The organism is Asticcacaulis sp. AC460, assembly GCF_000495795.1.
Taxonomy (GTDB): domain Bacteria; phylum Pseudomonadota; class Alphaproteobacteria; order Caulobacterales; family Caulobacteraceae; genus Asticcacaulis.
Genome location: NZ_AWGD01000009.1, coordinates 1 through 53,835, shown reverse-complemented (window position 1 = coordinate 53,835; position 53,835 = coordinate 1). Strand labels below are relative to the sequence as shown.

The 53,835-nt window shown below is 62.0% G+C and carries 60 protein-coding genes and 1 tRNA gene (1 of these 61 only partly in view); 30 read left to right on the top strand and 31 right to left on the bottom strand.

Annotated features, from left to right (window positions below; genetic code table 11):
- On the top strand, window positions 1-80 hold the 3' end of the coding sequence (locus ABAC460_RS30420) for a 2OG-Fe(II) oxygenase (protein WP_023452395.1). Its footprint begins 559 nt before the window's first position; 80 of the gene's 639 nt are visible here — the last part of the coding sequence; its start codon lies beyond the left edge, outside the window; its stop codon occupies window positions 78-80.
- 9 nt (window positions 81-89) lie between these two features.
- On the opposite strand, the gene ABAC460_RS30415 is transcribed toward ABAC460_RS30420, so the two are convergent.
- Window positions 90-959 carry a hypothetical protein gene (locus ABAC460_RS30415; RefSeq protein WP_023452394.1) on the bottom strand — a complete coding sequence of 290 codons (870 nt, stop codon included), beginning with the start codon at window positions 957-959 and terminating at the stop codon, window positions 90-92.
- Window positions 960-1,076: 117 nt separating this feature from the next.
- Between ABAC460_RS30415 and ABAC460_RS30410 the strand changes: the two genes are divergently transcribed.
- Entirely contained in the window at window positions 1,077-1,673 is a 597-nt protein-coding gene (locus ABAC460_RS30410; protein ID WP_023452393.1) for an LOG family protein, read from the top strand.
- A 142-nt stretch (window positions 1,674-1,815) separates the two neighbouring features.
- Here ABAC460_RS30410 and ABAC460_RS30405 read toward each other — a convergent pair whose 3' ends face one another.
- The 6 genes from ABAC460_RS30405 to ABAC460_RS30380 form a co-directional block, all read right to left on the bottom strand.
- The gene (locus ABAC460_RS30405) at window positions 1,816-2,550 is read right to left on the bottom strand and encodes a 3-keto-disaccharide hydrolase (RefSeq protein ID WP_023452392.1); all 735 of its coding nucleotides are present in this window, start codon (window positions 2,548-2,550) and stop codon (window positions 1,816-1,818) included.
- On the bottom strand, window positions 2,547-3,005 hold the full coding sequence (locus ABAC460_RS30400; protein WP_023452391.1) for a DUF6265 family protein: 459 nt from the start codon (window positions 3,003-3,005) through the stop codon (window positions 2,547-2,549). The genes ABAC460_RS30405 and ABAC460_RS30400 overlap by 4 nt, the downstream gene beginning before the upstream one ends.
- Window positions 3,006-3,059: 54 nt before the next feature.
- Window positions 3,060-3,722: a nucleotidyl transferase AbiEii/AbiGii toxin family protein gene (locus tag ABAC460_RS30395; protein ID WP_023452390.1), complete on the bottom strand. Its 663-nt coding sequence runs from the start codon at window positions 3,720-3,722 to the stop codon at window positions 3,060-3,062.
- Entirely contained in the window at window positions 3,719-4,006 is a 288-nt protein-coding gene (locus tag ABAC460_RS30390; RefSeq protein WP_023452389.1) for a hypothetical protein, read from the bottom strand. The genes ABAC460_RS30395 and ABAC460_RS30390 overlap by 4 nt, the downstream gene beginning before the upstream one ends.
- A gap of 39 nt (window positions 4,007-4,045) precedes the next feature.
- Window positions 4,046-4,474, bottom strand: a complete 429-nt coding sequence (dksA, locus tag ABAC460_RS30385) for an RNA polymerase-binding protein DksA (protein ID WP_031236461.1) — start codon at window positions 4,472-4,474, stop codon at window positions 4,046-4,048.
- Between the two features lie 274 nt (window positions 4,475-4,748).
- The gene (locus ABAC460_RS30380) at window positions 4,749-5,174 is read right to left on the bottom strand and encodes a flagellar assembly protein FliX (RefSeq protein WP_023452387.1); all 426 of its coding nucleotides are present in this window, start codon (window positions 5,172-5,174) and stop codon (window positions 4,749-4,751) included.
- Window positions 5,175-5,437: 263 nt separating this feature from the next.
- Here ABAC460_RS30380 and ABAC460_RS30375 point away from each other — a divergent pair, with 263 nt between their 5' ends.
- The 4 genes from ABAC460_RS30375 to ABAC460_RS30360 all read left to right on the top strand — a co-directional run bounded on the left by ABAC460_RS30375 (window position 5,438) and on the right by ABAC460_RS30360 (window position 8,627).
- Window positions 5,438-6,544 carry a flagellar basal body P-ring protein FlgI gene (locus ABAC460_RS30375; protein WP_369794077.1) on the top strand — a complete coding sequence of 369 codons (1,107 nt, stop codon included), beginning with the start codon at window positions 5,438-5,440 and terminating at the stop codon, window positions 6,542-6,544.
- 3 nt (window positions 6,545-6,547) lie between these two features.
- A complete protein-coding gene (locus tag ABAC460_RS30370; RefSeq protein WP_023452385.1) occupies window positions 6,548-6,880 on the top strand; it encodes a rod-binding protein in 333 nt (110 codons plus the stop codon).
- Window positions 6,880-7,320 (top strand): hypothetical protein, encoded by a 441-nt coding sequence (locus ABAC460_RS30365; RefSeq protein ID WP_023452384.1) that lies wholly within the window; start codon window positions 6,880-6,882, stop codon window positions 7,318-7,320. Before ABAC460_RS30370 ends, ABAC460_RS30365 begins: the two co-directional genes overlap by 1 nt.
- 74 nt (window positions 7,321-7,394) lie before the next feature.
- On the top strand, window positions 7,395-8,627 hold the full coding sequence (locus ABAC460_RS30360; RefSeq protein ID WP_023452383.1) for a TadE/TadG family type IV pilus assembly protein: 1,233 nt from the start codon (window positions 7,395-7,397) through the stop codon (window positions 8,625-8,627).
- Window positions 8,628-8,842: 215 nt separating this feature from the next.
- Here ABAC460_RS30360 and ABAC460_RS30355 read toward each other — a convergent pair whose 3' ends face one another.
- A complete protein-coding gene (locus ABAC460_RS30355; protein ID WP_023452382.1) occupies window positions 8,843-10,063 on the bottom strand; it encodes a hypothetical protein in 1,221 nt (406 codons plus the stop codon).
- Window positions 10,064-10,317: 254 nt separating this feature from the next.
- Between ABAC460_RS30355 and uvrA the strand changes: the two genes are divergently transcribed.
- A complete protein-coding gene (uvrA, locus tag ABAC460_RS30350) occupies window positions 10,318-13,227 on the top strand; it encodes an excinuclease ABC subunit UvrA (protein ID WP_023452381.1) in 2,910 nt (969 codons plus the stop codon).
- 43 nt (window positions 13,228-13,270) lie between these two features.
- Window positions 13,271-14,080, top strand: coding sequence for a carbonic anhydrase (locus ABAC460_RS30345; protein WP_023452380.1), 810 nt, complete (start codon window positions 13,271-13,273; stop codon window positions 14,078-14,080).
- On the opposite strand, the gene ABAC460_RS30340 is transcribed toward ABAC460_RS30345, so the two are convergent.
- From ABAC460_RS30340 to ABAC460_RS30325, 4 genes are read right to left on the bottom strand one after another with little or no spacing between them, the layout of a single operon-like run.
- A complete protein-coding gene (locus ABAC460_RS30340) occupies window positions 14,066-14,905 on the bottom strand; it encodes a hypothetical protein (RefSeq protein WP_023452379.1) in 840 nt (279 codons plus the stop codon). The two genes, ABAC460_RS30345 and ABAC460_RS30340, sit on opposite strands and share 15 nt — an antisense overlap.
- A 46-nt stretch (window positions 14,906-14,951) precedes the next feature.
- Entirely contained in the window at window positions 14,952-15,881 is a 930-nt protein-coding gene (locus ABAC460_RS30335; RefSeq protein ID WP_023452378.1) for a hypothetical protein, read from the bottom strand.
- A gap of 18 nt (window positions 15,882-15,899) precedes the next feature.
- On the bottom strand, window positions 15,900-16,823 hold the full coding sequence (locus tag ABAC460_RS30330) for a hypothetical protein (protein ID WP_023452377.1): 924 nt from the start codon (window positions 16,821-16,823) through the stop codon (window positions 15,900-15,902).
- A 45-nt stretch (window positions 16,824-16,868) separates the two neighbouring features.
- Window positions 16,869-17,669 (bottom strand): hypothetical protein, encoded by an 801-nt coding sequence (locus ABAC460_RS30325; protein WP_155914586.1) that lies wholly within the window; start codon window positions 17,667-17,669, stop codon window positions 16,869-16,871.
- Between the two features lie 150 nt (window positions 17,670-17,819).
- Here ABAC460_RS30325 and trmFO point away from each other — a divergent pair, with 150 nt between their 5' ends.
- Together trmFO and ABAC460_RS30315 are read left to right on the top strand one after the other, a co-directional pair.
- Window positions 17,820-19,211: a methylenetetrahydrofolate--tRNA-(uracil(54)-C(5))-methyltransferase (FADH(2)-oxidizing) TrmFO gene (gene trmFO, locus ABAC460_RS30320; RefSeq protein WP_023452375.1), complete on the top strand. Its 1,392-nt coding sequence runs from the start codon at window positions 17,820-17,822 to the stop codon at window positions 19,209-19,211.
- Between the two features lie 45 nt (window positions 19,212-19,256).
- Window positions 19,257-20,000 (top strand): DUF1353 domain-containing protein, encoded by a 744-nt coding sequence (locus ABAC460_RS30315; protein WP_023452374.1) that lies wholly within the window; start codon window positions 19,257-19,259, stop codon window positions 19,998-20,000.
- Window positions 20,001-20,096: 96 nt separating this feature from the next.
- Here the strand turns inward: ABAC460_RS30315 and ABAC460_RS30310 are convergent, their stop codons facing one another.
- From ABAC460_RS30310 to ABAC460_RS48125, 5 genes are all read right to left on the bottom strand, one after another.
- A complete protein-coding gene (locus ABAC460_RS30310) occupies window positions 20,097-20,771 on the bottom strand; it encodes a squalene/phytoene synthase family protein (protein WP_023452373.1) in 675 nt (224 codons plus the stop codon).
- 6 nt (window positions 20,772-20,777) lie between these two features.
- Window positions 20,778-21,383 carry a membrane protein gene (locus ABAC460_RS30305; protein WP_023452372.1) on the bottom strand — a complete coding sequence of 202 codons (606 nt, stop codon included), beginning with the start codon at window positions 21,381-21,383 and terminating at the stop codon, window positions 20,778-20,780.
- Window positions 21,384-21,467: 84 nt separating this feature from the next.
- Complete coding sequence (gene secD / locus ABAC460_RS30300; protein ID WP_023452371.1) at window positions 21,468-24,071, bottom strand: protein translocase subunit SecD; 2,604 nt, start codon at window positions 24,069-24,071, stop codon at window positions 21,468-21,470.
- Between the two features lie 44 nt (window positions 24,072-24,115).
- The gene (gene yajC / locus ABAC460_RS30295; protein ID WP_023452370.1) at window positions 24,116-24,469 is read right to left on the bottom strand and encodes a preprotein translocase subunit YajC; all 354 of its coding nucleotides are present in this window, start codon (window positions 24,467-24,469) and stop codon (window positions 24,116-24,118) included.
- Window positions 24,470-24,618: 149 nt separating this feature from the next.
- Window positions 24,619-25,944, bottom strand: a complete 1,326-nt coding sequence (locus ABAC460_RS48125) for a M23 family metallopeptidase (RefSeq protein ID WP_023452369.1) — start codon at window positions 25,942-25,944, stop codon at window positions 24,619-24,621.
- A gap of 250 nt (window positions 25,945-26,194) precedes the next feature.
- On the opposite strand from ABAC460_RS48125, the gene ABAC460_RS30285 reads away from it, so the two are divergent.
- The 4 genes from ABAC460_RS30285 to ABAC460_RS30270 are packed head-to-tail and all read left to right on the top strand — an operon-like array spanning window position 26,195 to window position 27,713.
- On the top strand, window positions 26,195-26,374 hold the full coding sequence (locus ABAC460_RS30285) for a hypothetical protein (protein WP_023452368.1): 180 nt from the start codon (window positions 26,195-26,197) through the stop codon (window positions 26,372-26,374).
- 11 nt (window positions 26,375-26,385) lie between these two features.
- A complete protein-coding gene (locus ABAC460_RS48120; protein ID WP_023452367.1) occupies window positions 26,386-26,844 on the top strand; it encodes a hypothetical protein in 459 nt (152 codons plus the stop codon).
- Between the two features lie 27 nt (window positions 26,845-26,871).
- Window positions 26,872-27,399 (top strand): RNA polymerase sigma factor, encoded by a 528-nt coding sequence (locus ABAC460_RS30275; protein WP_023452366.1) that lies wholly within the window; start codon window positions 26,872-26,874, stop codon window positions 27,397-27,399.
- A complete protein-coding gene (locus ABAC460_RS30270; RefSeq protein WP_023452365.1) occupies window positions 27,396-27,713 on the top strand; it encodes a hypothetical protein in 318 nt (105 codons plus the stop codon). The genes ABAC460_RS30275 and ABAC460_RS30270 overlap by 4 nt, the downstream gene beginning before the upstream one ends.
- Here the strand turns inward: ABAC460_RS30270 and ABAC460_RS30265 are convergent.
- From ABAC460_RS30265 to ABAC460_RS30220, 10 genes are all read right to left on the bottom strand, one after another.
- Window positions 27,710-28,357: a protein-L-isoaspartate(D-aspartate) O-methyltransferase gene (locus tag ABAC460_RS30265; RefSeq protein ID WP_023452364.1), complete on the bottom strand. Its 648-nt coding sequence runs from the start codon at window positions 28,355-28,357 to the stop codon at window positions 27,710-27,712. The two genes, ABAC460_RS30270 and ABAC460_RS30265, sit on opposite strands and share 4 nt — an antisense overlap.
- Complete coding sequence (gene surE, locus ABAC460_RS30260) at window positions 28,354-29,169, bottom strand: 5'/3'-nucleotidase SurE (RefSeq protein ID WP_023452363.1); 816 nt, start codon at window positions 29,167-29,169, stop codon at window positions 28,354-28,356. The genes ABAC460_RS30265 and surE overlap by 4 nt, the downstream gene beginning before the upstream one ends.
- 340 nt (window positions 29,170-29,509) lie before the next feature.
- Complete coding sequence (serS, locus tag ABAC460_RS30255; RefSeq protein WP_023452362.1) at window positions 29,510-31,021, bottom strand: serine--tRNA ligase; 1,512 nt, start codon at window positions 31,019-31,021, stop codon at window positions 29,510-29,512.
- 175 nt (window positions 31,022-31,196) lie between these two features.
- Complete coding sequence (gene tatC / locus ABAC460_RS30250; protein ID WP_023452361.1) at window positions 31,197-32,159, bottom strand: twin-arginine translocase subunit TatC; 963 nt, start codon at window positions 32,157-32,159, stop codon at window positions 31,197-31,199.
- On the bottom strand, window positions 32,156-32,686 hold the full coding sequence (tatB, locus tag ABAC460_RS48855) for a Sec-independent protein translocase protein TatB (protein WP_023452360.1): 531 nt from the start codon (window positions 32,684-32,686) through the stop codon (window positions 32,156-32,158). The genes tatC and tatB overlap by 4 nt, the downstream gene beginning before the upstream one ends.
- 36 nt (window positions 32,687-32,722) lie before the next feature.
- Window positions 32,723-32,914: a twin-arginine translocase TatA/TatE family subunit gene (locus ABAC460_RS30240; protein ID WP_023452359.1), complete on the bottom strand. Its 192-nt coding sequence runs from the start codon at window positions 32,912-32,914 to the stop codon at window positions 32,723-32,725.
- Between the two features lie 107 nt (window positions 32,915-33,021).
- Window positions 33,022-33,666 (bottom strand): SMC-Scp complex subunit ScpB, encoded by a 645-nt coding sequence (gene scpB, locus ABAC460_RS30235; RefSeq protein ID WP_023452358.1) that lies wholly within the window; start codon window positions 33,664-33,666, stop codon window positions 33,022-33,024.
- The gene (locus ABAC460_RS30230; protein WP_023452357.1) at window positions 33,663-34,538 is read right to left on the bottom strand and encodes a segregation and condensation protein A; all 876 of its coding nucleotides are present in this window, start codon (window positions 34,536-34,538) and stop codon (window positions 33,663-33,665) included. The genes scpB and ABAC460_RS30230 overlap by 4 nt, the downstream gene beginning before the upstream one ends.
- Window positions 34,535-35,620 carry a beta-N-acetylhexosaminidase gene (gene nagZ, locus ABAC460_RS30225; RefSeq protein ID WP_023452356.1) on the bottom strand — a complete coding sequence of 362 codons (1,086 nt, stop codon included), beginning with the start codon at window positions 35,618-35,620 and terminating at the stop codon, window positions 34,535-34,537. The genes ABAC460_RS30230 and nagZ overlap by 4 nt, the downstream gene beginning before the upstream one ends.
- A gap of 1 nt (window position 35,621) precedes the next feature.
- The gene (locus ABAC460_RS30220) at window positions 35,622-36,413 is read right to left on the bottom strand and encodes an SPOR domain-containing protein (protein ID WP_031236457.1); all 792 of its coding nucleotides are present in this window, start codon (window positions 36,411-36,413) and stop codon (window positions 35,622-35,624) included.
- 216 nt (window positions 36,414-36,629) lie between these two features.
- Between ABAC460_RS30220 and ABAC460_RS48110 the strand changes: the two genes are divergently transcribed.
- From ABAC460_RS48110 to ABAC460_RS30215, 3 genes are read left to right on the top strand one after another with little or no spacing between them, the layout of a single operon-like run.
- On the top strand, window positions 36,630-37,364 hold the full coding sequence (locus tag ABAC460_RS48110; RefSeq protein ID WP_023452354.1) for a hypothetical protein: 735 nt from the start codon (window positions 36,630-36,632) through the stop codon (window positions 37,362-37,364).
- A complete protein-coding gene (locus ABAC460_RS0124225) occupies window positions 37,361-38,419 on the top strand; it encodes a hypothetical protein (RefSeq protein ID WP_023452353.1) in 1,059 nt (352 codons plus the stop codon). Before ABAC460_RS48110 ends, ABAC460_RS0124225 begins: the two co-directional genes overlap by 4 nt.
- 60 nt (window positions 38,420-38,479) lie before the next feature.
- Entirely contained in the window at window positions 38,480-38,764 is a 285-nt protein-coding gene (locus ABAC460_RS30215) for a GNAT family N-acetyltransferase (protein ID WP_023452352.1), read from the top strand.
- A 14-nt stretch (window positions 38,765-38,778) separates the two neighbouring features.
- On the opposite strand, the gene ABAC460_RS30210 is transcribed toward ABAC460_RS30215, so the two are convergent.
- Window positions 38,779-39,462, bottom strand: coding sequence for a TetR/AcrR family transcriptional regulator (locus ABAC460_RS30210; RefSeq protein ID WP_162150297.1), 684 nt, complete (start codon window positions 39,460-39,462; stop codon window positions 38,779-38,781).
- A 15-nt stretch (window positions 39,463-39,477) separates the two neighbouring features.
- Between ABAC460_RS30210 and ABAC460_RS30205 the strand changes: the two genes are divergently transcribed.
- The 8 genes from ABAC460_RS30205 to ABAC460_RS30175 all read left to right on the top strand — a co-directional run bounded on the left by ABAC460_RS30205 (window position 39,478) and on the right by ABAC460_RS30175 (window position 45,511).
- Entirely contained in the window at window positions 39,478-40,752 is a 1,275-nt protein-coding gene (locus ABAC460_RS30205; protein ID WP_023452350.1) for an MFS transporter, read from the top strand.
- A gap of 58 nt (window positions 40,753-40,810) precedes the next feature.
- Window positions 40,811-40,886: transfer RNA gene (locus ABAC460_RS30200), tRNA-Ile, on the top strand.
- A 36-nt stretch (window positions 40,887-40,922) separates the two neighbouring features.
- The gene (locus ABAC460_RS51110) at window positions 40,923-41,792 is read left to right on the top strand and encodes a CatB-related O-acetyltransferase (RefSeq protein WP_023452349.1); all 870 of its coding nucleotides are present in this window, start codon (window positions 40,923-40,925) and stop codon (window positions 41,790-41,792) included.
- Window positions 41,793-41,901: 109 nt separating this feature from the next.
- Window positions 41,902-42,651, top strand: coding sequence for an SIMPL domain-containing protein (locus tag ABAC460_RS30195; protein ID WP_023452348.1), 750 nt, complete (start codon window positions 41,902-41,904; stop codon window positions 42,649-42,651).
- A gap of 164 nt (window positions 42,652-42,815) precedes the next feature.
- Window positions 42,816-43,739: a hypothetical protein gene (locus ABAC460_RS30190; RefSeq protein ID WP_023452347.1), complete on the top strand. Its 924-nt coding sequence runs from the start codon at window positions 42,816-42,818 to the stop codon at window positions 43,737-43,739.
- Window positions 43,740-43,741: 2 nt separating this feature from the next.
- On the top strand, window positions 43,742-44,569 hold the full coding sequence (locus ABAC460_RS30185) for a M23 family metallopeptidase (RefSeq protein ID WP_023452346.1): 828 nt from the start codon (window positions 43,742-43,744) through the stop codon (window positions 44,567-44,569).
- Window positions 44,570-44,615: 46 nt separating this feature from the next.
- A complete protein-coding gene (locus tag ABAC460_RS30180) occupies window positions 44,616-45,140 on the top strand; it encodes a DUF805 domain-containing protein (protein WP_023452345.1) in 525 nt (174 codons plus the stop codon).
- Window positions 45,140-45,511 carry a DUF805 domain-containing protein gene (locus ABAC460_RS30175; protein ID WP_023452344.1) on the top strand — a complete coding sequence of 124 codons (372 nt, stop codon included), beginning with the start codon at window positions 45,140-45,142 and terminating at the stop codon, window positions 45,509-45,511. Before ABAC460_RS30180 ends, ABAC460_RS30175 begins: the two co-directional genes overlap by 1 nt.
- Before the next feature lie 105 nt (window positions 45,512-45,616).
- On the opposite strand, the gene ABAC460_RS30170 is transcribed toward ABAC460_RS30175, so the two are convergent.
- Window positions 45,617-47,728 (bottom strand): glycoside hydrolase family 97 protein, encoded by a 2,112-nt coding sequence (locus ABAC460_RS30170; RefSeq protein ID WP_023452343.1) that lies wholly within the window; start codon window positions 47,726-47,728, stop codon window positions 45,617-45,619.
- A 147-nt stretch (window positions 47,729-47,875) separates the two neighbouring features.
- On the opposite strand from ABAC460_RS30170, the gene ABAC460_RS30165 reads away from it, so the two are divergent.
- From ABAC460_RS30165 to ABAC460_RS30155, 3 genes are read left to right on the top strand one after another with little or no spacing between them, the layout of a single operon-like run.
- Window positions 47,876-48,511: a TIGR02466 family protein gene (locus ABAC460_RS30165; RefSeq protein WP_023452342.1), complete on the top strand. Its 636-nt coding sequence runs from the start codon at window positions 47,876-47,878 to the stop codon at window positions 48,509-48,511.
- Complete coding sequence (locus tag ABAC460_RS30160) at window positions 48,504-49,538, top strand: Gfo/Idh/MocA family oxidoreductase (RefSeq protein ID WP_023452341.1); 1,035 nt, start codon at window positions 48,504-48,506, stop codon at window positions 49,536-49,538. Before ABAC460_RS30165 ends, ABAC460_RS30160 begins: the two co-directional genes overlap by 8 nt.
- On the top strand, window positions 49,535-50,542 hold the full coding sequence (locus tag ABAC460_RS30155) for an oxidoreductase (protein ID WP_023452340.1): 1,008 nt from the start codon (window positions 49,535-49,537) through the stop codon (window positions 50,540-50,542). The genes ABAC460_RS30160 and ABAC460_RS30155 overlap by 4 nt, the downstream gene beginning before the upstream one ends.
- Here the strand turns inward: ABAC460_RS30155 and ABAC460_RS30150 are convergent.
- Window positions 50,537-51,151: a DUF1134 domain-containing protein gene (locus tag ABAC460_RS30150; RefSeq protein WP_023452339.1), complete on the bottom strand. Its 615-nt coding sequence runs from the start codon at window positions 51,149-51,151 to the stop codon at window positions 50,537-50,539. The two genes, ABAC460_RS30155 and ABAC460_RS30150, sit on opposite strands and share 6 nt — an antisense overlap.
- Before the next feature lie 215 nt (window positions 51,152-51,366).
- On the opposite strand from ABAC460_RS30150, the gene ABAC460_RS30145 reads away from it, so the two are divergent.
- Both ABAC460_RS30145 and ABAC460_RS30140 read left to right on the top strand, forming a co-directional pair.
- Entirely contained in the window at window positions 51,367-51,687 is a 321-nt protein-coding gene (locus ABAC460_RS30145; RefSeq protein WP_155914585.1) for a hypothetical protein, read from the top strand.
- 9 nt (window positions 51,688-51,696) lie between these two features.
- Window positions 51,697-52,035 carry a hypothetical protein gene (locus ABAC460_RS30140; protein ID WP_023452337.1) on the top strand — a complete coding sequence of 113 codons (339 nt, stop codon included), beginning with the start codon at window positions 51,697-51,699 and terminating at the stop codon, window positions 52,033-52,035.
- 11 nt (window positions 52,036-52,046) lie between these two features.
- Here the strand turns inward: ABAC460_RS30140 and ABAC460_RS30135 are convergent, their stop codons facing one another.
- Entirely contained in the window at window positions 52,047-53,681 is a 1,635-nt protein-coding gene (locus tag ABAC460_RS30135; RefSeq protein WP_023452336.1) for a M28 family metallopeptidase, read from the bottom strand.
- Window positions 53,682-53,835 lie beyond the last annotated feature (154 nt).

Genomic DNA, 53,835 nt, shown 5'->3' with positions numbered 1-53,835 from the left:
AGGCCAAACGTCACGGCATCACCGAATTCCTGAAAAAGCTGTTCTCGTCGACCAAACAAAAACAGGACGAGATGATGTAAACCGGAGTATCAGAAGACCACCGAGGTCTGCACGCCGCCACCGGGCAGCCCCCAGTCGACCCGCCAGCCACCTTCGATCGGCGTAATGCGATCGCCCCCGGGCGGCAGGGAGATCGGCACGGCGCGCGTCTGGGACTGCTTTTCCGTCGTGATTTCGATGTCCATCACGACCTCTGCCTCCCCCGGCGCGCTGATCTGTCCGAGAACCTGGTAGCGGCCGTCGGCATCACTTTGGCTGCGGCCGATCATGACACCACCCACCACCAGATTGACGGTTATGTCTGGCGCCACACGGCCGGCGACGGCGATGCCGCCCCTCCCGTCGTAATCGACTTCGGCAATGATCTGGTTTTGCACCGAGACCGGACGCCCGGCGACACCGGCGCGCAGAACCACAGCCTTTTCCGGATGTCCGCGCGGCACGAACAGCTTGCCCTCGGCATGGAGCCAACGTCCGCGCTCATCGGAGGGCAGATCGGTCGGAAACGCCGAGGTGTCGGCCGGCACCTCGGACTCACGCTGGCTGCGCGGTGAGTCCGTGGCGAGAAGGTCGTACAGGCCGCCGTGCGGCCCGACCGGCACTTCGGGGATTCGAAATACCCCTTCCTTGTCCACTTCACCGCCGATGCTGGCGTTCAGGGTGAGGCCGGCATCATTGGCGCCGAGGTACTTCAGATTGACGCGTCCGCCTTTATTGGCCACGCCATAGACGACGAAGGTCGTGCCTTCCTCGACGACCGAGGTGATTTCAGGCGCCCGCGCATAGCCCTTGGCGCGCAATTCGGCCGTCGCCGCGTCCTCCGCGCCGGGCCGGGCCGGCTGGCAGGCCGCCAGGCTCAGGAGAAGTGCGGCAACCGCGCTTGCGTGTATGACAGCCAATCTTTTCACTTAAGTCGCCGTATTCCCTTTTCGTTTTGCCGTTTTACAGGTTTAGATATCGCTTGTGCAAAAAAAACGAAGCAAGTTAAACTGGTGTGTAACGAGGTAGCAATGACAATGCCCCTGTCCAAATCCAATATCAAATCCGTGTGTGTGTTCTGCGGCTCATCCTTCGGCGACGACCCCGCCTATCGCCAGGCCGCGCTGGACCTGGGTCAGGTCCTGGCCGGTGCCGATCTGCGCCTGGTCTATGGCGGCGGCGGTGTCGGACTGATGGGTGAGACCGCGCGCGCTGTTCATGATGCCGGCGGCAAGGTCCTGGGCATCATGCCGCAGTTTCTGCGCAGCCGCGAAATCCTCTATGACGATGTTGAAACCCGTGTCGTCACCAATATGCACGAACGCAAGATGATGATGTTCGAGGAATCGGACGCCTTCATCGTCCTGCCCGGCGGCGTCGGCACGCTGGAAGAGGCCATCGAGCTGATGTCCTGGCGGCGGCTTGACCTGCACAAGAAGCCGGTCATCTTCCTGAATGTGAACGGTTTCTGGGATCCGTTCTTCACCCTGATCGAGCATACTCTGAAGACCCAGTTCACGCCGGTCAGCTTCCGCAACACCTATCACAGCGTCGATACGGTTGAAGAGGTCCTGCCGGCCATTGCCGTCCTGATCTCGGTCGACCTGGATATCGATACGCGTAAGGTGGTTTAAAGAGTGTTTGGAAAGCCGTCGGGCTGAGCCGAAAAGGGCTGGTTTCGAGAACCGGAGCGGAGCGTACTCAAGTACGTGAGCACCGGAAGCGCAGAAAACGGCACTTTGCAGGCCAGGCCGGCGGAGTTTACGAACAGTCTTTTTAGAGCGGGCGTACCCAGATATTACGGAAGCGCACCGGGTTGCCGTGGTCCTGCAAGCGGATCGGGGCGCAGTCGTGTTTTTCGTACGGTGGATGACCGATCCACGCCGTCGGGCCTTCAATGTCAAAAGCGTTCTGCACCACCACACCGTTATGCAGGACCGTAATACGCGCCTTTTCGCTGACCTTGCCCGCGGCATCGAACTTCGGCGCCTTGTAGACGATGTCATAGGTCTGCCAGGTCAGCGGCGGCCGCGATGCGTTCACCAACGGCACCGACTGCTTGTAGACCGAACCGGCCTGACCGTTGACATAGGTGTCGGCCTGATACGAGTCGAGCACCTGGACCTCGTAGCGTTCCTGCAGGAACACTCCGCTGTTGTTGCGCCCCTGGCCAGTGGGAGCGTTTTCAGCCGGCACCGCCGGCGTCATCCATTCGACATGCAGTTGCACGTCGCAGAAATTCTGCTTGGTACGGATATCACCCGTCCCTTTGGTTACCTCCACGGCCCCGTCGCCCAGCGTCCACTTGGCCGCGCCGCCATTGACCGCATCCCAGGCGTCGAGATTTTTGCCATCAAACAGCACGATGGCATCCGACGGCATCGGACCGGTGGTGTCGACGGCTTTCGGCACCGGCGTGTAGACCTCGGTCGCCCTGGACTTGTCATAGTCGCTTTGGGCGCAAGCGGCGGTCGCGACAGCCCACAGTCCGAGAATCATAAGCTTTTTCATGGCTGGCACCGTTCATAGTCGAAATTGATGATCCTGGTCTGGCCGTCGATCACGCCCGAAATGTGGGCGTGCAGGCCGGTAGCCGCCTTACGGTAGACCACCTGTTGCGGGAAGTCATGCTCGGGGTTCTCGAATACGATTTCATCGGCCGTCTGGGTCTTCACTGCAAAGCCGGCGCGGTTCTGGCCGGAGGGATCGGCGGTGAAGGTCAGGACGCCATCCGGCGAATCAATCTTCATGAATTCGTAATTACGCAAGGTTCCGTCGCTGTCACGGACGGTTCGCCCGACTCCCAGAAGGGCGCCGCCGGACGGCGCCAGCCAGGTTTCCTCGACGGTCATCCCCCTCGCCTTCTGCACCCAGCAGCCGGCGAGCCAGTTGAGGTTGGAGACGTCACCTGCAAAGGCGGGTGACACTGTCAGGAAAATCATGGCGATCGTTGCCCGGATGATCATGTCGCTTCCTCGCCGTTTTGCTGATCCTGTCACGTCGACACCGCAAGCTCAAGATCACAAGGCCAGTTTCCGGCTCACGATCGCAACTTCCGGCAAGGGACCGACCCTTCTGGCCTGATCAATAAGGACGTGCCGTACAGCGGGCTCGAGGTCTCCCAGGTCCCCCTCTCCGAAGAAGGTCAACGCCTTAAGGCTTTCGCTGGGTTGAAAGGTCGGCGCGAACAAGGTGCTTGCTGCGGCCAAGCCGTGAGCCAGATCAGTGCCCGCGGACAGCATAGCCGAAATGTCACGATAGTCCTTGGCTTCCGCACGCTGCAGAATGACCTTGAGTTTGGTCGCCAGCAGGTCCTCCGCTGAAGCAACGACAAGAGTTCCGTCAGCTGTCTTTTCCGGCGCAGACACCCGGCCGAACCGAATCGGTGCGAGGAAGGACACCTTCACCCAGGCTTCCCCCGGCACCAGGACTGTGAGGTTGTCCGGCTGATCCTGCAAGACGCGCGCCTCGGTCAGAAACGCGCACGCCTGGCGCAACCGGCTGCCGTCAAGCGGTTGGTCATGGAAAAAATCAAAATCAACGGATACACGATGACCTAACCGCAAGGCGACAGCCGTGCCCCCGTAAAGCACAAACCCCATCTCCACCAGAGGTGCAAGTTGTGACCAAAGCGCCCGCTGGGCAGCCGGCAGGACGTGCGTTCTCGGATGGAAGGTGGTCATGCCAACCGGCGCTGCGGTAAAGGCGGCACATGGTCGATTTCCGCCATGTGCAGGCGATAGTGCCAATAGTGCCAGGAGCGGGCATTCAACTGCCCCGGCTCCGCGCGGCGAAGGACTTCGCAGAAGGGTTCCGGGCCTATCGCCGCGATGAGCTTCTGGACATCGTTATATTCGCCGATATCCATCACCTGGGCGATGACACGGTAAGGCGTGCGCGCCGCTTCATCAGCGGGTTTCCACCAGATATATTTGGCGGCAAGAGCCGTTATCAGCGCCATATCCATGACGGACTTATAGCGGAACGCCGCGAGGGGCGCTACGGCTCAGTCGTCGCGGTGAACGCGCTCGGAGCGCTCGTGGCGTTCCTGGGCCTCGATCGACAGGGTCGCGGTCGGACGGGCTTCCAGACGGCCCAGGCCGATCGGCTCGCCGGTCTCTTCGCAATAGCCGTAGGAACCGTCGTCGATGCGCGAAATGGCTTCGTCGATCTTGGAGATCAGCTTGCGCTGGCGGTCGCGGGTGCGCAGTTCCAGCGCCCGGTCCGATTCGGAAGACGCACGGTCCACCAGGTCCGGGTGGTTCTCCGTTTCCTTCTGCATGATATTGACCGTTTCCTTGGCGCCGCGGAGGATCTCATCCTTCCAGGCGTTCAGCTTGGCGCGGTAGTAGGCCAGCTGACGGGCATTCATATATTCTTCGTCCTCGGAAGGACGGTAGCTAGTGGCCAGTTCCGGCACATCTATTGACGGCATAAGCTTGTCGGACCCCTGAAATCGAACACCAAACCCCGAAAATGCGCCGAAGGGCACATCTCTCGGATACTCAAGCAAAAACAATACCACCCGTACCGCCGCCCGGATGTGGGCGGCTTATAGTGCCGCATGATAACCCTGTGAAGTGAATTTTCTTTTGCTGCGCTGCGAGATTATTGAAGTTTTTGCAACATTTAAGCGCTCAAGCGCCGCGGGGCTCGCGCAACGATGCGCGGCGAGCCGTCGCTCGCTGTTAAGAAACTCTCGGCGCCGTTTACATCAGCTTACGCTTGGCCAGCTCGACAAAGGCCCGGGTTTCGATCTCGTTCAGCACGCCCTGGAGACGGTCGTCATCCAGGTCCTCGCGGTGCTGAGCGATGAGCGATTGCAGCCGAAGCAGGGCTTCGTCATTGATATCGCCCGACAGAACACTGACCTTCAGGTCGTCCAGGGCATCCAGCATGTCGCGCGAGCGCTTGATCTGACGGCGACGGCGGCCGGTCAGGACATCCTCTTCGCCCTGCAGGGCCAGCAGAGCATCCATACCCACCATGCCGAAGGCCGCGGAGGCCTGGGCCGTGGCGGCCGACTTGGGCGCCTCACCGGCCTTGGACATCGAAAAATCGCCACCGGCGCGCCTGGGGCCACCCGTCGCGGCGGGGATATTCATGCCGGTTGCCGAATTGATCCTGAAGCTCATGACGCACCTTTGAATTGGGCCGTATAGAAGAAAGCATGGCGCGAATTCTGCGTCGGAAACCGGGCGTACTGCCGGTTATAGGCCAATATTGCCGCATGAGGGTAAGCGAAGCCTTAACGGCTCGGCAAGAATTTCCCCTCTTTCGCTTCGCCGAAAATCACCTTCCGGCAAACACCTGACTCTTAACAGCTTTTCACGCGGGAAATCGTGGCACGAAAATCGCTTATGGACAGCCACTTACGTGGTTAACCGGCGAGTGAATGATGCACACGATGTGGAAACTGGCTTTTGCGGCCATCCTGATGGGCCTGGCGGTGGCGAACGGCGCCCAGGCCACTTCACGCATCAAGGATGTCGTCGAGGTCGAAGGCGTGCGCGGCAACCAGCTGGTCGGCTACGGTATCGTGGTCGGGTTGAACGGTACCGGCGACACAGTCCGCAACTCGCCCATGCTGAAACAAAGCATGGAAGCCATGATGGAGCGGCTGGGGGTCAATGTCCGTGATGCCAACCTGAACACCAAGAATGCCGCCGCCGTCATGGTCACCGCCGAACTGCCCCCTTTTGCCGCCCCGGGGTCGCGCCTGGACATTACGGTCTCGGCCATGGGCGACGCCAAGAGCCTGCTGGGCGGCACGCTTCTAGTGACGCCGCTGATCGGTGCCGACGGTGAAGCCTATGCCGTAGCCCAGGGCACCGTCCAGACCGGTTCGGTTTCAGCCGGCGGAGCCTCGGGCTCTTCGGTCACCAAGGGCGTGCCGACCGCCGGCCGGATTTCCTCCGGTGGCATTATCGAGCGCCAGACCGCCTTCGATTTCAACAGCCAGTCGGTCGTGCGCCTGACCTTGCGCAACCCGGACTTTACCACGGCCCAGCGCATCGCCGCCGCCATCACCTCGCAATATCCCGGCACGGCGGTCGCCGAAAACCCGTCGGTCGTCGCCATCCGCCCGCCGGCCGGGCAGAGCATGATGAACTTCGTGACGATGATCGAGCCCCTGCCCGTTGAGATCGACGTCCCGGCCAAGGTGATCATCGACGAAGTCAACGGCGTCATCGTCATGGGTGAGAACGTCCGCATCTCCCGCGTCGCCATCGCTCAGGGCAATCTGACCATCCGCGTCGACGAGCGCCCTGACGTCAGCCAGCCCGCGCCCTTCTCACAAGGCCAGACCACGACCATCCCGGCCACCGACATCAGCGTCGAGGAGGAAAAGGGCAAGCAGCTTCTGCAGCTCGGCGGGGGTTCGACCCTCTCGGATCTGGTCGCCGGCCTCAATGCCCTGGGCGTCAGCCCGCGCGACATGATCTCGATCCTGCAGGCCATCAAGGCCTCGGGCGCTCTCCAAGCCGACATTCAGGTGATGTAACCCATGGACACCTCAGCCCTCCTCACCCTTCAGTCCGCCCAGAGCCAGGCCAGCGCCGCCGGCGAAACCCGTCTGACCGGCCGGGTCCATACGGCCCAGGCTGATCAAAACGCCAAACTCGGCGCCGATTTCGAGTCCATGGTTCTGTCGAACCTGCTCAAGCCGATGTTCGAAGGCCTGACGACCGACGGCCCGTTCGGCGGCGGCGAGGGCGAAGCCGCCATGCGTTCATTCCAGATCGACGCCATGGCGCAAAACATCACCGATCGCGGCGGCATCGGCATCTCCGATATGATGCAAAAGCAATTGATCAAACTTCAGGAAGGCTCGCTCTGATGGCTCTGTCCGCGCAAAACGGTTCCGACCGCGCCCGCCAGCTTCTGGCCCTGACCCTGCGTCTGGGTGACCGCCTGGCCCACGAGATCGAAGTACTGGAAGCCCACCGTCCCCAGGACCTGCATGACCGCATCGAAGAGACCCGCCAGCTCTCCAACCTGTACCGGCTGGAAACCGCGCGCATCAAGGCGGATCCGTCGCTTCTGGGCGGCATGACGCCCGATGACAAGACCTCCCTGCGCGCCGCTACCGTGGTCTTTCAGGAGCGTCTGCATCGCTATGAGCATGCGGTAAATGCCGCCAAGACGGTCACCGAAGGCATTATCGCCGCCGTCGCCGAAGACCTCAACAAGATCCGCAACCAGGCCACAACCTACGGCGCGCGGGGCCGTACCAGCGACGCCGGACCGCAGTCTCTGAGCTACGGCCGCCTCGCCTGACCGGTTAACCGTCCGATTTAACGGCATTTTCACACCGATATCCGATATTCGAAAGAAATAACCGGTATCTGTTGATGAAGAACACGAGTTTCTGGCGCGACAAGCGCGGCAATGTCGCCATGATCTATGGTCTGGCGGCCGTCCTGGTCATCGCATCGGGCGGCGGCGCCCTGGATCTGTTCAACGCCTCCAACCTGCGCCACAACATGCAGGCCGCCCTGGACGCTGCTGTCCTGACCGGGGTGCGCGCCTCCAGCCAGATGGGAACGTCGGCCAGCAATGCCTTCAAGCAGAACGTCGCCGATGAACTGGACGGGGCCTCGCAGTCCTACGGCAGTTCCGTCGCCTCATCCTCGGCGTCATCGTCCTCCTACGTGACAACCACCCTCACCGGCACGGCCAGTCTCGACAGCCCGACCTATTTCATGAAGCTGCTGGGCCTGGGTGACCTCAGGGTCAGCGTCAAGTCGGTGGCCCAGGGCACGACCGTCACCACACCGTCGGGCGCGCCGTGTATCTATGTGCTGGACCCCAGCGGCAGCCAGGCGCTCCTGGTCAACAGCGGCGCCAATGTCCAGGCGCCGACGTGCGAAATCCACGTCAAGTCGACGGGCAACCCGGCCGCCATCTTCAACTCCGGCAGCACGCTGAACTTCAAGAAGCTGTGCGTCCAGGGCACCAATGTCATCAAGAATTCGGTGACCGTGCCCAACCTGGTCACCGGCTGCGCGGCTCTGGGCGATCCCTATGCCGGCACCCTGCCGACCCCGGCCTCGTCGACCTGTACCTTTTCCAACCAGAACTACAGCGCCGCCACCCAGAACCTGACTCCGGGCGTCTATTGCGGCTGGTTCAATTTCAACAATTCCTCGGCGACGGTCAATTTCGCCCCTGGGGTCTATGTCATCAAGAACGGCGGCTGGAACGTCAACGGTGGTACCTGGAAGGGCACGGGCGTGACCTTCTATTACGCCGACACGTCGAAGATCCAGTTCAACACCGGCATCTCGGCCGACCTGAGCGCGCCGTCCAGCGGCACCTATAAGGACCTTTTGATGTACGAAGCCTCGGGCCTGTCCAAGACCCAGTTCGTACTGAACGATTCCGTCGCCAACAAGCTGACCGGCCTGATCTGGCTGCCATCGCGTGAACTGACGCTGAACGCCAAGTCGGGGGTGCAGTCCGACGCCCTGACCCTGGTGGTGTGGCGGCTGATCCTGAACAACACGACGTGGAATTTGGGCCCCATGGGCGGTTCCAGCTCGGCGGCCAGCGGCGGCATGAAGAATGTGCGGCTGGTGAAGTAAGAGGGAACACGGAAAACACTGAAGGCCGCTACGCGGCACACGGAAAACACTGAATTCGAGTAACTGAAAATCCCGCGCGAAGCGCCATTCTATTGTGATCAGAAAGAAGGCGCTTCGCGCGGATCAGCACGAATTTCCGTGTCTTTCCGTGCCCGACGCCGCAGGCGGCGCTTCCGTGTTTTCCGTGTTCCCACTTCAAACTTTCAAACACGCCATCAATTTCCGTTCTTAGGGTCGATATTGTCCCCGTTCATCACCCGGGCGTCCTTGTCGCTGGAATAGACGCCCTTCTTGGGAAGATCATCATCTCGTCCGCCGCTGCCCGGCGACGGCGACGCGTTCACCCGCTTCCAGTAATCCGTACTGCCCGGCGTCGTCTTGTACCGCAGGTTGGCGTCGCGCTGGTTCGCCGTGTTCTGGAAATCCCGGTCAGGCTTGGGCCCCATGCGCCCCTGGGACGCCAGGGCCGGCATGTTGCAGCTTTCCGGAATCGGTTTTCCAGTTTGCTGGAGTTCGACGCAGCTGTTGTGGTTCTGGATCGCCTGGCTGACGCCCGAACGGCCGCCGCTCAGGCCCTGCAATGCACCCGGCGGCAATCCTGCGCCGGACATTCCGCCCCCGCCACCGCCGCCTCCGGCGCTCCCGGCGGGTTTGCGTGCCGCCGTGAGACCTGATGTCGGGGCGTCGGCCGTGACCTGATCCGGCACGTGCAGGTTCATGTTCGAGACGTCGCGGTTCGAACTGGCCCGTGCACTTTCCCCTGGCCGCGCGGCAATCTGTTCGTCGTCCTTGCGCTTCTTAGCTCCCGGGGTCCGGACTGATGCCACAGCCTGGTTGTCATTCGATACGTCGCGGTTCGCACCGGCGCGTGCATTTTCCACGGGCCGGGCCGTAATCCGTTCGTCGTCGTTGCGCTTTTTGACCCCCGGGGTTCGGACCAACGGCACTTCCGGGGTCTGGCTGTCATCGGTGCTCACCTCGCTGCGCGTCTCGTTGCGCGCCGACGGCTGCGTCTTGGGCGACAGATCCGGCATGTCGAAAGGCTTCACGGTCAAGCTGCGCCGAGGCGATTCGACCGGGCTCGGCTGGGGCTGGGGCTGGGGTTCCGGCGGGACCTCCGGCGGCGTCACCTCAACGTCCCGTTCGGCGACATCCTGCGGTTCCGGCTTCGGAACAGGCTCCACCTCGGGAATCTCTTCCGGCTTCTCCATCTCGTAGACTTCCAGGGGATAGATAACCTCGCGATACTCTTTCAGGTGCATGTTTTCCGTCTTGCTGACCACCAGCACCCAAAACAGCGCAGCGTGAAGCCCAACAACGATGACGGTGGACCCGATCCAGCGCGCCCGGCGTTTCGTGCGCGATGTAATCCATACACCGACCATCTCCAGCCGGTCGCTGATCTCGTCCCTGATCTGCTCTATGGTGACGCGCATATATGGTCTGGCCCTCGTCCCGCGACCCTGAGGAGGAATATTGGCCTTACTTTGTTCGATTTGTCACCTGGTGTCGTGAATTCAAAGGTAGAGCGGCTTTGCGACCTGCTGCCAAATCCTGTCATGACGGCGTGCGCAGGTGTGCGCCGCAGTGTAATCTGAGCAATGTTGCCACAATGTTCTTGATTTTGACTGGCAAATCGCGGTTAGGCTCCTATATAGTCGAACTTGTAAAATTTTCGGGATAGCAGCTTATGGCGCACCACTTCGACCAGGGTTTCATCAAGGTTCGCGGGGCCCGGGAGCACAATCTCAAAGGGGTCGATGTTGACATTCCGCGCGGCCAGCTGGTGGTCCTGACCGGCCTGTCGGGCTCGGGAAAGTCGTCGTTGGCCTTCGACACCATCTATGCCGAGGGACAACGCCGCTATGTCGAGTCCCTGTCGGCCTATGCCCGGCAGTTCCTGGAGTTGATGTCCAAGCCCGATGTCGATCTGATCGAAGGCCTGTCCCCGGCCATCTCCATCGAACAGAAGACGACGTCGAAAAACCCGCGCTCGACCGTCGGTACGGTGACCGAGATCCACGACTATATGCGCCTGCTGTGGGCGCGCGTCGGCATTCCCTATTCCCCGGCCACCGGATTGCCGATCGAAAGCCAGACCATCTCGCAGATGGTCGACAAGATCATCGCCCTGCCCGAAGGCACCCGCCTGCTGCTGCTCGCGCCCTATGTCCGCGGCCGTAAGGGTGAATACAAGAAAGAGATTGCCGATCTGCAGAAGCAGGGCTTCCAGCGCCTGAAGATCGACGGCCAATATTACGCTATCGAGGACGCACCGAAGCTCGAAAAAACCTTCAAGCATGACATTGACGTTGTCGTCGATCGTATTGTTGTTAAAGGCGGTTTGATGGCGCGCCTTGCCGACTCGTTGGAGACAGCGCTGCGTCTGGCCGACGGCCTCGCCGTCGCAGAGTTCGCCGATATCGCCGAGGGCGAGACCGAGCCGAAGCGCATCATCTTTTCCGAAAAGTTCGCCTGTCCGGTGTCCGGCTTCACCATCGAAGAGGTCGAGCCGCGGCTGTTTTCCTTCAACAATCCGTTCGGCGCCTGTCCGACCTGCGACGGACTGGGGGTCAAGCTGAAGTTCGACCGCGACCTGATCGTCGCCGACCCGAAAGCGACCCTGAAGGACGGCGCCATCGCCCCGTGGTCGAAGGGCCCCTCGCCGCTCTACGCCCAGACCCTGGAGAGCCTGGGAGTCCATTATGGATTTTCCGTGGATAAAAAGTGGAAGGACCTGCCGGAAAAGGTGCAGGAGATCATCCTGATGGGTTCGGGCACGGAGAAGATCAAGTTCACCTATCAGGACGGAACCCGCCGTTACGACGTCACCAAACCGTTTGAAGGCGTCATCCCGAACATGGACCGACGCTGGCGCGAGACCGACAGTTCGTGGGTGCGCGAAGACTTGGCGCGCTACCAGTCGGAAACGCCGTGCGACGCCTGCAACGGCGCCCGCCTCAAGCCCGAGGCCCTGGCCGTCAAGATTGACGCGAAGAATATCTCTGAAATTTCCCGCCTGTCGATCCGCAAGGCGCATGAGTGGTTTACGGACGTCGAAGACAAGCTGAGCGAAAAGCAGCTCGACATCGCCCGCAGAATTCTCAAAGAAATCAAGGACAGGCTGAGGTTTCTTAACGATGTGGGTCTGGATTACCTCAACATGTCGCGCAATTCCGGCACATTGTCCGGCGGCGAGTCCCAGCGCATCCGCCTGGCGTCGCAGATCGGTTCCGGACTGACCGGCGTGCTTTACGTGCTGGACGAGCCGTCGATCGGCCTGCATCAGCGCGACAACGACCGTCTGCTGGTCAGCCTGAAGGGGCTGCGCGACCTGGGCAACAGTGTACTGGTGGTCGAGCACGACGAAGACGCCATCCTTCAGGCCGACTATGTCATCGATATGGGACCCGCCGCCGGCATCCATGGCGGCGAGATCATCGCCCAAGGGCCGCCGGAAGCCATCCGCAACAGCGCCAAATCGATCACCGGTCAATACTTGACGGGCAAGCGCGAGATCCCCCTGTTCTATTCCAAGGACACGGACCAGGAACGCCGGCCGATCAACAAGAAGAAGATGCTGAAGGTCATCGGCGCCCGGGGCAACAACCTGAAAAATGTTACCGGCGAGATCCCCGTCGGGGTCATGACCTGCATCACCGGCGTGTCCGGCGGCGGCAAGTCGACCTTCACCTTGGAAACCCTGTACAAGGCGGCAGCGCGGCGGCTGAACAATGCCTCGGCCCATCCGGCGGCCCACGACAAGATCGAAGGGCTGGAGCATTTCGACAAGATCGTCGAGATCGACCAGTCGCCGATCGGCCGCACGCCGCGGTCCAACCCCGCCACCTATACCGGCGCGTTTGGACCTATCCGCGATTGGTATGCCGGCCTGCCCGAATCCAAGGCGCGCGGCTATGGCCCCGGCCGTTTCAGCTTCAACGTCAAGGGCGGCCGCTGCGAAGCCTGCCAGGGTGACGGGCTGATCAAGATCGAGATGCACTTCCTGCCCGACGTCTATGTCACCTGCGACGTCTGCAAGGGTAAGCGCTACAACCGCGAGACCCTGGATATCGTGTTCAAGGGCTATTCCATCGCCGACGTGCTGGACATGACAGTCGAGGAAGGCGCCGACGCTTTCAAGGCGGTACCGTCGATCCGCGACAAGCTGGAGACGCTTAAACGTGTGGGCCTGAGCTATATCAAGATCGGCCAGCAGGCGACGACCCTGTCGGGCGGCGAGGCCCAGCGGGTCAAGCTGTCGAAGGAACTGTCCAAGCGCGCCACCGGCAAGACCCTGTATATCCTGGACGAGCCGACGACCGGCCTGCACTTCGAGGATACACGCAAGCTGCTGGAAGTGCTGCATGAACTGACCGATCACGGCAATACCACTGTGGTCATCGAGCACAATCTCGACGTCATCAAGACGGCCGACTGGCTGCTCGATTTCGGTCCGGAAGGCGGCGACGGCGGCGGCGAGATCGTGGCCACCGGCACGCCGGAACAGGTTGCCGAAAATCCGAAGTCATGGACCGGCAAGTACCTCAAGGGCATGCTGGCCAAGCACAAAAAGCGCCATTTGGAGCCAGCTCAGTAGCTCCGCTTAATCTCTGTTAACCATCTTTTGGCAGGGTGGAGTCATGAGACTCACCGCCCTCGCCTGCTCCGCCCTTGTCCTGTTGTCGGCCTGCGCCAAGAAAGAGGCGCATGATGATCCACATGCTGCGCCCCATGGCGACGCCCACGGCGCCAAGACCGAGGCTGTCGCCCACTGGACCTACGAAGGCAAGGAAGGCCCCGAACACTGGGCAGGCATGGGCGGGGACAATGCCGTCTGCGGCAGCGGGCAGCGGCAGTCGCCGATCGATATCGCCGGCAAGACGCCGCAGAAGGCTTCGAAGATTCAGTTCGCCTACCGGTCGTCGACCGCCACCATCCAGAATAACGGTCATACCGTCATCGTCACGCCTCAGGACGGCGGGGGCGTCATCATCGACGGCACGGTCTATACCCTGAAGCAGTTCCACTTCCATTCACCCAGCGAGCACGCCATCAACGGCCAGCGCACGGCGCTGGAAACCCATTTTGTCCATCAGAATGAGCATGGCGACCTGCTGGTTGTCGGGGTCATGTCGGATATCGGCAATGCCGACCCGATGCTGGCCTCGCTATGGACCTACCTGCCGACCGATCCCGGCCAGGCCCTGCCGCTGAACGATATCCTGATCAATGCCCAGGACCTGATGCCCGGCACGGAGGACTTTTACGTCTATGCCGGGTCGCTGACCACGCCGCCCTGTACTGAGGGTGTCACTTGGATGGTCTTCTCATCACCGCTCAGTGTCAGTGCTGAGCAGGCCGATGCTTTCAGCCGCATTGTCGGGCCAAATTCGCGGCCTTTGCAGGCCCGCCACGACCGCGACTTCCTGCACGTGTCAGGCGGAGCGTGACGGCTTGAGCGCGCGATAGGCGGCCGCCGGCGCGCCATAGACGATCGCGGACACCAGCGGCACGACGACACCCCCCAACAGCGTTTCAACGACCATATAGGGCGGTGTCAGATAGGCGCGCAGGCTGCTGTAGTCCGGAGAAGGGACGTTGCCGAAGGTGACCAGCACCAGCGACCGAATGGCCTGGAAGCAGAGAAAGAAGACGGCAAACGCCAGCAGGAAGGCGATGACATAGCCGAGGATCAGCCGCCAGACCTCGGGACGGGTCAGGGTAAAACTGCCGAACAGGTCCAGGACCTTGCGGTCGAGGCTTTGCGGACCGTTCAGCGACAGACGGATAGACAGCGACAGAATAACGCCGCCGGCGGCGAACATCCCGGTAGCGATACCGGTTTCTCCGCCGATATAGCCTAGGGTTCCCCCGAACATCAGCATGAACAGAGCCATCAGAACCATCAAGGCGTGGACGGCGAACATCCTGATCTCATCCAGGCCGAAGCGCAGGTAGCCCCACCGGTCATCCTGTGGGTTCAACGCCGCCCGCGCCGCTGCCGTCGCCAGGATGGCGCCGGTGATCAGGTAGACAGTAAAGAACAGCGCAACACCCGGCAAGCCGGCGGCAACCCCTTCGAGGCGCTGGGCGTCGGCCGGCGCGGAGCCCTGCAGGGCCTGCATCTGCATGATGGATGGGCCGGCACGGTGGATCAGTGAGGCCACGGCCACAGCATGCCCGGTCAGCGCCACGGCGCCCCACAGAAGGATCAGCCGGGGACGTTCCCGGATGGTGCGAAAGCCTTCAAAAGCGAAATCGAGCGACAGGGCCATGGGCTAAGGGCATAGCCGCCCGGACGCCAGGGTGCAAGGCGGCGTTTCAGAAGATCTTTTCGACCGCCCTGGGATGCCGGCCGCTCAGGGTCCGGTAGGCAGCCGCCGGCGCCCCGACCATGATAGCGATCATCATCGGCCAGGCAACGAGACTGAAAATAGCGATATAGCCGGCCATCATCGGCCCCACGGCCCACAGAATGCTGGCGACATCGGGCGGCGTCGACGAATTGGCCATCTGCTGCCAGGCGCCCATATTGGCGAACATCAGCATGATCAGGAAGAACCAGACCACGGTCATCACCACGGTTTCAACCACGACCGCCAGCAGCCAGGCCAGCAGGTACCCGCCGAACAGGGACCAGAAGTTCCCCTTGGTCAGCTTCCACGACCCGAACAGGTTGATCCGCTTTTCATCGAAACTTTGTACCGAAAACAGCGACAGGCGGATCATGAGCCAGATCATCAGGCCAATTCCGGCGATGATGGCGACAATGGCGATAAGCACGCCCAAAGGCATCAGGTCTTCATCGATCAGGGAAAAACCGGCGCCCAAGGCTACCCCGACGATGGCCAGAGCCGCATACACGCCAAGGAACAGGAGCACATAAATAATGTGGATCAGGATCATGCGCAGTTCGTCGCCGCCAAAGCGAAGATAGCCAAACCCCGGCTTTTCGTCCGTCAGTGCGGCCCGGAAGACGGCGCACGACACAACCGCCCCCGACACGCCAATGACGACGAACATGATCAGGTAAGGCGGGATCAGACTGAGCATAAGGCCGCTCATGACCGCGGGATCCGGTGCGGCTGACATGCTGAACAGTTGCACAAACGTCGGCAGGGCAAAGAAGATCAAGGCGCCAAACCCGACAATATTGGCGACGAGGAACACCAGGCCCCAGGCCGCGACGGCCAACGGCTGTTTGCGGATAATACGAAAGCCTTCGAACGCGAACTCGATATCGAGCCTCATGATCTTCCCCCGTGATGTCTAGAAAACGTTGTCCGCACGGCGGCGCGACGCCCCGACCACTTGCCTGTAGGCGGCGGCCGGCGCGCCGGTGAAAATGGCGGTTACCAGCGGGCTGACGATCAGGCTCAGGAAGACGACATAGGCCCCCAGCCAAGGCGCCAGAATGGTCAGGATTCGGGTGATTTCGGCAGCGCTGGGCTGCTTGCCCAACTGGCTGATAAGGTCAAGATTCCCGCCCAGACCGATCACGGCAACGACCCAGAAAACCACCAGGCAGAGCAGGCCCACCACCAGTCCGAGGAGCACCATCAGGACGTAACCGCCCAGGAGTGTGCCGAAAACGTCCTTGGTGAGGTTCCAGGAACCAAACAGATTGAAGGATTTTTCGTCGAAACACTGCACGTAGGCGAGCGAAAGACGAATCACGAAGTACAGGTATATCACCATGGTCAGGAGGTCGAAGATGAGGCGAGCCCCTTCCGTACCGATAATCGAGGAAGCGACAACGCTGAGCACACCTCCGACAAGGCTGATACCGAAATTGATCAACCCCAGAAGCAGGCCCAGAACGAACATGACTGCGATCATGCGCAATTCGTCGCCACCGAAGCGGATATAGCCGAAACTGCTCTCTGGTCGCCCCAGGACCCGACGATAGACGGCGCAGGCCATGACCGCCTGCACGATCATCATGATCAGCAGCAGCAGGAAGTACGGCCCGACAAACTGCCCCATCAGATTCAGGATCGCCATCGGATCTTCAGTGGACGGGAAGCCGCTGGTGATCAGGCTCTGGATGCCAGGCCAGGCAAGATAGAAGAACAATCCCAGCCCCAGGGCATTACCCACCAGCAGGACAATTCCCCAGAAAACAATGAGGAGCGGCTTCTCGCGAACAATACGAAAACCTTCGAATGCGAAATCGATATTGAGTTTGTTCATGCCGACGCCCCCGAAATCCGGCCCCGAATTGTGGCCTGTCTGTGCCTATTCTGCCCGTATGGTTTCGATTTGCCTATAGGCAGACGCAAAAAATCCCACCAGCAGAGGAAGGAGCAAGCCAATAAGCAAAAGCAATAGCCCGCCATGCAATACCAGGTTCATGCCCTGGGTCAGCCACGGATACGGCAAGGCATGGGCCAGGCGGATCTCCGGACCGAGGTGATGGACCACGCCCGCAACCAGCAGAGCGAAGGGCAGGACCAGGACCACCATGCCGGCAAACAGCTTGCCGGCCTGCCCCGACGTCAGGCCCAGGGCATTGAGAGTCACCAGCTTGCGCTGGGCGATATTGGCGGCGTGCAGCAGGGAGAATTTGACCAGGATAAACAGCAGGAACAGGTGGGCAATGACCGCGCTGACCAGGGTCCAGGTGCCACCATGGACCGGGTCGACGTCATTCATCTTGGCGGCCACCACGAAGACAATGAAACCAGCCCCCACGATAAAGGCGACGAACAAAGCCGCCAGCAGGCTGGCCAGGATGAGGCGCACTTCGGGCAGCGCGAACTGAAGACCGCCCGGCCCGCGTCCTTCCTTGCCGGCTGTCTGGCCGAACAAAGCGGTGCGATATAGGGCGCCCAGACTCATGACCTTGCAAACGACGACTGCGACCACGAGAGCCAGACAAAGCCAGATCGAGTGGTGCTGGAACACGACCAGGGGACCGCCGGCAGCAACAGCCCACAGCAGCACCAGGGCCAGACCCGCGCCACCCCACGCCCCCGGCAGGCCCGAAAAGGCTGCCGACAACGCCTTCGTCACCGAAAATGACGCGCTTCTACGCATAAAGTATACCGCCCTTACCTGATTTTACGCCATTTCACCCGACGGCGATTTGAGACTCAAATCCATTCGCTTGAAAAGCTTATTTCGTTAACCAGATCAAATTTCTGCGCGCCCTTGCTCAGGCGTCACACCCTGCTATAGACCGCGACCATGACAGTTTCTCAAGAACCTATACACGTTATCGGCGGCGGCCTGGCCGGCTCCGAAGCCGCCTGGCAGATCGTCAAGCGCGGCGTGCCCGTTGTCCTGCACGAGATGCGTGGGGTTAAACCTACGAATGCGCACCATACGAATGATTTCGCCGAATTGGTGTGCTCCAACTCGTTCCGTTCCGATGACTGGGAGTTCAACGCCGTTGGCCTGCTGCACGAAGAGATGCGCCGCGGCGGTTCTCTGATCCTGGCCTGCGCCGACAAGCACCAGGTTCCGGCCGGCGGCGCCCTGGCGGTCGACCGCGACGGTTTCAGCGCCGCGGTGACGCAAGTCCTGTCAAATCATCCATTGATCACCATCGTGCGTGAAGAGGTCACCACCCTGGCCGACAAGCCGTGGCAAAATGTCGTGGTCGCCACCGGCCCCCTCACCTCCGAGTCCCTGTCGCAGTTCGTCCTCGATGTCTCCGGCGAGGGCCAGTTGAGCTTCTTCGACGCCATTGCGCCGATCATCCATTTCGACTCGATCGACATGTCCAAGGCGTGGAAGCAATCGCGCTACGACAAGGAAGGCCCGGGCGGCGACGCGGCAGCCTATATCAACTGTCCCATGGACAAGGACCAGTACGAGGCCTTTATCGACGCCCTGCTGGACGGGCCCAAGGCCGAGTTCAAGGACTGGGAGCACGTCCCCTATTTCGACGGTTGCCTGCCGATCGAGGTCATGGCCGAACGCGGCCGCGAAACCCTGCGCTACGGCCCTATGAAGCCGGTCGGCCTGACCAATCCGCACAACCCGACCGTCAAAGCCCACGCCATCATCCAACTTCGCCAGGATAATGCCCTGGGCACGCTGTACAACATGGTCGGCTTCCAGACAAAGCTGAAGCACGGCGCCCAGGCCGACGTCTTCCGCATGATCCCGGGGCTGGAAAACGCCCAATTCGCCCGTCTGGGCGGCCTGCACCGCAACACCTTCATCCAGTCGCCGAAGCTGCTGGACCGGCAGTTGCGGCTGAAGGCGCTTTTCCCTGAAAAATCCGTGCGTTTCGCCGGACAGCTCACCGGCGTCGAAGGCTATGTCGAAAGCGCCGCCATCGGTCTGCTGGCCGGCCGGTTCGCCGCAGCCCAGGCCCTGGGCGGCAGCCTGCCAGAGCCGCCGGAAACCACGGCCCTTGGCGCCTTGATCAATCATATCACGATCGGCCACCTGGAGGGCGGCAGCTTCCAGCCGATGAACATCAACTATGGACTCCTGCCGCCGCTGGATCCGCCCAAGGTCGACGAGCACGGCAAGAAAATCCCGTTGAAGGAGCGCGGCCGCGCCAAAAAACGCCTGATGTCACTCAGAGCCTTGAACGATGTTCAGGAATGGCTAAATCTTGCCTGATTCTGGCGCTAAGCCAGTCACAACCTCCATCCCTTCGGGTCTTCCGTGCGTTCCCTGCTTTTCCTCTCCGCCGCCGCCCTGTCGCTTACGGCCTGCGCCACCACCACGACCACCCAGACCACGGTCTATATCCCGGTGGCGCCCGTTGTCACGCCCAGTTCGCTGACCCCTCAGCCGGTGATCCTGTTCAACAAGACCAAGAACGGCCGCAAGCTGTTCACCTTGAACGAGGAATTCCCCTATTGCGACCCCGGCACAGGCAAGGTGATCGTGGTGCCGCGGTGGTATGTCACGGACTTTGCCTCGGTGCCGTGGTTCGGCCAGAGCGTGATCGACCCTCAGGGCCCGACGGCGCGCGCCGCCATTATCCACGACTACCTCTATGCCATCGGCGAAAAAGGCAAGCGCGAGGAAGCCGACGACATCTTCTATCGCGCCATGATCAGTTTCGGTGTCGACGAATGGCAGGCCCGCACCGCCTATACCGCTGTGCGCACGGGTGGTGAAAAAGGCTATGGCCTGAAGGACGACTGGTCGTTCATCGATCCGACACGGCCGGACGGCGTCCAGCCGGCCCCCTTCCCCAAGCCGAAGACCGGTGCCGTGCGTATCATGTCCAGGTGTGCCGGCTTTAAAGACCTGATCCAGACCGGCTGGCGCGCCTATCCGATCGCCCAGCCGGTGGTCAATGTGCCACCGCCGGTCACGGTGACGGAAAAGACCGGCCCGGCCGACTGGGTTCAGGACAAGCTGCCCTGGCCGAAGAAGAAAAAAGACGAGAAGAAGTAGGAAAATTTTCTTCTTCGCGCCTTCGCGTGAAACCTCTTTCTTTTGAGGCACCGACGATGCCGAAGGAAGAAATTTAACGCGAAGGCGCGAAGGGTGTTAAATCCGCCCTGTCAGGTAGGTCCACAACAGACTGAAGCGCAGGCGCAGCGGTCCGAAGCCCCGACGATGCCCCAGGGCAGCCACGGCCGGCAAGGCCAAGGGGGCCGTCGATGTCGACAAATGACGGACATCAACGCGCATATCGTCGAGTAAGTGGGCCAGTTCAGTTGCACCGAACTCTTCGGAGTTCAGACGGCCAACTCGCTGAAGCTGGAAAAATCCCAGCATCCGAGCACATTGCAGACCAGTGCTGCCGTCGCCAGATCCTTCCAGGACCTTTGCGGCCAGACGGTAGACGGCTTCTTCGCCACCCACCACATCCATCGCCTGCCGCAGGGTTAAAGCGCCCTTGTCCAGCAGAGGCATCTGAGCTTCCACCATGGCCAGGAAGGTCTCCACCGGCAAATCATACTGCGGGATCAACCGTTGAAACAGTTCCGTCAACGGATGATAGTGCGGTACGCGCCCCTGCCCGATCGCTTCGAAGGCTTCGTACCACCAGCGCAGGCGTATCTCACCCATCAAAGGTTCGGTCACCCGCTCCGGGATCTCGCGCAGGGTCTCGAGCAAGGCAAACAAGGCCAACACCCCGCCACGGCGTTCCGCGTCGGGGATGAAGGCGCAGGCCAGGCGGACGTCCTCCGATTTCGGTTCAAGCTCGGAAGACGTCATAAGCCTCTAGCCGAACAGGGTCTGGTACATGGTCATGGTGACCAGCATCGGCAGCGATAGCAAGGTGTTGATGCGGGAGAACATCATGGCCTTCTTGGCGGCCGCCGCCTTCTGTTCGGCCGTGCCGTCCTTGATGCCCAAAGCGATCTTCTGGGCCGGCCAGATAAAGCCCCAGACATTGAACATCATGACCAGGCCCATCCACATGCCGGCGCCGATAAAGACAAAGCCCGTGTCCGCGGCGCTGTAACCGCCGGCGAAGCCCAGGCTCAAAGCCTCGACCACGTAGCCACGGTGCCAGGCAAGCGCCAGGCCGATGACGACGGTCAGCAACGCCGCCCAGCGGAACCAGAACAAGGCTTCCGGGGCGATGTATTTGGTGATGCCAGGCTTCAATTCCGCGGGCACGTTCGGCATGACGCGGATCTGGACGAAATTGAAGTAGTACAGCAAACCGATCCACAGCACACCGCAGACCACATGCGCCCAGCGCAATACGGCGATGGCCAGGTTGACCCGGTCGGCATCATACCCGAAGGCGACGATAAACAGCACCGCCAGCAACAGGCTGACGACAATCACATTGCGAAAATTGGAAAGAAAACCAGCCATAGCGCACCCCTGTCCGAGTTTTAGACGACTCGCACCTTATGCCAAACGGACGCCGGACGCAAAACCGCGCCCGGCGCACCGTAATTACGGCAGATCGGTCTGGGGCTTCTTGTTGCCCTTGAAGCCGCCCAGGTCGACAACTTCGGCGTCGCCCTGGTTGCGGTTGACGCCCCACAGCAGGATGACCGGCGCGGCGACATAGACCGACGAATAGGTGCCGATAAAGATGCCGAAGATCATGGCGACCGAGAAGCTGAACAAGGTTTCACCACCCAAAACCGCCAGGCCGGTCAGCGCCATGATGGCGGTCACACCGGTGATGATGGTCCGTGACAGGGTTTCGTTGATCGACAGGTCGATCAGGTCGCGCAACGCCATCTTCTTGTACTTGCGCAGGTTTTCGCGCAGGCGGTCGAAGACGACGACGGTATCGTTCATCGAATAGCCGATAATGGTCAGGATGGCCGCCACGGCGCGCAGGTCGAATTCCAGCTTGAACAGGGCGAACAGACCAAAGGTCAGGATCACGTCGTGGAACAGCGCCACCACGGCACCCAGGCCGAACTGCCATTCGAAACGGAACCAGATATAGACCATCATCAGCGCGATCGCGAGGAACAGCGCCGTAATGCCGCCGGTCAGCAATTCACCGGAGACCTTGGCGCCGACGACTTCGGTGTTCGAGAAGGTCGCCGAAGGAAATTCCTTTTTCAAGGCCAGCTTGACCTGCTCGACCTTGGCGATCGGATCGCCACCGGGGGTTTCGAACTTCATCTGGGCGGCCGTGCCGCCGCCGACACCCTGGACCTGGACGCCCTTCAGGCCCTGGTGGCTCATGGTTTCACGCAGTTTGGCGAGGTCGAGTGGCTGCGTGCCGGTCGAGATATCGAGCGCCGAACCGCCCTTGAAGTCAACGCCGCAGGCCAGGCCGCCGCAAGGCGGCGTGGCCGGATAGATGGCCAGGAACAGCGAGGCCGCAACCGCCACAACCGACAGGAAACCGGCCAGACGTGCGAACTTGACGAAGGTGAAGTTGGTCTTCTGCGGCAGGACCTTGATCAGCGGCCAGGCGCGCGGCTTGACATTGTCGGCGATCGGCAGGGTCTTGGGGCGCGCGGCGCGGAACCATACGGCCAGCAGGACCTGGCTGATCAGGACGGCCGAAAAGACCGAGGTCACGATACCCAAAACCAGGGTCACCGCGAAGCCCTTGACCGGGCCGGCCCCCAGCGACCACATGATGATGGCCGCCGCCAGGCTGGTCACGTTGGCGTCGATAATGGTTTCCATGGCGCGCGAGAAGCCGGCGTCCAGCGCGTCGATGACCTTTCGCCCGGCGCGCATTTCATCGCGCATGCGCTCATAGATCAGCACGTTGGCGTCGACGGCCATGGCCAGGGTCAAGATCAGACCGGCGATACCCGGCAAGGTCAGGGTGAACTGGAAGACCGACATGCCGCCGATCAGCAGCACCAGGTTGACCAGCAGCGCCACCACGGCGATGCCCCCGAACAGGAAGCCGTAAGCCAGCAGCATGAAGATGACGACGCAGATCACGGCGATAACCGTGGCGACGGCGCCCTTCTGCACGGCATCGGCGCCCAGTTCGGCGGTCACTGTGCGTTGCTGTTCGAACTTCAGAGGCGCCGGCAGGGCGCCGCCCTTAAGCAGCTTGACCTTCAGCGAGGCTTCTTCCTGCGACAGCCCGCCGCCGGAAATCTGGCCCTTGCCGCCGGTAATGGCGCCACGGATGACCGGCGCGGTCAGGATTTCATTATCGAGGACGATGGCGAAGCGGTGACCGATGTTCTGGCGGGTAATATCGCCGAAAATGCGTGATCCCTCACCATCAAAGGCAAAGCCGATGGCCGGCTGGTTGTATTCGTCGCGCTCGACCGTAGCATTGACCAGATTTTTGCCCGAAACCAGGCTCAGCTTGCGGATAGCGAGGGGTTGGCCGCCGGCGCTGGCGTCGGGAAGGACCTTGGTGCCCGGCGGAAGCTGGCCGGCCGCGGCCTGCTCCGGCGTGACGCTTTCATCGACCATGTGGAAGGTCAATTGCGCCGTCGTACCGATAACTTCCTTCAGCTGTTCCGGATCGCTTTCGCCGGGGGCTTCCACGACGATGCGGTTGGTGCCCTGACGGGCGATCGACGGTTCCTTGGTTCCCAGTTCATCGATACGGCGCCGGACGATTTCGATCGACGTATCGACCGCCGCCACGGACGTGGCGCGAATACCGGCGTCGGTCAGCGCCAGCACAATCGTCTGGTCGGGGCCGCGGGAGACGGTAATGTCCCGGGCGCTCGCATTGTTCGGTACCGGCGCGGGAAGACGGTTGAGCGCCGCAAAGGCGGCATCGACCTGGTTCGCATTGGTAATGCGGACGCGGACACTGGTGCCGTCGGAAACCGGATTGGTGCTGATGATCTTTTCCTGGACCAGGTCCGTGCGGACCTGTTCGGCCAGGTTGTTCAGCCGTTCTTTTTGCAGCGCGACAGTATCGACCTCGACCAGGAGGTAGGACCCGCCCTGTAGGTCAAGACCCAGATTGAGTCCCTTGGCCGGAATAAATCCCGGCAGGCTGTCCTTGACGCTTTGCGGCAGGAAGTTGGGCACGGAGAACAGGATGCCCAGAAGGGTGGCGATCAGGACCAGCCCCACCTTCCAGCGTGATAACGTCATCATGGTTTTGCGCTCGAATACTTATAAAGTCAGCGGATGGGAGTGGCTCAGGCGGCCTTGGTATCGTTGGCGGGGGCCGGCTCGCCCTTGGCGCGGACCTCGGTAATCATGGCCTTGACCACGCGGACATTGACACCGCTGGCGACTTCCATCGAGATTTCGGCCTCCTCGACGCGGGTAACCTTGCCGATCAGGCCGGACGACAGGACGACCGTGTCGTTGCGCTTGATCGCCGAAATCATCGCCTTGTGCTGTTTGGCACGCTGCTGTTGCGGACGGATCATGAAGAAGTACATGATGGCGATGAAGCCGATCAGCATCGGCGCCATCTGAAGCAGACCATCGAACCCCGAGGGGGCGGCAGCGCCGGCGGCTTGGGCGAAAGCGGGGGTGGCGAACACGGTCGTCTCCTGGATATCGTTGCGGCCGCACCGAGGTAGCTAGAACAGGGCGGCTCAAAAAAGGTTCGCCATACATAGGCAGAACCATAAAAAGGTCAATGGCATAATTGCCACAGCCGGCCGCGCGGGAAACGCGGCCTATTGACCTTTTACGAACCGGGCAAAACCAGTTTCGGGTCGATCGGGCGAGCAATGTCGGTCGACGGCGTGTAGCGCACTTCGAAATGCAGTTGCGGCTGGTCTATGGTACCGCTCTGGCCGACCGTGCCGATCACCTGGCCCTTGGTGACCCTTTGGTTGTTGGACACATTCATGCCGGACAGGTGCGAATAGCCGGTGTACCAGCCATTGGGGTGTTTGATATAGATGGTGTTGCCCAGTTCGCGGACCTGGTCGCCCTGATAGACCACCACGCCATCGGCGGCGGCCAGGACGTTGGTGCCGCCGGCCGAAGAGATATTGATGCCGTCATTGCGGACGTTGGGCGCCAACTGGCCGAAAGGCACCAGGATCTTGCCCTTGACGGGCCAGGCGAACATCCCCTTCCCCATCTGGGTCAGTTGCGCATTGGTCGGAAATCCGGCGACCGGCGGCGGCGGGGTAGCGGACAGCGGCTTGGTCGCCGGCTTCGTTTCCGGCTTGGCCGCCGGCGGCGTCACGACAGGTGTCTTGACAGGCGCCACTGCCACCGTCGGCGTCGCCACAGGCGGCGCCTTGACGGCCGGCTTGACGTCGGCGGCCGCCGTGGTCGTGGCGGCCGGCGGGTTTACAGTCGGCTTGGCAACCACGGCCGGCGCCGGTGCCGTGGTCGTGGTGGTCGTCTTGGGCTTCGGCAAGGGCGGAGGCGGCAGGCTGGTGGAGGGCTTGACCTCTGCCTTGGCTTCAACGGGCTTCGCCGCCGGTGCCGTTACCGTCGCCTTGGGTGCGGCGGCCGGCGCCGAGCCCAGTCGAACCAGGGTCGCGCCATTGGCACGGGCTTCAGGCCCCTTGTCGGCCGCGCCTTCCGGCAGCAAAACCTTTTGGCCGATCCGCAGCGTCGCGCCCGGATCGAAACCGTTGATGTCATAGAGCGTCTTCACCGGCACGCCGAAACGGCGCGATATGCCGTACAGGGTGTCCTGAGCCACCAGGGTATAGCTGTAGGCGGCGCGGCTGTCCTTGACAGGTGCGGCGGCGGCGGTCGTGGTCACCGGCTTGGTCATGTCTTCATCGGGGCGCGGCGGCGGCGGCGGGACGACGACCGGCGGCAGTTCCGTTGTGGTCATGGCGGTCGACGGCCCCGGCAGGGTTTCCGGAACGACATCCGGCGCGGGCGCTTCGGCCACCGGCGCGGCCGGGGCGGGCTTGTCCTGCATGTAGACAGGATATTTCGGCTCCGGCATGTCGGTGGTCGCACAGGCCTGCAGCCCCAGCATGACCAATCCGGTCACTGCGGCGGCCAGGGCGGTATGCGTCCTTTTCGCGTGCGCTGTCATGAGGGGGCTCCGTGAATGCGAAATCGTTAATGGGCAAGGGTTGGTGCGAGTTTACTCTATGCTAAGCTATGGATAACGAATCCCTAATGATGCGGAAAAATCGGGCAAAAGACGGAACAGTGCAAAAAAATTTGCCGTGAGCACATCCAATCCCGCAAGCGGCGGACATTCAGTCATGAGAAAGGCTGGCAGTCATGAAAACGGCCCGGGACGGCCGGGCTCGCCCGCCAAAATTATTCAGGAGATGACAATGACCGAACTGTTCACGCAATACTGGTGGCTGATCTTCCCGATCTTCTTCATGGTGATGGGCGCCCTGCGGCTGGCCCTGCGCAACAGCTACGAACAAAAGAAGCTGGACCTTATGAAGGCCTATCTCGACCGCGGCCAGCCCGTGCCCGAAGCCCTGCGCCGCGACAACCGCTTCTGAAGGAGGCCGATATGAATTTCGAGCAACTGTTCCGCGACTATTGGTGGCTGATCTTTCCCGTCGGCGGTATGCTGATGGGCGTGTTCGGCATGATCAGTCATCATTATCACCGCACCGAAACCCTGCGTATCCTGAAGTCCTACGCCGACCAGGGTAAGGAGCCGCCGGCCTTCCTGCTAGACGCTCTTAAGAGCGATGAGGACCGCGCCCTGGACCTAGATTATGATCGTGGCTACCGTAAACACCGCCGTCGCCACAACAGTTGGGGCGGGGTGGTTGTATTCGCAGCTTTGGCTGTCGGCCTTGGCTATATGGGGCAACAAGCCGGATCCAGTCCGGTTTTCACCGCATTGGGTATGGCGTTTGGCGTCGCTGCGGTCGCCCTGTTCGTGCTGAAACTGATCAGCGCCGTTTTCGGACCGCGCCGGCGCTACGATGAGGACAAGCGCCGCGACCGGGTCGACGATTGATCCCATACGATATCCGGGCGCCATACCATGGATTTACCGAGCCATGCCGCCCTGATACGGCGCGCCCGCTCCGGCTCCGACGAAGCCTTCTCCCGGCTTGTGTCGGATTGCCAGCAAGCGGTGCGCGCCTTCGTGCGTCGCCTGGCCGTTTCCGCCGATGATGCCGACGACCTGGCCCAGGAGGCGTTTGTTACCGCCTGGTCGAAGATCGACCGGCTGCACGACGGTATTTCGTTCCGCACCTTTGTCTGCGGCATCGCCTACCGCAAGGCGCTGAACGATCGCCGCCGCTTCAACCGCCAGGCCACCCGCGACACGCAATGGCACGACCTGACGCCGCAGCAGGCATCTTCAACCGTTGAGAGCCGGTTGAGCGTCCAGGCCGCGTTAAGCCAATTGCCGCTGGACCAACGCGCTGCGGTCAGCCTCTGCGTCGCCGGCGATTACAGTCACGCAGAAGCTGCCGACATTCTGGGGCTTCCCCTGGGCACCGTAAAGTCGCATATTCAGAAGGGGCGCGAGAAGCTTAGCGCCCTGCTTGGAGTACCGTCATGAGTGAAGACGCCCTGAAAGCCCTGCTGCAGGCCGACGCCCCGGCCTTTCCGCCGGTGCGCGATATCGGCTTCGTCATCGCGGTGATGGAAAAGGTGGAACGCCGGCGGCTGTTCGAAAACCTGGCGTGGTGGGTGTGCGCGGGCTGTGCCGTCATCGTGGTCATGGCGCTGGTCATGCCCTTCCTGACTCCGGCCCTGATTTCGCTGGGCGATGCTTTAGTTCCGGCCGTCGTCATCCTCAGTGTCATCGGCATGGTTGCCGTCGGCGTCTGGTACCTACGCCCGGCCCTGCGCGATTTCGGTATTCGAATCTAAGCTTCTTTCGCGACGCCGGAAATCAGCGGCACGAAGCGGACATCGGTCATGTCTTCGCGCGTGAAGCCATCGGCCGTGCGGGTGTAGCGCACCAGGATCTGGGTTGATCCCTTACCCAAGGGGCCGACCAGAATGCCCTTGGGTTTCAACTGGTTCAGCAAAACATCCGGCACTTCGGGCAGGGCGGCTGTGACGATAATGCGGTCGAACGGCGCCTGTTCCGGCCAGCCGTCCCAGCCATCGCCGAAGCGGTAGATAATGTTCTCCAGCAAAAGCCGGCGATGACGGATCTCGGCCTCGACCATCAGCGAGCGATAGCGCTCAATCGTGTAAACATAACGCGCCAGGCGCGCCAGGATTGCCGTCTGATAGCCGCTGCCGGTGCCGATTTCCAGCACGCGGTGGCGCCCCTCGATCTTCAGCGCCTGGGTCATCAGGGCGACGATGTAGGGCTGGGAGATGGTCTGGCCGCAGTTGATCGGAATGGCCGAGTCTTCCCACGACCGGTCGAGGAACAGCTCGGGCACGAACAGGTCGCGCGGGGTGATCTCCATGGCGTGCAGGACCTTGCGGTCGTCGATGCCCTGGCGCTTCAAGCCATTCATCAACCGTTGCAGGCGAGTTTCCTCGGGGACTTCGTTCATTCCGCCGCCCCTGCCTGTTCGTCATTGGCCGCGTGGATCTGCTTTGGCACGGTGCCGCCCAGGGTCTTTTTCAGGCGATGCATAGTGTCGTAGTGCGTCAGGTCGAGATGCAGCGGCGTGACTGAGATACGTTTCTGCGCGACGGCATTCAGGTCGGTGCCGTCAACCATCGTCTGATCGAAGGCATGGAAGTCCATCCAGTAATAGTCGCGGCCACGCGGATCGCAGCGCTTGACGGCGTGCATTTCGTGGGCGTCGCGGAAGCCCTGGCGTGTCACCTCGACACCCGTGACCTCATCGGCCGGGCAGTCCGGGAAGTTTATATTGATGATGACATCGGCCGGCCAGCCCTTTTCCAGAACGGCGCTCAGCACAGGAGCGCCGTGGACCTCGGCGGCGTTCCACTGGGTCATGAGGTCGATATCGAAGTCCAGGCACTGCGACAGGGCGATCGAGGGGATGCCCAGGGTCATGCCCTGGAGCGCACCGGCGACCGTGCCCGAGAGCGTCACGTCCTGGGCCAGGTTGAATCCACGATTGATGCCGGACAGGACCAGGTCGGGCGGCTGCGGCATCAGGTCGTTGATGGCGATCTGGACGCAGTCGGTCGGCGTGCCGGAAATGGCGAAGCGCTTGTCGGCCAGGCGTTTGACGCGGAGCGGATCGTGCAGGGTGATCCCCCTGCCCTTGCCGGACTGTTCGGTGACGGGGGCGCAAATCCAGACATCGTCGCTGAGCTGGCGGGCGATGTTGTACAGGATTTCGAGACCGTAGGCCTCGACGCCGTCGTCATTGGTCAGGAGGATACGCATACGATGTGTTTATGGCGATTTCCGCCGCCGACGCAACTATGCGCGAGAACAAAAAGTGGCCAGACGGGACAAAAAAATGGGAACCGATTGCGGTGCCGTCTGACGGTAGGCAAGGGGAACACGGAAAACACTGAAGCGCCGCTTTCAGCGGCGGACACGGAAAACACTGAAGCTCGATGTTGAACCGCGCGAAGCGCCCCAAATAGCAAGATAGAGAGGCGCCTAGCGCGTACTACCCGACTGACGGATTTTCCGTGTCCTTCCGTGCCCGGCGCGTAGCGCCGTTTCAGTGTTTTCCGTGTTCCTCTTGCTTACAAGCCGAAGGTAACGGCAGAGGGCGTTACCCGATCTGGGTCAGGCCGCCCATATAGGGCAGAAGTGCCGCGGGCACGGCAATCTTGCCGTTCTCATCCTGGTAGTTCTCCATGACCGCCACCAGGGTCCGGCCGACGGCCAAGCCCGATCCGTTCAGGGTATGGACAAAGCGCGTCCCCTTCTCGCCGGCCTTGCGCGTACGGGCATCCATACGACGGGCCTGGAAGTCGCCGCAGTTCGAGCACGACGAGATTTCGCGATAGGTGTTCTGCGACGGCAGCCAGACCTCCAGGTCATAGGTCTTGCGCGCACCGAAGCCCATGTCACCGGTACACAGCAGCATGGTGCGATACGGCAGTTCCAGCTTCTTCAGGATGCTTTCGGCGCAGGCCGTCATGCGCTCATGCTCTTGCGCCGACTGTTCCGGCGTGGTGATAGAGACCAGTTCGACCTTCTGAAACTGGTGCTGGCGGATCATGCCGCGGGTGTCGCGGCCGGCCGAACCGGCTTCGGCACGGAAGCAATTGGTCAGAGCCGTCAGGCGCAGCGGCAGTTCTTCCTCCGCGGTGATCGTTTCGCGAACCAGATTGGTCAGCGAAACTTCGGCGGTCGGGATGAGGTAGAAATAATCAGAGAATTTGCCATCTTCCTTTAAGGATAGCAGTCGTTTGATCGTTTGCTCAATAGCATTTTTTTGCTTCACACGCTGATATTCTGCATACGCCACCTCAACATCCTCAGATGAGCTCATCTCTTCTTGAAGAGATTGGTAAGCGTAGGCTTCCTTTTTGCCCTCCTCTAAACCAAGAGCAAATGCGATCTCTTCGGCTTTCTCGATAAATAAGTCACTATTCAAATATTCAACACTAAAAAGATCGTCTTTAAACTTCGGCAGTTGTCCTGTGCCGAACATGGCGTGGTCCTTGACCAGGACCGGCGGATTGACCTCGGTGTAGCCGTGTTCGCCCGTCTGGACGTCCAGCATGAACTGCCCGATCGCCCGTTCCAGCCGCGCCAGTTGGCCTTTCAGGAAGACGAAACGCGATCCGCTGATCTTGGCGGCGGCTTCGAAATCCATCATCTTCAGGGCTTCGCCCAGGTCGGCGTGGTCCTTTGCAGTGAAGGTGAACCTGGTGGGGTCGCCCCAGCGCCGCTGTTCGACATTGCCGCCTTCGTCCTCCCCCTGAGGAACGTCTTCCAACGGCAGGTTAGGCAGCGAAGCCAGGGCCACGCGCAACTCCTCGCCCTTCACCCGTTCGATTTCCTGCGAGTCCGCAAGCGTCCCTTTCAGGCCTTCGACTTCCGCCATAAGCGCCTGAGCCTTGGCTTCGTCCTTCTGGGCCTTGGCCTGGCCGATCTGCTTGCTGGCCTCGTTGCGGCGCGCCTGGGCGTTCTGGAACGCCGTCTGGGCCGCGCGCAGCTCGGCATCCAAGGCGATCAGCGAATCGGCATCGGCTTGCGCTGACTCACGGCCACGCGAGCTCCAGCCTTGAACATAAGCCTGAGGATTGTCGCGTAATGCCTTGATATCGTGCATGGTTGCCTCGGAGGAAAGGACCCCTCACCCCAGCCCTCTCCCCTCAAGTGAGGAGAGGGAGTTGACAGTGCGTCTGTCAACCTTCTCCGATCACCGGGACAGGTCAGATAAGCGGTGTAAAAACTATCGGGCTAGATACGCAAAGCCGGTGATTTGGGCAAACCCAAAATGTGCCTCAGGCTTCGACCTCGGTATCCGCAGGCACGGGCTTGCCCTTGCGCTGCCACTCGATAATCTTCACGCACAGGATCGAGATTTCGTAGAGCAGCACGATCGGGATCGCCAGCATCAACTGCGAGATCGGATCCGGCGGCGTGACCACAGCGGCCACGACCACGATGGCCAGGATGGCGTAACGGCGGAAGGAAGCCAGCATCTTCGAGGTCAGAATCCCGGTCAGCCCCAGCAGCGAAATCACGATCGGAAGCTGGAAGCAGCAGCCGAAAGCCAGCATCAGGGTGGTGATCAGCGACAGGTAGTCCGACACCTTGTACATGGCGGTGATGGCCACGCCGGGCGCCACGACCTGCTGGCTTAGCGAGAACCACAAAACCGTCGGCAGGATAATGAAATAGACCAGGGCCATGCCCAGGACGAACATCAGCGGCGCGGCAATCAGGAACGGCAGGAAGGCATTGCGTTCACGGCGATACAGCCCCGGCGCAACAAAGCCATACAACTGCCAGGCCAGGACCGGGAAGCTGACGATGATACCGCCGAACATGGCCATCTTCATCTGGGTAAAGATGAATTCCAGCGGCGCCGTGAAAATCAGCGCCAGGTCCTTCGTCAAGGGCACCTGCTTAAGCCCCAGCAGGACGTACATCATCTCGAACGGGTTACCGCCGTGACCGTGCAATTTGCTCTGTTCGAGCATGGCGCTGGCCACCTTAAGCGGGTGCAGCAGGAACTCGTAGATCGGCTTGGCGACCAGGAAACAGCCGACGCAGGCAATCAGGAAGGCCGCCGCCATGATGACGATCCGCGTACGCAGTTCGATCAGGTGATCCATCAGCGGCGCGCGCGAGGCCTCGATATCGGCGTCATCGGCCTCATGCGCCGTGGCCTGCCCCTTGGTGACCAGGCTGCGCTTATGCTTGTCCTCGACGGCGATAGTTTGCGGCAGGGTATCAGTCACGAAACGGCTTTCCGGCGCGAACGTTTAACAGGGGTAACGGTGGGTTCCGCAACCGGTTCCGGCAGGGGCTCCGGCACAGCCTCGGCAACGACCTTTGGCTTGCGGCTACGCGGCTTTTTGACCGGTGGCACGGCAGGCTCGGCCTCCGCGACCTCGGTCTGGCCGGCATCCCACTTCGGCGGCAAGCCGTCCATCTGGGGATCTACCGGCTCCACGGGCTTGCCCGCGGCGACATCGGTCTTGGTCAGGCTGTCGCGGACATCGCTCTCGATGGCCTTCATCTCGGTCTGCAGAGAACTGGTCAGGTTGTTCTGACGCAGAGCTTCGACCTCCTTGCGCAGGTCGTCCAGCTCGCTCTGGCGGGCCATGTCGTCGAACGAGGATTTGAAGTCGTCGGCCATGTTACGCATCTTGCCGACAAACTTACCGATATTGCGCAGAAGCTTCGGCAAGTCTTTCGGCCCGACGACGACCAGGGCAACGATTGCAATGATAATCAGCTCACTGCCGCCGAGACCGGGCAACATGATGGCAGCTTTCTCTTAAACGTTAGGGATAGACGATTAAGCCTTGGGCTCTTCGCCGTCGGTCTTTTTCTTCTTGTCGTCCTCGTCGCCATCTTTCAGGCCGTCCTTGAACGCCTTGATACCCTTGGCAGCGTCACCCATCAGGTTGGAAATCTGACCGCGGCCGCCAAACAGCAGCAAAGCGACAGCGGCAACCAACAGCCAGTGCCAGATACTTAATCCACCCATCTACAACTCTCCTTGGCGCCTCTCGCCTCATACATGGGGCGGGCACAATGCAAATTTCAGCCCTTATAGGCTTTTTATGTCGGAATTAGGAAGCATTTTTGCGCCGATTATGCCTTGTCTTCGAAGAAATCTTGCGCAAATTCCACTTCTTCCAGCTCTTCCAGGGTCGCCGCATCCTCCAGAACCTGACCGGAGGATGGATCGGGCACCATGAAGTCCGCCGGCACATTCAGGTCCAGCAGGCCGGCGGCGCGCATTTCGGCCACGCCCGGCAGGTCGGCCAGGCTGGGCAGCGAAAACTGCTCCAGGAAGGTCTCCGTCGTGCCATAGGTCACCGGCCGCCCCGGTGTCCGCCGGCGGCCGCGCAGCCGGATCAGGTTCATTTCGTGCAGCACGTCCAAGGTCCCGCGCGACAGGCCGACGCCACGGATGGTTTCGATCTCGGCGCGGGTGACCGGCTGGTGGTAGGCGATGATGGCCAGGGTTTCCAGCGCCGCCTTGGACAGGCGCCGCGGCTCCTCGCGCTCCTCGACCATCAGGTAGCCCAGATCGGCGGCGGTACGGAACTGCCAGCGGTCATTGATGACCTCCAGCGCCACGCCGCGGCCGGCATAACGCGCCTTAAGCGAGGCCAGGGCCTGGCCGACCTCGGCGCCTTCCGGCAGCCGGTAAGCCAGTTCGGCGGCCGACAGCGGGCCAGCGGCGGCAAACAACAGCGCCTCAATGGCGCGTTCCAGGGTCTCGGGCGTCATTCCGGCTTGACCTCCGGGATCGGCATAAGCGGGGTGCGCTTGCGCATGTACAGGGTATCGAAGGTGGCCAGCTGCTGCAGTTGCAATTGCCCCTCCTTGGTCAGTTCCAGCGACGCCGACAGGGTCGAAGCCAGGTAAGAGATGCGCTTGGGCCCTTCCGGCGAGCGCGGCTGCGGCGCGACCTCGTCCAGCGACGTCCAGTTATTGAGCGACGGCAATTTCAAACGCAGATTGTCGCGCGCGTCTTCCAGCGAATAGGCCTCGATGCGCCGCGACGGATCGTAATGGCGCTCGGTCTCACGCCGGCGCTGGGTAACATAGGCGCTCATCAGGTCGAAAACATTGGCTTCAATCCGTGACGACGGAATGATCAGTCGCGCCTCTGGGTCACCTCGGGCGAAGACGTCGCGCTTCAACTGCGGCCGTTCGGTCAGGGCCTCGACAGCCTTGCGCATGGCTTCCAGCTTCTTCAGGCGAAACGCCAGGGCCGCGGCCAGGTCTTCCGGCGCTGGTTCGTTGCCTTGCTTGCGCTCGGTCTTGGGCAAAAGCAGGCGTGACTTGAGATAGGCCAGCCATGACGCCATGACCAGGTAATCGGCCGCCAGCGAGAAACGCAGCTTGCGCGCCTCCTGGATGAAGGCCAGGTACTGTTCGGCCAGGCGGGTGATCGAAATCTTGAGCAGATCGACCTTCTGCGACCGCGCCAGGGCCAGCAGCACATGCAGCGGGCCTTCGTAACTGTCGAGCTGCAGCACCAGGGCTTCGTCGGGGGCGATTTCCTCGGGCGCGTCGGGCGCCGAACCGTCAAAGTCCAGCCTCGACTGACGGACGTCGTGGTCGAGCCCCGAAGGTGCGGCCCGTTCCCGGCTCATGCTGCGGGGGCTCCAGCCAGCACTTCGGTCGGATCGACCTTGGCCTCATGCGGCGCGCCCCGCGCCAGGACAACATCGAAACGCGCCCGGGCATCGACGACATCCAAAGGCTCAGGCACGGTCACCAGGCGGCGTAGACAGGCTTCGGCCCGGCGCAGGGCGTCCCGGCGCAGCTTGGGCGTCTCGGCCATGACGGCCTTCATCTGATCCAGCTTGCCATTGCAGTGAAGCAGGACGTCGCATCCGGCCTTCAATGAGGCCTTGGCGCGGTGATGCAGGTCGCCGGTCAGGGCGTTCATCGACAGGTCGTCGCAGATCAGCAGGCCATCGAAGCCGATGACCTCGCGGATCATTTTTATGCACTTTTTCGAGGTCGTCGCCGTGTTGCGCTTGTCGATCGCCGTGTAGAGCACATGGGCGGTCATGGCGATCGGCATGTCGGCATTGACCTGGAAGGGATGGAAATCGACCTTCAGCAGTTCGTCCAGTTTCGTATCGACCCTGGGCAGGTCGGTGTGTGAATCGGCCCCTGCCCGGCCATGACCGGGAATATGCTTGATGACCGGCAGGACACGGCCGGCCAGCAACCCTTCGCAGGCGGCGCGGCCCATGACGGCGACGTCGTTGGCGGTCAAACCATAGGCGCGGTCGCCGATGATGTCGTGAGCACCGGGCTGCGGCACATCGAGCACCGGCACGCAGTCGACATTGATGCCCAATTCATGCAGGTCGTTGGCCATCAGCCGCGCGCCCAGGCGCACCATCTCGCGCTGTTCCGACGGGTCATTGCACACCTGTGCGAAACGCGCGGCGGGCGGATAATCGGGCCAGTGCGGCGGGCGCAGGCGGCGCACCCGGCCGCCTTCCTGGTCGATCAGGATCAGCGGATCATGACGGACGCAGGCCTTCAGCGCATTCACCAGGGCCTTGGTCTGCTCCGGCGTTTCGACATTGCGCCGGAACAGGATAAAGCCCAGCGGCGGATGGTCGTGAAAGAAGCGCTGCTCTTCCGCCGTCAGTTCCAGGCCGCTGACGCCCAGGATACAGGCCCGGACATCGGCCAGTTTGCCCTTCCTTGCCATCTTACCGGACGATGCATTGACGACTGGCCGCCTTCAGGGCGGCGCAGAAGGACTTGGCCTTTTCGGCCGACAGGCCGGTGAAGGTGGCGCGATACAGGGTGCCGCGTTCCGTCTCGACCTTCTGGATGCTTTTGCCGGCGCCGCCGACGAACAACCCGAAGCTGGACGCGACCTTGGCGTATTCGGCATTGGCCAGTTCCTGGCTGTTGAAGGCGCCGATCTGCACGGCGCTGGTACCGCTGGAAGCGATGGGCTGCGGCTTCGCTTCCGGCTTGGTTTCGGCGGCCGGCGCCGGCACCGGAGTCGTTTCCACCGGCTTCTGCGACGGCAGCGGCCCTTCGATGGGCGTGGCCACCGGCGGCGCGACATTGGTTTCGGCCGACGCTGCGGAATCGCGCAGAGTCGGGATTTCGGAGCCCGGCGCGAACTTGGCCTCGCCGGTGCCGGCGTTCATGTCTTCCTCGCTCAGCACCTTGGCGTCGGTGACCTTTTCGTCGCGGAATTCCCCCAGGGTGTCGCCGACCTCAAGCGGGAGACGGCCCTTGTTGCTGAGGCCGGAATTGTAGAACAGCACGGCCGCCAGCAGCACGACCACCAACACGATGCCGCTGATAATCAACGTCAGCGGCGCCTGGTCGCGCGACGCCGTGCGGCGCGACTCATAGCTGAGATTGTCTTCCGTCGGAGGCGAATAGGTACCGCGATCCTTGTCCAGCATGGGTTTGAAGTCCTTGGCCGAGGCCGGTAAATTACAAAAGCCCTGACACGGCCGAAACCGCAGATGACGAATCATGGCTGATTCTCAGTCAGAGGGCGAAGAGAATAGATATTGCAATACGATTTTGACACCCCTGTGGCCAAAAATGTTCAGTTTCGGAAATTGTTAAGCCTGTGCGCGACACGGCAGGATATCCCTGTTATGGTGTCACCTTTGTTGCATATTCTCTTTGATTTTTAAGCATTCTGGCCCAAGGGGGCAACTATCGTGAACGGCAAGATATTGCCCAAAATGTTACCATGGACCGCCCTGGTGCTGGCGGTCCTTTTAACCGGCAGCGTCACCGCGCCCCAGGCCCAGGACGCCGGTCCACCGCCCACCCTGCCCCCCGCGGCGATCGACTGGAAGACCCTGTCGCGCGTCTACAATCCCGGTATCGCCGCCAAAACCAGGGCCACGCGCTCCCTGCGCGCCCGAACCGACCAGGTCGACGCCACCACGCTGCCGATCCTCCTGCCGGATGCCTCGACCGGGGTCAGCCGCGATAGTCTGGCCTTCACCTCGCTGGGCGACGTCTACGACATCAACCTGCCCCAGCCCGTGAAGGGCCTGTCCGTCCTGCTCAGCGGCACGCGCGTCTTCGTCGCGGCCTCACCCGGCATGGTGAAGGGCGTGAAGTTCGATCAGGTCGACATGGGCGGCCAACAGGTCGAAGTCCTTTTCAGCCAGACCGAAGACGGCTGGACGGCGAGCTTTTCGCGCTTCGGCATGGCCTACACGATCGACGTCATCTGCGACGAAGAGCCGGCCACGGGCTATTGCCAAGACTCTTCCTATATCCGCAAGATCGCCGCAGGGATGACCGAGGTCGTGCTGGGTGCGCGGGCGGAACGTGAATGGATTGCCGCCACCGGCGGCAACACGACGACACCGCCGCGACCGACCGACACGGTCAAGGTTCCGGTCAACCGCGATGTCCTGAAACAGCGTCCTGTCGCCAGCAGCAATAACCCGGTGAAACCATGAGCAGAAACCGCGGTTCCGGCGGCGGCGCGGTTATCGCCGTCATTCTCCTGATCCTCCTGGCTGGGGTGCTGTATCAATGCAACGGCGCCAAGTACGGGCTGCCGGTCATCCCCATGGGCAGCGCTTCGTCGTCATCGGCCGCGTCGCCGGTTGCCGGCGAGCCCGCGGCATCCGAAACGGCCTCGGTCGCGGCATCGGCCGAAAGTTCGGCCCCGGGCGGCTTCACCTACCTGCCGGCGACGGACCTGGCGCCCTGGTCGTGGACCTCCTCCACGGTGCCCCTGCCCTGGGCAGCCGCCAGCAATACCGACCCGGGCTACAGAGCCAATGTCAATGTCGACAACTGGTCGCCTGCCATGTGCTTCCCGCTCGAAGGCAAGGCCTACGCCAACAGCCAGGTCTACCGTCCCGGCGGCGAAGGCTGGGCCACGCCCGAAGCCCTGGCGTCCAAGGCACAATATGATGCCTGGTACAACAAGGCCTACAGCAATCCGAAACAGTCGGGCTGGCTGACGGCCTACAACAATCTGCGCGGCACGTCGTGCGACCCGTCCAACTATCAGTATCCGTGGCGCGACAACTTCTGCGAAAAGCGGTCAGGCGACAACAGCCTGTGCCACAGCGCCAAGGGCCACCAGGGCCAGGACATTCGCCCGGAAACCTGCCAGAAGAGCCTGCACTGGGCGGTGGCGGCGGAAGACTCCGTCATCAAGGATGTCGGTTCCTACACCCTGACCCTGCGGGCGGTGAATCCGCCTTACCGCATTTACCGCTATCTGCACATGGATCCGGATTTCATTGCTCACTGGCAGCCGCTGGAAGGCACGACCACCGTGGTCAAGGCCGGCCGCCGGCTGGGCCGCGTCGGCGATTTCGGTCCGGGTGGAACCTCCTATACAACGGTCCACCTGCACTTCGAGATTCGCCTGTCGGTCGCCGAACAGGTCAACGGCACGCTGCGGCCGCTCAACACCTTCGTCCCGCCGTACAATGCCCTGGTGGCGTCCTACGAACGTAAACTGGCCGGCAACGGCTGTGAAAGCGCAGCCTGGTAGGTATTGCGCGCTTATGGCCGGGTTCTTATCTTTTCGGCTGACCCGCCGAGGAGATTTCCCATGTCCAGTTCCATGTCCGACGTCATCGACAATCCGGCCCGCGGCCGGTTCGAGCTGAGCGAAGACGGCGCCACCGCCGTTGCCGACTACCGTATCAACGGCAACACGCTGTACATCGAATATGTCGAGTCACCGCCGGCCTTGCGCGGCAAGGGCACGGCCGGGCGTCTGATGCGCGGTGTTATGGACGCGGCGCGCGAGCGAGACCTGAAGGTGATCCCGATCTGCGGTTATGCCGCGGCCTGGATCCGCCGGCATGACGAATATGCCGACATGGCCGGATAGCGCGGCTGCGGACTTCAGCAGTCAATAGCTGCATGCGCATCCGTTAGCTGATCGTGCACGCCCTCGAGCAGGCGGTCTGAAAACTCCACATCGTCGACCGCGCGCGACAGCACCATGGCGCCGATCAGGGTCGACATCACGGCCATCGCCTCGGCCTCATCGCCCCCCAGAAGGGCCTGCATCCCTTTCAGATAGTCCTTCAACCCGCTCGTGAAGATCGCCCGCACCGAATCCGGCTGGCGCGGCATATCACCTGCCAGACAGGGAAACAGGCAAGCCTGGTCGGGATTGTCGCGCTTTTCCTGCGACAGATAACGATTGAAAAGACCCAAAAGTTCCGTCCGAAAATCACCCGTCGCCACCGCCCGGCCGATGCGCTCGGACTGGCGTTGAAGCGTTGCCTCGCAAGCCTGGGCAACCAGGTCTTCCTTGGAGTCGAAATAGGTTCCGAAGCCGCCATGGGTCAAGCCGCACTCCCGCATCAGGTCGGCCACCTTCAAGCCATCGATGCCGCGCTTTCGCACCTGGGCCGAAGCTGTCTGCAAAAGGCGTTGGCGATTATTTTCGACAGTGGCGCGGGAGGTCTTCACGAAGGGCAATCCTAATGTTTTTGGCCTGATGGTTTGGCAGTTTGTTTGCGATATTTGGCGTTGACTATACATGATTGCCGACATAAATGCAATCATGACATTGATCATGTAAAGTGACTCATCATGCTGTCCACGCCCCTCGCCGCCGCCCTGAAGCACCGCAACATCCATTACGGCTGGGTCATGGCGGGCCTGACCTTCCTGATCATGCTGACCACGGCCTGCGCGCTGGGCGCGCCCGGCGTGCTGATGCCGGCATTGCAGAAAGAGTTCGGCTGGACGACGGCGCAGATTTCGTCGGCCCTGGCCCTGCGCCTCTTCCTGTTCGGCGCCATAGCCCCCTTCGCCGCCTGGCTGATGATGCGCTATGGCCTGCAACGGGTTGTGGCCTGCGCCCTGGCCCTGATCGTCGGCGGACTGACGCTGTCGATGGTCATGAAGGACATGTGGCAACTGGTGATTTTCTGGGGGATCTTCACCGGGGTCGGCGCCGGCATGACCGCCGTTGTCCTGGGCGCCACCGTGGCGACGCGCTGGTTCAGCCACCGCCGCGGCCTGGTCATCGGCCTGCTGACCGCTTCGTCGGCCACCGGGCAACTGGCCTTCCTGCCTCTGATCGCCCGGCTGGATGCGGCCTTCGGCTGGCGCACCGCGCTGATCCTGGTGTGCGGCCTGCTGGCCATGGCCTTCGTCCTGGTCCTGCTGCTGATGCGCGACCGTCCGTCGGATGTCGGCCTGCCGGCCTATGGCGATACAAAGGTTGACACCGCCGCCCCTGCCCAGAACCTGCAGCCGTTCACCGTGCTCAAGGAGGCGGCGAAGACCCGTACCTTCTGGGTGCTGTTCGGGACCTTCTTTATTTGCGGGGCCTCGACCAACGGCCTGATCCAGACCCACTTCGTCTCCTTCTGCGGCGACTACGGCCTGATCGCCGTCACCGCCGCCGGCGTCCTGGCGCTGATGGGGGTGTTCGACTTCATCGGCACCATCGGCTCGGGCTGGCTGTCGGATCGCTACGACTCGCGCTGGCTTCTGTTCGCCTATTACGGCCTGCGTGGCGTATCGCTGCTGTTCCTGCCCAATGCGGAGTTCACCTTCTTCGGCCTGGCGCCGTTTGCGGTCTTCTACGGCCTGGACTGGATCGCTACCGTGCCGCCGACCCTGAAACTGGCTGCGGAAAAATTCGGCAAGGACAAGGCCGGCATCGTCTTCGGCTGGATCTTCGCCGGCCACCAGCTGGGTGCGGCCAGCATCGCTTTCACCGCCGGCTTTATCCGCACCGAGTTCAACACCTACGTTCCGGCCTTCCTGATTGCCGGTTCGCTTTGCCTGCTGGCGGCGCTGCTGGCCCTGACCATCATTCGCCCGAAAGCGCAACCGGCGCCGGCTGCGGCTTGAAACCGCGCGCAACGCGTGTTAGCACCGCCGCCTTCCCGGTTCGGGAGCCCTGTCATGGGGGCGAGTAGCTCAATGGTTAGAGCCGACCGCTCATAACGGTCTGGTTGGGGGTTCGAGTCCCTCCTCGCCTACCACTTCCGAAGTCTGGTGTTGATTCCATAGAGCGACTTATGACGTTACCGCGTGAATTTTTTCAGACCGTCTGGCGCTTCAGCCTGGACCGGCGCCATCCGACCACCAGCACCCTGCGTCTGTCGGAAGACGGCCGGATCCTGGGTTACGACCACCCCAACGAGGCGCGTTGGGGTCTGGAGGACGACCTTCTGTGTTTCTACAATCTGCACGGTGAAAAAAGCGTCCGCTTCGACAACGTCAAGACGGTGGGCAAACACACCATCCTGTCGGGGAAGCACCTGCTGGGCGCGTCGCACCCGACCCTGCATCTGGAGCCTGCCATTCCCGGCATGGATCCCTGGTTTACCTGGACGTGGCGGATCTTCGAGGACAAGATCGTCAAATACGGCTGGACTATCGGCGACTACACCTACGGCACGCCGGACGTTCTCGATGAAGAATATGGCGGCCTGACGATCGGGCGCTTTTGCAGCATCGCCAAGGGCGTCAAAATCATCCTGTCGAACCATTACACGGATACCTTCAGTACCTACCCGTTCGGGACCTTGAAGGGCCTTTGGCCGGCGGCCCAGGACATTCCGGATCACGTCGACAAGGGCGAGGTGAGCATCGGATCCGACGTCTGGATCGGGGTGAATGCCGTCATCAATCCCGGCGTCACCATCGGGCACGGCGCCGTCATTGCGGCCCAGGCCGTCGTCACGAAACCGGTGCCGCCCTACGCCATTGTCGGCGGCAACCCGGCGCGGATCATCCGTTTCCGCCATGACGAAGCTACCATAGCGCGCCTGCTGGCATTGTCGTGGTGGGACTGGGAGTACGAGAAAATCCAGGCCTGCCTGCCCCATATCATGTCCGGCGACATCCTGGCGCTCGAAAAGGCCTCGGCCGCCTTCGGCGGATAAGCACCTACCACAATTACACCTTATTTCATTCAGTTCGCGTTCAGCCGCCAAGCCGTAAACCCCTATCAACGGCGAAACATTTCGCTGCCTGTGAGAGAAAGAACTGACTATGACCCGCTCCATCCTGAAAGCCCTGACCTTGTCGGCCTGCGCCGCCGCCCTGGCGATCGTTCCCGTGGCCGCTTCCGCCCAGACGGCCCAGCCCGTCTATGTCTCGCCGGCCAGCCTGCCGACCACGATCACCCTGACCGCCAATGGCGAGGTCTCGGCCGCTCCGGACAAGGCGATGGTCAGCTTCGGCGTCGTCACCCAGGCCGGCAATGCGTCGAACGCCATGAAGAACAATAATGTCAAGATGAACCAGGTCATGGCCGCGCTGAAGGCCGCCGGCATCGAGGCCAAGGACATCCAGACCTCCAGCCTGAACCTCAGCCCGCAATACGACTACAACAATAACAATGGCGGCCAGCCCAAGATCACCGGCTACCAGGCGATGAACCAGGTCACCGTGCGCGTCAACAAGCTGGACCAGACCGGTACCGTCATCGACGCCGTCCTGGCCGCCGGGGTCAACCAGATCGACAATATCAGCTTCGGCCTGAAGAACGACGACGCCCTGATGGATCAGGCCCGCACCCAGGCCGTCAAGGCCCTGACCCAGCGCGCCAACCTGTACGCCTCGGCGCTCGGGATGAAGGTCAAGCGCGTCCAGACCATCTCTGAAAGTGGTCCGGTCTATAACCACCCCATGCCAATGATGGCCATGCGCGCCGAAGCCGCCATGGACAAGTCGACCCCCGTGGCGTCGGGCGAACTGCAGCTGAGCGTCAGCGTCTCGGCGGTGTTCGAACTCGAATAGGCTACTTTCACGGTGATCCGGGGCCGCTCCGCCACAGGTGGAGCGGCCTTTTTATTTTGCGCATCGCCCCGGCGTGACAAAGCTTTAACCATCTGTTAGCTTCCAAAACGCTGTTCAGGGGCCGACAAGAACGACGGCGCCCATGGCTGGGGAGTGCCGACAAAATGTCAAAGCCTGACAAGTCCGCAGTTGCGCGTATCGCCTTAATCGCCGCCACCGGGGCCGTCGTGCTGGGGGGCGGCGTCGCCTTCCTGTCGGCCAGTGCCCAGGACAAGGCGGCCGAAACCACACCCAATCAACCCGTAGCCTATCAAAGCCTCAAGGCCGACACGGTTCAGGGAACCGATGCCGCGACGGCGGCCCAGCCGATCAATCGCGCCGTCCTGGCGGAGCCCGCGAAAACGGCTGCACCGACGCCGGCGGCCCGCACCACCTTCCGCGGCGATCTGGTCGCCGGCAAGCCCGTCCTGCTGCGCAAGCCGATGGCGCCGGCCAAGGTCGACTGGCAGGCCGCCATGAAGCAGAACGAACGCATGGAAACCCGGCAGCAGACGACCAAGGCCGTCCGCCCTGGCCTGAAGGCGCGCCTGTCGCGTCCGGATCTCGACAAGACGCGCCTGCCCGTCATCCTGCCGCGTGAAGGCGGCGTGGTCGACACGGCCAAGGCGAAGATGGTCAGCTTCGGTGACGCCTATGCCATCAACATGCCCCAGCCCAACCGCAACGGCGTCCAGGTGACCGTCTACGGCAACCGCACCTTCGTGCCCGGCGACAGCGGCGCGGTGTCCAAGCGGCCCTTCGCGCGTCTGGCCGGCGTCGCCGAGGACATCCGCATCGGCCAGATGGAGGATGGCTGGACCGCCACCTTCACGCGCTACGGTGTCGTCTATTCGATCGACGTCTCCTGCGACAGCATCAATACCCCCGACTGCAAGACCGACGCCTATATCCGCGACGTCATCGCCCAGATGGACGACGTCACCATGGGCAGCGAGGCGCAAAAGGAAGCCGAGGTCCAGGTCAAGGAAGACAGCAACTGGCTGAACCAGGTCTCCAAGACCATCAGCAACATCACCAAGGGGGGCTGAGCGTGAAAAAGACAGCATCCCTGATCCTGCTCGCCTCCCTGGCCGCCCTGACGGCCTGCGAACCGACCGGCACCGGCTCGACCTCGTCCAGCAGCAGCGCGACATCGTCGGCGTCGGAAACCGCCAGCGCCTCGGAATCGTCGTCCTCGTCGGAATCGTCGATCGCCATGGTCGACTTCCCGCACAATGCTGCCGGCGACCTGATCCCCGGCTCCGGCGCTGGCTATACCGACGTCTCCAACTGGGCGCCGGGCATGTGCTTCCCGCTGGCCGGCGCGGCCTATGCCAACAGCCAGGTCTATAATGCCGGCGGCTCCAACGGCCCGTCGGGCGGCCAATGCGCCACCGCCAACTATTCCATGCCCTGGCGTGACAATTTCTGCGAAACCCGGTCGTGGAACAATGTCGTCTGCAGCTCGGGCCAGGGCCACCAGGGCCAGGACATCCGTCCGGAAACCTGCAAGGCCAACCTGCACTGGGCCGTGGCCACCGAAGACGGCGTCATCACCCAGGTCGGCACCTATACGGTCGCCCTGACCGGCAATTCCAGCCCGCACCGCATCTATCGCTACCTGCACCTGCAGTCGGCGTCGCTGCGGGTCGCCATGGGCGACCATGTCGTCCGCGGCCAGAAGATCGGCCTGGTGTCGAACAATATGGGTGACACCCCGACCACCATCCACCTGCACTTCGAGATCCGCGTCGCCCAGGCCGAAACCATGAGTGACGGCACGCTGCTGGCCGCCAACAGCTTCGTCCCGCCCTATACGGCGCTGGTCGACGCCTATCAGCGCAAGCTGGCCGGCCCGGACTGCGCGACGGTAGAATAGTTGCTCAAATGGCGGCCATGGTGTTAGCCTCCGGGCAGGGGGCACCATGGCCGCAAAAGCACCGTTTATATTCTGGTCGTTTTTCTTTTCGACGCGCGGACGGGTGTCGCGCGTGCCGTTTGCTATATTTCAAATACCCATCCTGCTGATACTTTTCGTTGTGGCGTGGATGGTCGTCCCTCATCTGCTGCAGCAGCGCGGCGTCACGGACAAATCCTGGATGGTTGTCAGTGCCGTCAACGGCGTAGTCTCTGTTCTTCTAATGTGGCCTCGATTCTCGGTCACCGTAAAACGCCTGCACGATGTCGGATGGCCATGGTGGCCGGCTGTGCCGATTTTGCTCCCACTCCTTAACAGCCTTGCCGCCGGGGTAGCAAACTACCTGGACGCATCGAGCGATTTTCAAACCATGTATGGCCGCTGGGCAGGATTCTACTGGATCGGAAATGGCCTGGCGCTTTACGCCGTCGGACTCGTTTTCGCCTTGGCGCTTCTGCCCGGAGACCGGGACGGCAACCGGTATGGTCAGGCTCCTGGCGAGATTGCAAAAGGCGCGTCGGACATTTTCTGATGGGTTCGTCGTCGAAAATCCTGCTTTTTCTTTTTTCACCCGCTGGACGGGTGCGACGCCTATGGTTCGCGGTGACGTTCATGCTAGGCGTGGCGTTTATCTTCGTCGTCCAGACGGTAGTAGCGGGAATTGCCAATGTGGAAGCGATGCCAGAGATCGCACAGAATGCTCTCCCCCTCGCCGCGGGCTATGTCCTTGGCGTGGCGAGTGCGCGCCGCTTGCATGATGCGGGTTGGTCTGGATGGTTGGTTGCCCCGGCAGCTATACCCTTGCTGTACACCATCGCCGGTTCATTGTTCGGACAGCCCGTTCAGGACCTGAACCACATCGTCCCGGTCTTCGTAATAGGCAACTGGATCAGCGGCTTGTAGCTACTTCTCTGTATCGCCTTATGTTTCGTTCCCGGCAATAACGGGGCCAATCGCTATGGTCCCGATCCGCGGCGGCCGGAAACCGCCGCAGATCAATTTTGAACCCTATTTCGCCTTCTTACCGGCGACCAGACGGATCGCCATGCCGCCACCGGGCGCCAGGCGGATCTTCAGCGTATCCGCTGCCGTCACAGTCTTGCTTTCGATGACGATATCGAAGCGGGCATCGCCCTCCATGCCGGCATTGGGACCGTCGCGATAAATCTGCGCCGTATAGCTGCGGCCGGGCTCCAGGAAGCCCAGCGGCACCGCGACATCGCGCGCCTGCTCGTCCGTCACGGCGCCGACATACCAGTTGTCCGACGCCTTGTCCTTGCGGGCGATAGTGGCGAAGTCGCCGATCTCGCCGTTCAGCATGACGGTTTGCTCCCAGTCGACCGGCACGTCCTTTATAAACTGGAACGGCTTGGGGTACTTGGCGTAGTTCTCGGGCAGGTCGGCCGCCATCTGGATCGGCGAGTACAGCACCACATACAGCGCCAATTGCTTGGCCTGGGTCGAGGGGATGGGCTTGCCCTGCCCCTGCAGGCTCAGGATACCCGGCGTAAAATCCATCGGTCCGGTCAGCATCCGGGTGAAGATCAGGTTGGCCTCGTGCTCGGGCGGATTCTGCGGGTCGCCCCAGGCATTGTATTCCATGCCGCGCTGGCCTTCGCGCGACACCCAGTTGGGATAGGTCCGGCGCAGGCCGGTGTCCTTGATCGGTTCATGGGTGTCGATGGCGATATGGTGCTTGGCCGCCTCGGTCACGGTCAGCTCGAAATGACGCACCATCTCCTGGCTGTCGTTCCAGGCATAACGGATCGAGCCATCCGGCCCCTTGACCCGTGCCCCACCGGCATCGACGACATAGCCGGTCTTGACCGAATCGACCTTGTACTTTTCGTACAGGGCGAAGCCGTCCGCCATCTGCGGCTCGTAATTGGCGACATTGCCCGAGGTCTCGTGGTGACCGATCAGGTGAACGCCCTTCTTCAGGCCGTAGGCCGAGATATCCGCCAGGTCGAAATCGGGATAGGATTGCGTGAAGGAGAAGTTGAACCCCTTGCCGAACCAGTCTTCCCAGCCCTTGTTCCAGCCCTCGACCAGCACGCCGCGGAAGCCGTTCTGGGCGGCGAAGTCCATATAGGCCTTGGTATGCTCGGTCGTCGCGCCATGGCGCGGGCCGGCTTCCCAGGTCCAGGTGTTGAGGTGCATGCCCCACCAGATGCCGACATATTTGTACGGCTTCACCCACGACACATCGCCCAGCTTGTTGGGCTCGTTGAGGTTCAGGATCAGGTCTGAACCGTTATAGAGCGCCGCCGCAGAATCCGTGATCTGCATAGTCCGCCACGGCGTGGTGAACGGCGCCTCACGCACCACTGGCGCGCCCAGGGCCGACGGCGCCAGGCGTGTCTTCAACCGCTGACCATCGACGCGGCGCAGCCAATAGCCGGCATAGTCGACCAGGGCGGCTTCGTGGAATGAGATGTAGATACCCTTGTCGGTCTTCAGGGTCATCGGGCTTTGGGCCTCGCTGACCTCTTTCAGCGGGGTTTCCTTGTAAACATATTCCTCGCGGTTCCACTCGCCGGCGACAGCCCACCAGGCGGTTGCCGGATCGGCCACGGCGAACTCGGTCAGTTCGTCCATGATCTCGACCTTTTCGAGCGGCGCCTGATCCGGAAATTCGTAGCGGAAGCCCACGCCATCGTCATAGATACGGAAGACCACGGCCATCTTGCGATTGTCCCAGGTCGGCTGGGCGACATCGACGCGCAGTTCGTTATAGTGGTTGCGGACATGGCTGCGCTCACCCCACGGCAGGTCCCAGGTCTCGTCGTGGCTGCTGACGGCACTCTTGTCGAAAACGAAATAGCGGTCCAGCTTGGGGGCATTGGCAAGGATAAACCCCAGCCGCGACGGTTCGATCACCGGCTGGCCGTTGCGCAGCACCTGATAGGCCAGGTTGCCGTCCCCCGTCAGCATGACATCGACATGCAGCACCTTGTCCGGCGAATCGGCCGAACCCACGGTCTGGTACTTCGCTACACCCTGGGTACTTTGCGATACGTCGACGGCGGGTGCGACGTCCTGGGCCATGGCACCGGAGGAAAACACCCCCATCATGGCCACAGCCAGGGTCATGACCGATACGGAACGGGCGAACTTCATGGTGGCTTCCTCTGACGCTTATTATTTGGTTGACGCAGGGATAATCGATCCTTGGAAGCGGTAACAGACCCCGGTGTCATGAATACGTATTCCGGAACCGGGTTTTCCGGTCTTGCCCTGATCCGGGCTTTGCGGATAGGTAGCGCCATGACCGACCTTACCCTTTCGCCCAACCTGTCGCGGCTGTTCGTCACCGAGATCTACCGCGCCGACCTGACCAAGGTCGCCGGCTTCAACGCCACGCTCGACGAGCTGGAGGACACCTGCCGCGGCATGGCCGACGATGATGAAACCGGCCAGGACTGGAGCCAGAAGCATGGCTATCTCGGCTACACCTCCTATGCCTCGATCGAAGACGTCTCCAAACACGCCTCGGTGTTCGAGGACCTGAAGCGCCAGCTCGACATCCACGTCAATACCTACGCCACCCAGATCGAGCTGGACCTCAACAACCGCAAGCTCAAACTGGTGTCGATGTGGATCAACATCCTGGACCAGTACGGCACCCATTCGGGGCATATCCACCCACACTGCGCCGTGTCGGGCACCTTCTATGTTTCGGTCCCGCCAGGCGCCAGCGCCATCAAGTTCGAGGACCCGCGCCTGCCCCAGATGATGGCGGCACCGCTGCGCCGCCTCTCCGGCCGCCCGGACCGTCAGAACTTCATCAGCTTCCAACCGCTGCGTGGCACTCTGTTGCTGTGGGAAAGCTGGCTGCGCCATGAGGTGCCGATCAATCTCAGCGAAGAGCCGCGCATTTCGATCAGTTTCAACTATGCTTAGGGTCCTGCTCGTCGGATACGGCTATGGCGGCCGGATTATTCACGCCCCGCTGATCAAGGCGGCCGGCCTGGACCTGGCCGGTATGGTCTCCAGCCGCCGCGACGAGATCGCCACCGCCTGGCCGGATACGGCCGTCTTCTCTGACCTGGCGACCGCCCTGAACCATGGCGAATTCGACCTCGCCGTCATCTGCACGCCCAATGACACCCATGCCGGCCTGGCGGCCCATGCGCTGGACGCCGGACTTCATCTGGTCATCGACAAGCCCTTCGCCGTTGACACAGCCGAGGCCGGCGCCATCGCCGACCACGCCGCCCAAACCGGCCGTATCGTCACGGCTTTCCAGAACCGCCGCTGGGACGGCCATATCCTGACCGCCCGCAAGCTGCTGGCCGAGGGAGCCTTTGGCAGGATAAGCGACGCTACGCTGAGCTATGACCGCGTCCGCGTGGTCAACCCGGCGCGCTGGGGCGATAATGAGCGTCGCGGCTCGGGCATCTGGCTCAATCTCGGCTCCCACCTGGTCGACCAGGCGGTGCACCTGTTCGGCAAGCCCAGCACCCTCATGGCCGATATCTTTCCGCAGCGTGTGGGCGCAGTGGTCGATGACTGCTTCCACGTTATCCTGGGCTATCAAGACTTCCGCGTCACCCTGCGCGCCTGCATGACCACACCGGCCCCCTCGCCCGTTATCGCCATCCACGGCGCTAAAGGCAGCTTCGTGAAATTCGGCGAGGACACCCAGGAAGCCATGCTGAAAACTGGCCGCGTACCCGGCGGCGAAGGCTGGGGCATCGATCCCGTTCCGGCGCGGTTTACCCCGGCCGAAGGCGAAACCGTCGGCGATGCCCGTGACATCGAATCCGGCCCGGGCGATTACGGCGCCTTCTACACGGCAATGGCGGCCGCTATCCGCGACGGTGCGCCACCACCCGTCGCCATAGCTGACACCCTGCTGGTACAACACCTGCTCGACCTGGGCATGCAAAGCGCCCGTGACGGCCGCCGGCTGGAGGTGTACCCATGATCGGCACCGCCCTGATCGGTTTCGGCTATGCCGGCAAGACCATCCATTCACCGCTGATCCGCGCCGCCCAAGGCCTGGACCTGACCACGATCGTCTCCTCCCGCCCCGATGATGTCCACGCCGCCGTGACCGACGTGCGCGTGACAAATTTCGAAGACGCTCTGGCCGATCCGGCCATCGAACTGGTGGTCATCGCCACCCCCAACGACCTTCATGCGCCCCAAGCCCACGCGGCGCTCCATGCCGGCAAGCATGTGGTCGTCGACAAGCCCTTCTGCCTCGACGTGGCGCAAGGCCAGGCCCTGGTCGACCACGCCAGCCGCGCCGGCAAACTGCTGTCGGTCTTTCATTGCCGCCGCTGGGACAGCAATTTCCTGACCTACAGCCGTATTCGCGACCGCCTGGGTGCACCCTATCAAGTCGTTTTACGTTACGACCGCTGGCGGCCCGAGGTGCGCAACCGCTGGCGCGAACGCGACGGTCCGGGCTCCGGCATCTGGTTCGACCTGGGCTCACACCTGATCGACCAGGCCCTGACCTTGTTCGGCTGGCCGCAAGCCATCACCGCCGACATCACCCCCCAACGCCCCGGTGCCCAAACCGACGATTTCTTCCATGCCACGCTATTCTACGGTCCGCTGCGGGTGATCCTGCATTCCAGCATGATGACGCTCAGTGTCGGCCCGGCGTTCGAGGTCCAGGCCGACAAGGGCGCCTTCATCAAATACGGCATGGACCCGCAGGAAGACATGCTGAAGGCGGGCCGCACGCCAGGTGACGACGGCTGGGGCGGCGATCGTGACGGCCACCTTACGGACATTTCCGGAAAAACGGAATCTATCGTCAGTGCGCCCGGCAACTACCTCGCCTACTACCAGGCGATCGCCCGCGCCATCTCGGCCGGCGAACCCAACCCGGTCCCGGCCACAGACGCGCTGAAAGTCATGCAGGTGATCGAAGCCGGCTTCCGCAGCGCCCGCGAAGGCCGCCGCATTGCCTTATAACGGCAGGATACGGCGCTTCTTCGAGAAGCTCATATAGCCGATATTGGCGCCCAGCCGGAACCCGACCCCGGCGCGGATCGGCGTCAGCACAATGCCTTCGGCGCGCTGATAGGTCACGCCCAATCCGCCGATGAAATAGGCCGAACCTTCGACACCCGGGAAGCGGCGGTACATATAGATCGGCTCACGCAGGTTATAGACCAGCGAGAAGACGCGCGACGCATTGGCCCCGGTGTCGAAGCCGATCGACGGCCCTTGCCAGTACAGGTGCACCGGATCGGGTGTTTCCTTCATGAACAGGTTGCCCTTGCCGTAGCGCACCCCGATGCCGACCGAGCCCGAGGCCTCTTCGCCGGCGATATAGGCGGTCGGATGCTCGCCATAATCGGCGAAAATCTTTTCCAGCGCCCCGCCCAGGGCTTCGACGGTGACGCCCAGAAAATCGGATCCGGCGGCCAGGATCTCATCGCGGCTATAGGTGCTGGCCTTGCCTTCGCCTTCGCTTTCCGGCGCGGGTTCAACGGCCCCATCCTGAGCATGAACCAGGCCGGGAATCAGCGGAAGGGCGGTTGCAGCCATACCGGCGGCGATGAAATGACGGCGCTGCATAAGCGACTCTCCTGACAGGACAAGGGATCGGTCGCCGTATGCTTAAGGTATGATTTACCAATAAATCCTTACGCGCCCATCCCGTTATCGTGACATTGCCAGCGCGCTGTGTCGCGATTGAGGCGAGGTCCCGCCGCAACTTCGCCCCAATGGTGAACGCCGGTTCGACAGGCGTCACGACCTGTGGCATGCTGAGGCAACAAGAGGGGAAAGACATGGATAGGACTTTCGGCCAGCCGCGCAAATCTCCGGTGCCGCCCGCCCTGCTTGTTGCGGTAGCCTATGGCTTGGGCCTGGGTTTGTTTTTCGTCCGTCAGTCAGTCTCCTGCGCCGGCCTGACGATCGAGACAATGGCGGGCCTCTGCCTGTGCCTGGGGGTTCTGGTCTTGACCGGACTGATAGGCGTATTTGCGAAGCACCGGCTGATCTGGATGGCGCCCTTGCTGCTTTGGGTTGCCTTGCAACTGCTCTCCATCTCCGGCGTGGCCACCTCTTACGTCGGCGTCGAAGGCCATTCCGGCTGTGGCGTGGTTTAGGCTCGGCTCATGGACAGAACTTTCGGAAAATTACCGCCCGCCCCCATACCTGCCTTATGGCCTGTACTCGCCGCATACCTTCTGATCCCAAGCCTGATGCTTGTCGGAAGCCGACTATCGGTTTATCGCCCGTATTGCGAACAACAGAGCACAGCGGAACTCGCCAACCTTGCCATTCACACCGTGCTCATTTTCAGCTGTACAGTTTACGTGGCGATCTACAAACGACGCATCGGCTGGATGATACCACCGCTGGTGCTGCTCGCCCTTCTGATATCTGCCTACATATTCAACGCGCAAAGTGGGTTTCCGCGCATGGTCGACGGCGTTTGCTTTGTGAATTACTGAGCGTTTGAACGCTACTTCCGCTCCGCCGCCGTCTTGTCACGGGCAGCCTTGAACTCCGAAGAGTCGCGCCAGGTCGGCCACAAGTCCGAATTGGCCAGCGCATAGCCGATGCGATAATACAGGGTCACATCCTCGACCATCCCCGACAGGTCCCACTTGGCCGACCATTCGTCATTGGCCTGGTGATAGCGTTTCTCTTCATAGTCCTCATGCGCCGCACGGCCGGCAGCGACTCCGCCCTTGACCATGTCATCGCCCGAATGCGCATCCAGCATCGGCACGCCGCGCTTGACGAACGGGAAATGGTCGGACCGGAAGAAGCCACCCGCCTCCGGCGTCGGCTCGGGCACTACCGTACGATTCTGACCGGCGGCGTAGAGTTTCAGCATGTCCTCCAGCGACGACTGGCCATAGCCGGTTACGGCGACGTCACGGGTCCGGCCGCTGACGTTCAAGGCGTCCATATTGATGCCTGCCACGGTCTTGCTCAGCGGATAGACCGGATTGCTGGCATAATATTCCGAACCCAGCAAACCGCTTTCCTCGGCGGTAAAGGCGATCATCACCACGCTGCGCTGGGGCTTGGGGCCCTTGCCATAGGTGCGCGCCAACTCCAGCAGGGCGGCGATCCCGGTGCCGTTATCGACGGCGCCGTTGAAGATAGCATCGCCATCGGCGTCCGGCGTTCCGGTCCCGAGATGGTCCCAGTGACCGCCATAGACGATGGTTTCGTCCGGCCGGCTGGTGCCTGGCAGGCGGGCGATGACGTTTCGGGTAACGATCTCCGTCGCATTGACCTTGTAGCTGCCGTTCAGTGTCGCGCTCAGTTCCACCGGCTTGAAATCCTTCGACCGGGCAGCAACCCGCAGCGCGCCCAGGTCCTGGCCCGAGGCGGCGAACAGTTTCTGCGCCGTATCCAGGCTGATCCACGACTCCAGTTTCGGGCTGGTGGCCGACGGGTCGGGGCGGACGATGTCGAACTTCGGCCCGGTGTTGGAATTTTTCACCGTCGCCCAGCCGTAGGAGGCGGCATCGGCATCGTGGATGATCATAACGCCGGCGGCGCCGCGGCGGGCGGCCTCCTCGTACTTGTAGGTCCAGCGGCCGTAATAGGTCATGGCCTTGCCGTTGAAAGTGTTCAGCGTCGGCTCCGGGAAATCCGGGTCGTTGATCAGCACGACGATGATCTTGCCCCTGACGTCGACGCCTTTGAAATCGTCCCAGCCGCGTTCCGGCGCGGTCACGCCATAGCCGACAAAGACGATCGGGGTCTTGGCGAAGCTGACATCCGACGTGGTGCCCCGCGTCGAAACAGTAATCTCCTCGCCCTGGCGCAGGTCCAGGGTCGAGCCATCGGCAAAGGCCAGGTTGACCTTGGGATCGACGACCTTGAACTGGCGCAGGTGGACGTCCTGGGTCCATTTGCCGTCGGGACCACCGGGCTCAAAGCCGGCGGCCGCAAAGCCCTTGGTCAGAAAGTCGATCGTCTTCTGTTCGGCCGGGGTGGTGATACCGCGGCCGGCATAGGCGTCGGAGGAAACGACCCTGATGTCCTGGGAGATGCGCGTGGCGCTGATCACCGGCTGGGCCAGGGACGGCATGGCGACAATCAGGGCGGCGGACGCCAGCAGCACGGACTTGAACATGGAAACCTCCGGAAAGCTCAGGCGGCGAATGCTAGAAGCTGCACCGCCGGTGTCAAGGACATCCTTTCGAATGTAACGAAATCCTCCTTACTCTTACCGTAAAAATCTAACACAGGCGGAATTTACAAGCTCCCTCCTCCCTACGAAGTGGGGA

What these genes read in the sequence shown, in the direction of transcription:
- ABAC460_RS30410 (WP_023452393.1), top strand. Translation starts at nt 1,077, where the DNA reads ATGCCCCTGTCCAAATCCAATATCAAATCCGTGTGTGTGTTCTGCGGC.
- ABAC460_RS30405 (WP_023452392.1), bottom strand. Translation starts at nt 2,550, where the DNA reads ATGAAAAAGCTTATGATTCTCGGACTGTGGGCTGTCGCGACCGCCGCT.
- ABAC460_RS30400 (WP_023452391.1), bottom strand. Translation starts at nt 3,005, where the DNA reads ATGATCATCCGGGCAACGATCGCCATGATTTTCCTGACAGTGTCACCC.
- ABAC460_RS30395 (WP_023452390.1), bottom strand. Translation starts at nt 3,722, where the DNA reads ATGACCACCTTCCATCCGAGAACGCACGTCCTGCCGGCTGCCCAGCGG.
- ABAC460_RS30390 (WP_023452389.1), bottom strand. Translation starts at nt 4,006, where the DNA reads ATGGATATGGCGCTGATAACGGCTCTTGCCGCCAAATATATCTGGTGG.
- dksA (WP_031236461.1), bottom strand. Translation starts at nt 4,474, where the DNA reads ATGCCGTCAATAGATGTGCCGGAACTGGCCACTAGCTACCGTCCTTCC.
- ABAC460_RS30380 (WP_023452387.1), bottom strand. Translation starts at nt 5,174, where the DNA reads ATGAGCTTCAGGATCAATTCGGCAACCGGCATGAATATCCCCGCCGCG.
- ABAC460_RS30375 (WP_369794077.1), top strand. Translation starts at nt 5,438, where the DNA reads ATGCACACGATGTGGAAACTGGCTTTTGCGGCCATCCTGATGGGCCTG.
- ABAC460_RS30370 (WP_023452385.1), top strand. Translation starts at nt 6,548, where the DNA reads ATGGACACCTCAGCCCTCCTCACCCTTCAGTCCGCCCAGAGCCAGGCC.
- ABAC460_RS30365 (WP_023452384.1), top strand. Translation starts at nt 6,880, where the DNA reads ATGGCTCTGTCCGCGCAAAACGGTTCCGACCGCGCCCGCCAGCTTCTG.
- ABAC460_RS30360 (WP_023452383.1), top strand. Translation starts at nt 7,395, where the DNA reads ATGAAGAACACGAGTTTCTGGCGCGACAAGCGCGGCAATGTCGCCATG.
- ABAC460_RS30355 (WP_023452382.1), bottom strand. Translation starts at nt 10,063, where the DNA reads ATGCGCGTCACCATAGAGCAGATCAGGGACGAGATCAGCGACCGGCTG.
- uvrA (WP_023452381.1), top strand. Translation starts at nt 10,318, where the DNA reads ATGGCGCACCACTTCGACCAGGGTTTCATCAAGGTTCGCGGGGCCCGG.
- ABAC460_RS30345 (WP_023452380.1), top strand. Translation starts at nt 13,271, where the DNA reads ATGAGACTCACCGCCCTCGCCTGCTCCGCCCTTGTCCTGTTGTCGGCC.
- ABAC460_RS30340 (WP_023452379.1), bottom strand. Translation starts at nt 14,905, where the DNA reads ATGGCCCTGTCGCTCGATTTCGCTTTTGAAGGCTTTCGCACCATCCGG.
- ABAC460_RS30335 (WP_023452378.1), bottom strand. Translation starts at nt 15,881, where the DNA reads ATGAGGCTCGATATCGAGTTCGCGTTCGAAGGCTTTCGTATTATCCGC.
- ABAC460_RS30330 (WP_023452377.1), bottom strand. Translation starts at nt 16,823, where the DNA reads ATGAACAAACTCAATATCGATTTCGCATTCGAAGGTTTTCGTATTGTT.
- ABAC460_RS30325 (WP_155914586.1), bottom strand. Translation starts at nt 17,669, where the DNA reads ATGCGTAGAAGCGCGTCATTTTCGGTGACGAAGGCGTTGTCGGCAGCC.
- trmFO (WP_023452375.1), top strand. Translation starts at nt 17,820, where the DNA reads ATGACAGTTTCTCAAGAACCTATACACGTTATCGGCGGCGGCCTGGCC.
- ABAC460_RS30310 (WP_023452373.1), bottom strand. Translation starts at nt 20,771, where the DNA reads ATGACGTCTTCCGAGCTTGAACCGAAATCGGAGGACGTCCGCCTGGCC.
- ABAC460_RS30305 (WP_023452372.1), bottom strand. Translation starts at nt 21,383, where the DNA reads ATGGCTGGTTTTCTTTCCAATTTTCGCAATGTGATTGTCGTCAGCCTG.
- secD (WP_023452371.1), bottom strand. Translation starts at nt 24,071, where the DNA reads ATGATGACGTTATCACGCTGGAAGGTGGGGCTGGTCCTGATCGCCACC.
- ABAC460_RS48125 (WP_023452369.1), bottom strand. Translation starts at nt 25,944, where the DNA reads ATGACAGCGCACGCGAAAAGGACGCATACCGCCCTGGCCGCCGCAGTG.
- ABAC460_RS30285 (WP_023452368.1), top strand. Translation starts at nt 26,195, where the DNA reads ATGACCGAACTGTTCACGCAATACTGGTGGCTGATCTTCCCGATCTTC.
- ABAC460_RS48120 (WP_023452367.1), top strand. Translation starts at nt 26,386, where the DNA reads ATGAATTTCGAGCAACTGTTCCGCGACTATTGGTGGCTGATCTTTCCC.
- ABAC460_RS30275 (WP_023452366.1), top strand. Translation starts at nt 26,872, where the DNA reads ATGGATTTACCGAGCCATGCCGCCCTGATACGGCGCGCCCGCTCCGGC.
- ABAC460_RS30270 (WP_023452365.1), top strand. Translation starts at nt 27,396, where the DNA reads ATGAGTGAAGACGCCCTGAAAGCCCTGCTGCAGGCCGACGCCCCGGCC.
- ABAC460_RS30265 (WP_023452364.1), bottom strand. Translation starts at nt 28,357, where the DNA reads ATGAACGAAGTCCCCGAGGAAACTCGCCTGCAACGGTTGATGAATGGC.
- surE (WP_023452363.1), bottom strand. Translation starts at nt 29,169, where the DNA reads ATGCGTATCCTCCTGACCAATGACGACGGCGTCGAGGCCTACGGTCTC.
- serS (WP_023452362.1), bottom strand. Translation starts at nt 31,021, where the DNA reads ATGCACGATATCAAGGCATTACGCGACAATCCTCAGGCTTATGTTCAA.
- tatB (WP_023452360.1), bottom strand. Translation starts at nt 32,686, where the DNA reads ATGTTGCCCGGTCTCGGCGGCAGTGAGCTGATTATCATTGCAATCGTT.
- ABAC460_RS30240 (WP_023452359.1), bottom strand. Translation starts at nt 32,914, where the DNA reads ATGGGTGGATTAAGTATCTGGCACTGGCTGTTGGTTGCCGCTGTCGCT.
- scpB (WP_023452358.1), bottom strand. Translation starts at nt 33,666, where the DNA reads ATGACGCCCGAGACCCTGGAACGCGCCATTGAGGCGCTGTTGTTTGCC.
- ABAC460_RS30230 (WP_023452357.1), bottom strand. Translation starts at nt 34,538, where the DNA reads ATGAGCCGGGAACGGGCCGCACCTTCGGGGCTCGACCACGACGTCCGT.
- nagZ (WP_023452356.1), bottom strand. Translation starts at nt 35,620, where the DNA reads ATGGCAAGGAAGGGCAAACTGGCCGATGTCCGGGCCTGTATCCTGGGC.
- ABAC460_RS30220 (WP_031236457.1), bottom strand. Translation starts at nt 36,413, where the DNA reads ATGATTCGTCATCTGCGGTTTCGGCCGTGTCAGGGCTTTTGTAATTTA.
- ABAC460_RS48110 (WP_023452354.1), top strand. Translation starts at nt 36,630, where the DNA reads ATGTTACCATGGACCGCCCTGGTGCTGGCGGTCCTTTTAACCGGCAGC.
- ABAC460_RS0124225 (WP_023452353.1), top strand. Translation starts at nt 37,361, where the DNA reads ATGAGCAGAAACCGCGGTTCCGGCGGCGGCGCGGTTATCGCCGTCATT.
- ABAC460_RS30215 (WP_023452352.1), top strand. Translation starts at nt 38,480, where the DNA reads ATGTCCAGTTCCATGTCCGACGTCATCGACAATCCGGCCCGCGGCCGG.
- ABAC460_RS30210 (WP_162150297.1), bottom strand. Translation starts at nt 39,462, where the DNA reads ATGATCAATGTCATGATTGCATTTATGTCGGCAATCATGTATAGTCAA.
- ABAC460_RS30205 (WP_023452350.1), top strand. Translation starts at nt 39,478, where the DNA reads ATGCTGTCCACGCCCCTCGCCGCCGCCCTGAAGCACCGCAACATCCAT.
- ABAC460_RS51110 (WP_023452349.1), top strand. Translation starts at nt 40,923, where the DNA reads ATGACGTTACCGCGTGAATTTTTTCAGACCGTCTGGCGCTTCAGCCTG.
- ABAC460_RS30195 (WP_023452348.1), top strand. Translation starts at nt 41,902, where the DNA reads ATGACCCGCTCCATCCTGAAAGCCCTGACCTTGTCGGCCTGCGCCGCC.
- ABAC460_RS30190 (WP_023452347.1), top strand. Translation starts at nt 42,816, where the DNA reads ATGTCAAAGCCTGACAAGTCCGCAGTTGCGCGTATCGCCTTAATCGCC.
- ABAC460_RS30180 (WP_023452345.1), top strand. Translation starts at nt 44,616, where the DNA reads ATGGCCGCAAAAGCACCGTTTATATTCTGGTCGTTTTTCTTTTCGACG.
- ABAC460_RS30175 (WP_023452344.1), top strand. Translation starts at nt 45,140, where the DNA reads ATGGGTTCGTCGTCGAAAATCCTGCTTTTTCTTTTTTCACCCGCTGGA.
- ABAC460_RS30170 (WP_023452343.1), bottom strand. Translation starts at nt 47,728, where the DNA reads ATGAAGTTCGCCCGTTCCGTATCGGTCATGACCCTGGCTGTGGCCATG.
- ABAC460_RS30165 (WP_023452342.1), top strand. Translation starts at nt 47,876, where the DNA reads ATGACCGACCTTACCCTTTCGCCCAACCTGTCGCGGCTGTTCGTCACC.
- ABAC460_RS30160 (WP_023452341.1), top strand. Translation starts at nt 48,504, where the DNA reads ATGCTTAGGGTCCTGCTCGTCGGATACGGCTATGGCGGCCGGATTATT.
- ABAC460_RS30155 (WP_023452340.1), top strand. Translation starts at nt 49,535, where the DNA reads ATGATCGGCACCGCCCTGATCGGTTTCGGCTATGCCGGCAAGACCATC.
- ABAC460_RS30150 (WP_023452339.1), bottom strand. Translation starts at nt 51,151, where the DNA reads ATGCAGCGCCGTCATTTCATCGCCGCCGGTATGGCTGCAACCGCCCTT.
- ABAC460_RS30145 (WP_155914585.1), top strand. Translation starts at nt 51,367, where the DNA reads ATGGATAGGACTTTCGGCCAGCCGCGCAAATCTCCGGTGCCGCCCGCC.
- ABAC460_RS30140 (WP_023452337.1), top strand. Translation starts at nt 51,697, where the DNA reads ATGGACAGAACTTTCGGAAAATTACCGCCCGCCCCCATACCTGCCTTA.
- ABAC460_RS30135 (WP_023452336.1), bottom strand. Translation starts at nt 53,681, where the DNA reads ATGTTCAAGTCCGTGCTGCTGGCGTCCGCCGCCCTGATTGTCGCCATG.